General features: G+C 63.8%; 43 protein-coding genes, 2 tRNA genes and 1 pseudogene. 22 read left to right on the top strand and 24 right to left on the bottom strand.

Going from position 1 to position 47,858, the window contains the following annotated elements; translation table 11 throughout:
• Positions 1 to 653, top strand: a 653-nt coding sequence (locus L21_RS06990) for an MFS transporter (RefSeq protein WP_143727231.1), incomplete at its 5' end; no start/stop codon positions are given.
• 66 nt (positions 654 to 719) lie between these two features.
• On the opposite strand, the gene L21_RS06985 is transcribed toward L21_RS06990, so the two are convergent.
• A complete protein-coding gene (locus L21_RS06985) occupies positions 720 to 1,934 on the bottom strand; it encodes an FprA family A-type flavoprotein (RefSeq protein WP_074369772.1) in 1,215 nt (404 codons plus the stop codon).
• An 81-nt stretch (positions 1,935 to 2,015) separates the two neighbouring features.
• On the opposite strand from L21_RS06985, the gene L21_RS06980 reads away from it, so the two are divergent.
• Positions 2,016 to 2,846, top strand: coding sequence for a transcriptional factor MsvR (locus tag L21_RS06980; protein ID WP_074369770.1), 831 nt, complete (start codon positions 2,016 to 2,018; stop codon positions 2,844 to 2,846).
• 22 nt (positions 2,847 to 2,868) lie between these two features.
• Here the strand turns inward: L21_RS06980 and L21_RS06975 are convergent.
• Together L21_RS06975 and L21_RS06970 are read right to left on the bottom strand one after the other, a co-directional pair.
• Positions 2,869 to 2,939: transfer RNA gene (locus L21_RS06975), tRNA-Gly, on the bottom strand.
• Between the two features lie 44 nt (positions 2,940 to 2,983).
• Positions 2,984 to 5,182, bottom strand: coding sequence for a PAS domain S-box protein (locus L21_RS06970; protein ID WP_074369769.1), 2,199 nt, complete (start codon positions 5,180 to 5,182; stop codon positions 2,984 to 2,986).
• Between the two features lie 247 nt (positions 5,183 to 5,429).
• Here L21_RS06970 and L21_RS06965 point away from each other — a divergent pair, with 247 nt between their 5' ends.
• The 11 genes from L21_RS06965 to L21_RS06920 all read left to right on the top strand — a co-directional run bounded on the left by L21_RS06965 (position 5,430) and on the right by L21_RS06920 (position 14,235).
• Positions 5,430 to 5,888, top strand: coding sequence for a 30S ribosomal protein S15 (locus L21_RS06965; protein WP_074369768.1), 459 nt, complete (start codon positions 5,430 to 5,432; stop codon positions 5,886 to 5,888).
• A 6-nt stretch (positions 5,889 to 5,894) separates the two neighbouring features.
• Positions 5,895 to 7,112, top strand: a complete 1,218-nt coding sequence (locus L21_RS06960; protein ID WP_074369767.1) for a DHH family phosphoesterase — start codon at positions 5,895 to 5,897, stop codon at positions 7,110 to 7,112.
• Positions 7,109 to 7,396: a KEOPS complex subunit Pcc1 gene (locus L21_RS06955; protein ID WP_074369766.1), complete on the top strand. Its 288-nt coding sequence runs from the start codon at positions 7,109 to 7,111 to the stop codon at positions 7,394 to 7,396. The genes L21_RS06960 and L21_RS06955 overlap by 4 nt, the downstream gene beginning before the upstream one ends.
• Positions 7,397 to 7,414: 18 nt before the next feature.
• Positions 7,415 to 8,008, top strand: coding sequence for a 30S ribosomal protein S3ae (locus tag L21_RS06950; RefSeq protein WP_074369765.1), 594 nt, complete (start codon positions 7,415 to 7,417; stop codon positions 8,006 to 8,008).
• A gap of 134 nt (positions 8,009 to 8,142) precedes the next feature.
• Positions 8,143 to 8,604, top strand: a complete 462-nt coding sequence (locus L21_RS06945; RefSeq protein WP_256712618.1) for a hypothetical protein — start codon at positions 8,143 to 8,145, stop codon at positions 8,602 to 8,604.
• Between the two features lie 27 nt (positions 8,605 to 8,631).
• A complete protein-coding gene (locus L21_RS06940; RefSeq protein WP_074369763.1) occupies positions 8,632 to 9,867 on the top strand; it encodes a 2,3-bisphosphoglycerate-independent phosphoglycerate mutase in 1,236 nt (411 codons plus the stop codon).
• A 16-nt stretch (positions 9,868 to 9,883) separates the two neighbouring features.
• A complete protein-coding gene (locus tag L21_RS06935) occupies positions 9,884 to 10,738 on the top strand; it encodes a polymer-forming cytoskeletal protein (RefSeq protein ID WP_074369762.1) in 855 nt (284 codons plus the stop codon).
• Positions 10,735 to 11,571, top strand: a complete 837-nt coding sequence (locus tag L21_RS06930) for a class I SAM-dependent methyltransferase (protein ID WP_074369761.1) — start codon at positions 10,735 to 10,737, stop codon at positions 11,569 to 11,571. Before L21_RS06935 ends, L21_RS06930 begins: the two co-directional genes overlap by 4 nt.
• A gap of 117 nt (positions 11,572 to 11,688) precedes the next feature.
• Positions 11,689 to 12,882: an MFS transporter gene (locus tag L21_RS06925; protein ID WP_074369760.1), complete on the top strand. Its 1,194-nt coding sequence runs from the start codon at positions 11,689 to 11,691 to the stop codon at positions 12,880 to 12,882.
• Positions 12,883 to 13,031: 149 nt separating this feature from the next.
• Entirely contained in the window at positions 13,032 to 13,157 is a 126-nt protein-coding gene (locus L21_RS14420; protein WP_256712614.1) for a hypothetical protein, read from the top strand.
• Positions 13,158 to 13,218: 61 nt separating this feature from the next.
• Positions 13,219 to 14,235, top strand: a complete 1,017-nt coding sequence (locus tag L21_RS06920) for a PAS domain S-box protein (RefSeq protein WP_256712612.1) — start codon at positions 13,219 to 13,221, stop codon at positions 14,233 to 14,235.
• Positions 14,236 to 14,702: 467 nt separating this feature from the next.
• Here the strand turns inward: L21_RS06920 and L21_RS06915 are convergent, their stop codons facing one another.
• From L21_RS06915 to L21_RS06905, 3 genes are read right to left on the bottom strand one after another with little or no spacing between them, the layout of a single operon-like run.
• Positions 14,703 to 16,712: a DEAD/DEAH box helicase gene (locus tag L21_RS06915; protein ID WP_074369758.1), complete on the bottom strand. Its 2,010-nt coding sequence runs from the start codon at positions 16,710 to 16,712 to the stop codon at positions 14,703 to 14,705.
• Positions 16,709 to 17,518 carry a DUF7839 domain-containing protein gene (locus L21_RS06910; protein ID WP_074369757.1) on the bottom strand — a complete coding sequence of 270 codons (810 nt, stop codon included), beginning with the start codon at positions 17,516 to 17,518 and terminating at the stop codon, positions 16,709 to 16,711. The genes L21_RS06915 and L21_RS06910 overlap by 4 nt, the downstream gene beginning before the upstream one ends.
• Complete coding sequence (locus tag L21_RS06905; RefSeq protein ID WP_074369756.1) at positions 17,502 to 18,014, bottom strand: ArsR family transcriptional regulator; 513 nt, start codon at positions 18,012 to 18,014, stop codon at positions 17,502 to 17,504. Before L21_RS06905 ends, L21_RS06910 begins: the two co-directional genes overlap by 17 nt.
• 57 nt (positions 18,015 to 18,071) lie before the next feature.
• Here L21_RS06905 and hypF point away from each other — a divergent pair, with 57 nt between their 5' ends.
• Positions 18,072 to 20,282, top strand: a complete 2,211-nt coding sequence (gene hypF, locus L21_RS06900) for a carbamoyltransferase HypF (protein WP_074369755.1) — start codon at positions 18,072 to 18,074, stop codon at positions 20,280 to 20,282.
• A 197-nt stretch (positions 20,283 to 20,479) separates the two neighbouring features.
• On the opposite strand, the gene L21_RS06895 is transcribed toward hypF, so the two are convergent.
• From L21_RS06895 to L21_RS06855, 9 genes are all read right to left on the bottom strand, one after another.
• Positions 20,480 to 20,992, bottom strand: coding sequence for a hypothetical protein (locus L21_RS06895; protein WP_143727230.1), 513 nt, complete (start codon positions 20,990 to 20,992; stop codon positions 20,480 to 20,482).
• Positions 20,993 to 21,148: 156 nt separating this feature from the next.
• On the bottom strand, positions 21,149 to 21,469 hold the full coding sequence (gene rpl12p, locus L21_RS06890) for a 50S ribosomal protein P1 (RefSeq protein WP_074369753.1): 321 nt from the start codon (positions 21,467 to 21,469) through the stop codon (positions 21,149 to 21,151).
• 28 nt (positions 21,470 to 21,497) lie between these two features.
• Positions 21,498 to 22,526, bottom strand: coding sequence for a 50S ribosomal protein L10 (locus L21_RS06885; protein ID WP_074369752.1), 1,029 nt, complete (start codon positions 22,524 to 22,526; stop codon positions 21,498 to 21,500).
• The gene (locus L21_RS06880; RefSeq protein WP_074369751.1) at positions 22,526 to 23,167 is read right to left on the bottom strand and encodes a 50S ribosomal protein L1; all 642 of its coding nucleotides are present in this window, start codon (positions 23,165 to 23,167) and stop codon (positions 22,526 to 22,528) included. The genes L21_RS06885 and L21_RS06880 overlap by 1 nt, the downstream gene beginning before the upstream one ends.
• Positions 23,168 to 23,218: 51 nt before the next feature.
• Positions 23,219 to 23,695: a 50S ribosomal protein L11 gene (locus L21_RS06875; RefSeq protein WP_074369750.1), complete on the bottom strand. Its 477-nt coding sequence runs from the start codon at positions 23,693 to 23,695 to the stop codon at positions 23,219 to 23,221.
• Between the two features lie 182 nt (positions 23,696 to 23,877).
• Positions 23,878 to 24,351 carry a transcription elongation factor Spt5 gene (locus tag L21_RS06870; RefSeq protein WP_074369771.1) on the bottom strand — a complete coding sequence of 158 codons (474 nt, stop codon included), beginning with the start codon at positions 24,349 to 24,351 and terminating at the stop codon, positions 23,878 to 23,880.
• 5 nt (positions 24,352 to 24,356) lie between these two features.
• Positions 24,357 to 24,566, bottom strand: a complete 210-nt coding sequence (locus tag L21_RS06865; protein WP_054848295.1) for a protein translocase SEC61 complex subunit gamma — start codon at positions 24,564 to 24,566, stop codon at positions 24,357 to 24,359.
• A 6-nt stretch (positions 24,567 to 24,572) separates the two neighbouring features.
• Positions 24,573 to 25,670 carry a cell division protein FtsZ gene (gene ftsZ / locus L21_RS06860; RefSeq protein WP_074369749.1) on the bottom strand — a complete coding sequence of 366 codons (1,098 nt, stop codon included), beginning with the start codon at positions 25,668 to 25,670 and terminating at the stop codon, positions 24,573 to 24,575.
• The gene (locus L21_RS06855; RefSeq protein WP_074369748.1) at positions 25,667 to 26,980 is read right to left on the bottom strand and encodes a D-aminoacyl-tRNA deacylase; all 1,314 of its coding nucleotides are present in this window, start codon (positions 26,978 to 26,980) and stop codon (positions 25,667 to 25,669) included. The genes ftsZ and L21_RS06855 overlap by 4 nt, the downstream gene beginning before the upstream one ends.
• Before the next feature lie 94 nt (positions 26,981 to 27,074).
• Here L21_RS06855 and L21_RS06850 point away from each other — a divergent pair, with 94 nt between their 5' ends.
• The 3 genes from L21_RS06850 to L21_RS06840 are packed head-to-tail and all read left to right on the top strand — an operon-like array spanning position 27,075 to position 30,324.
• Positions 27,075 to 27,257, top strand: coding sequence for a hypothetical protein (locus L21_RS06850; RefSeq protein WP_074369747.1), 183 nt, complete (start codon positions 27,075 to 27,077; stop codon positions 27,255 to 27,257).
• Positions 27,254 to 28,456 carry a molybdopterin molybdotransferase MoeA gene (locus L21_RS06845; RefSeq protein ID WP_074369746.1) on the top strand — a complete coding sequence of 401 codons (1,203 nt, stop codon included), beginning with the start codon at positions 27,254 to 27,256 and terminating at the stop codon, positions 28,454 to 28,456. Before L21_RS06850 ends, L21_RS06845 begins: the two co-directional genes overlap by 4 nt.
• Positions 28,450 to 30,324 carry a molybdopterin biosynthesis protein gene (locus tag L21_RS06840; RefSeq protein WP_074369745.1) on the top strand — a complete coding sequence of 625 codons (1,875 nt, stop codon included), beginning with the start codon at positions 28,450 to 28,452 and terminating at the stop codon, positions 30,322 to 30,324. The genes L21_RS06845 and L21_RS06840 overlap by 7 nt, the downstream gene beginning before the upstream one ends.
• Here the strand turns inward: L21_RS06840 and L21_RS06835 are convergent.
• The gene (locus L21_RS06835; protein ID WP_074369744.1) at positions 30,251 to 30,733 is read right to left on the bottom strand and encodes a TIGR00725 family protein; all 483 of its coding nucleotides are present in this window, start codon (positions 30,731 to 30,733) and stop codon (positions 30,251 to 30,253) included. The genes L21_RS06840 and L21_RS06835 overlap by 74 nt on opposite strands.
• Before the next feature lie 574 nt (positions 30,734 to 31,307).
• Here L21_RS06835 and ileS point away from each other — a divergent pair.
• Positions 31,308 to 34,481, top strand: a complete 3,174-nt coding sequence (ileS, locus tag L21_RS06830) for an isoleucine--tRNA ligase (RefSeq protein ID WP_074369743.1) — start codon at positions 31,308 to 31,310, stop codon at positions 34,479 to 34,481.
• Here the strand turns inward: ileS and L21_RS06825 are convergent.
• Both L21_RS06825 and L21_RS06820 read right to left on the bottom strand, forming a co-directional pair.
• Positions 34,464 to 35,198 (bottom strand): tRNA(His) guanylyltransferase Thg1 family protein, encoded by a 735-nt coding sequence (locus L21_RS06825; protein WP_074369742.1) that lies wholly within the window; start codon positions 35,196 to 35,198, stop codon positions 34,464 to 34,466. The two genes, ileS and L21_RS06825, sit on opposite strands and share 18 nt — an antisense overlap.
• 32 nt (positions 35,199 to 35,230) lie before the next feature.
• A complete protein-coding gene (locus L21_RS06820) occupies positions 35,231 to 35,494 on the bottom strand; it encodes a PRC-barrel domain-containing protein (protein ID WP_074369741.1) in 264 nt (87 codons plus the stop codon).
• A 52-nt stretch (positions 35,495 to 35,546) separates the two neighbouring features.
• Here L21_RS06820 and L21_RS06815 point away from each other — a divergent pair, with 52 nt between their 5' ends.
• Complete coding sequence (locus L21_RS06815; RefSeq protein WP_074369740.1) at positions 35,547 to 36,683, top strand: CBS domain-containing protein; 1,137 nt, start codon at positions 35,547 to 35,549, stop codon at positions 36,681 to 36,683.
• 380 nt (positions 36,684 to 37,063) lie between these two features.
• Here the strand turns inward: L21_RS06815 and L21_RS06810 are convergent, their stop codons facing one another.
• From L21_RS06810 to L21_RS06800, 3 genes are all read right to left on the bottom strand, one after another.
• Positions 37,064 to 38,713, bottom strand: a complete 1,650-nt coding sequence (locus L21_RS06810; RefSeq protein WP_074369739.1) for a radical SAM protein — start codon at positions 38,711 to 38,713, stop codon at positions 37,064 to 37,066.
• 136 nt (positions 38,714 to 38,849) lie between these two features.
• Positions 38,850 to 39,473 (bottom strand): 6-hydroxymethylpterin diphosphokinase MptE-like protein, encoded by a 624-nt coding sequence (locus L21_RS06805; RefSeq protein ID WP_074369738.1) that lies wholly within the window; start codon positions 39,471 to 39,473, stop codon positions 38,850 to 38,852.
• Positions 39,470 to 40,930, bottom strand: a complete 1,461-nt coding sequence (locus L21_RS06800; RefSeq protein ID WP_074369737.1) for a DHH family phosphoesterase — start codon at positions 40,928 to 40,930, stop codon at positions 39,470 to 39,472. Before L21_RS06800 ends, L21_RS06805 begins: the two co-directional genes overlap by 4 nt.
• A 113-nt stretch (positions 40,931 to 41,043) precedes the next feature.
• On the opposite strand from L21_RS06800, the gene L21_RS06795 reads away from it, so the two are divergent.
• Positions 41,044 to 41,117, top strand: a tRNA-Lys gene (locus L21_RS06795).
• A 392-nt stretch (positions 41,118 to 41,509) separates the two neighbouring features.
• Here L21_RS06795 and L21_RS06790 read toward each other — a convergent pair.
• Both L21_RS06790 and L21_RS06785 read right to left on the bottom strand, forming a co-directional pair.
• Positions 41,510 to 42,001 carry a chemotaxis protein CheW gene (locus L21_RS06790; protein WP_074369736.1) on the bottom strand — a complete coding sequence of 164 codons (492 nt, stop codon included), beginning with the start codon at positions 41,999 to 42,001 and terminating at the stop codon, positions 41,510 to 41,512.
• Positions 42,002 to 42,010: 9 nt separating this feature from the next.
• Positions 42,011 to 43,864, bottom strand: a complete 1,854-nt coding sequence (locus tag L21_RS06785; protein WP_074369735.1) for a methyl-accepting chemotaxis protein — start codon at positions 43,862 to 43,864, stop codon at positions 42,011 to 42,013.
• Between the two features lie 241 nt (positions 43,865 to 44,105).
• On the opposite strand from L21_RS06785, the gene L21_RS06780 reads away from it, so the two are divergent.
• Positions 44,106 to 45,977, top strand: a complete 1,872-nt coding sequence (locus tag L21_RS06780) for a PAS domain S-box protein (protein ID WP_074369734.1) — start codon at positions 44,106 to 44,108, stop codon at positions 45,975 to 45,977.
• Positions 45,978 to 46,021: 44 nt separating this feature from the next.
• Here the strand turns inward: L21_RS06780 and L21_RS06775 are convergent, their stop codons facing one another.
• The gene (locus L21_RS06775; protein ID WP_074369733.1) at positions 46,022 to 46,909 is read right to left on the bottom strand and encodes an ABC transporter ATP-binding protein; all 888 of its coding nucleotides are present in this window, start codon (positions 46,907 to 46,909) and stop codon (positions 46,022 to 46,024) included.
• Between the two features lie 80 nt (positions 46,910 to 46,989).
• Here L21_RS06775 and L21_RS06770 point away from each other — a divergent pair.
• Positions 46,990 to 47,858, top strand: a pseudogene (locus tag L21_RS06770) (PrsW family intramembrane metalloprotease); the annotation flags it as partial.

The following is a 47,858-nucleotide window of genomic DNA, read 5'->3' as shown; positions in this document are numbered from 1 at the left end:
TCCCGTTCGCGCTGATGATCCTCGCCCTCCTCTTCGCCCGGCGTCGGGCGCCTGAACCGGTTTCGCTTGAGGCTGGCGGCCCAGATTCCCACGGAACCAGCCTCCCGGGGTCCCTGCTCCCCTACGGCGTCTTCACCGCGCTCACCATGGCAGGGTTTGCGGCGTTCCCGATCATCGCCTACCACTTCGCCGTCACCGGCATGGTCTCAGAAGCAGAGATCCCGTTCTTTTACGCCGTCGCCATGGGCGTCGATGCCATCGCAGCCCTCACGATCGGGCGGGCATACGACCGGTTCGGGCTTGTCACCCTCCTCTCCGTGCCGCTCCTTGCCATCGGCATCCCCTTCCTCGCCTTCGGGACGAGTTACGCCCTCGCGCTTGCCGCCGTGGTGCTCTGGGGCGCGGCGATGGGTGCGCAGGAGACGATCCTCAGGGCCGCCGTCGCCGACTACACCCATATCAGCAAGCGCGGGACGGCATACGGGATATTCAACACCGTCTACGGGGCTGCCTGGTTTGCCGGGAGCGCCGTCATCGGGTGGGCCTACACAGTCGCCGTCCCGCTCGTCGTCGGGTTCCTGGTCGTGATGCAGGTCGGGGCGCTCGCAGCATTCGCCTGGATGAGACGCGGGTTTGCCGCACCGGCGGACTGAAAAAAGAGGTGGCGGGACGATCTGTCCGGCATAATATTGCTGGGGGATGGCGCGCGAACCCCGGCACTACCGGGCGCGGATCTCCCGCGCCACCGTCCGGCCGAGTTCATACGCCCGGGCAACCTCGTCGGCGTCCGGCCGGTAGTTCACGTGGAACCCGCCGTCGAACACCTCGATCCCGGCCGCCTTCAGGGCTTCTTCCGCCTGAGCGACCGCGCCGCCCATGCCCCCGTGCGACCCGAACGCGCACCCGATCTTCTTTGCGGTAAGGCGGCCCGGCCGTAACCCGCGGAGGTAACTGAGGAACCCGGCCACCGTGGGGAGGACCTCGTCCTGGAGTGTCGGCGACCCGACGAGAACCGCCTTCGAGTCGAGCACCTCCGTGACGATGTCGCTCCTGTGCGTTCCTTCATAGCGCCCGTCCCGCAGCAGGCAGACCCGGACATCGGCGCCCTCGGCCATGACCCCCTCGGCGATCGCCTTCGCCATCATCGTGGTCGAGCCGTGCATGGTGTCGTAGACGATCGTGACCTTATCCTTTGCAACGCCCCGGCTCCAGTCGACGTAGGCCTTGAGGATATCGCCGGCATGCGAACGCCATATGATGCCGTGGCTCGGGGCGATCATCCTGATATCGATCCCGAGACCTCCGACCTCGTCGAGTTTCTTCAGGACCTTCGGCGCGAGCGGCACGATCAGGTTCGCAAAGAACTTCTGCGCGTGGGCCATCGCCGCGTCGTGCCCGAGTTCGTCGTCGAATCGGGCGGCGCTTGCGACGTGCTGTCCGAACGCGTCGTTCGGGAAGAGGATGGCATCCTCCGCGAGGTAGGTGAACATCGAGTCGGGCCAGTGGAGCATCGGCGCTTCGAGGAAGGTGAGCGTCTTTCCACCGAGGTCGAGGGTATCGCCGCTCTTGACGACCCGGATCTTCCAGCCTGTAGTGTCATAGTGGCGGGCGAGACCGGCCTTCGCCCGCTCCGTGCAGTAGATCGGGGTGTCGGGCAGCCTCTTCACGAGCGCGGGCAGGGTGCCGGAGTGGTCCATCTCAATGTGGTTCACGACGATGTAGTCGATCGTCTCCGGGTCGCAGACGGACCCGATGCGGCCGAGAACCTCCCCCTCGAAACCGTGGTAGGCGCCGTCGATGAGCGCCGTCTTCTCACCCCGGACGAGGTAGGCGTTGTAGGTCGTTCCCGGGAGGGTGTAACCATGGTACTCCCGGAGATTCCAGTCTATTGCCCCGACCCAGTGGACGCCGGGGGCAAGTTCCGTAGCCATCATTGTCATCACACCTTGTTCGTACAAATGCGAACATTCCAATATATCCGAACAATTGATATATCATCCTTTCGATGTGTACCTATGGAACAGAGGGGGGCCGGCAGGGGGAAGGCAGGCAGGCCGAGGCCGGACCACGAGATAGATCTCTACTCGACACCGGGCGGGACGCGGGCGGTCGGGAACCCGGTGCGGCGTACGATCCTCGCAGCACTCAGGGAGCGAGAATATACGTTCGAGGAACTCGTCGCCCTCGCGGGACGGGCGAAATCGACGGTCTCGGTGCACCTCCAGGACCTCGCGGCGGCGGGCGTGATCGGGTCGCGGCCCGACCCGGAGGACTCCCGGAGGAAGATCTTCTTCCTCACCGGCGACCTTGTCGCAAGCGTCTCGGCGGAGGAGCGGGTGGCTGATGACCTTGCCGCCTATGCCGGGATGTACCGGCCCGGGTCGGGCGACCCCAACGTGTTCTACCGGCTCGCGTTCCGGACGATCCGCGTGGCGCTCATGCAGGAGGGAGTCCTCCTCGATCCGCTCCTCACCCGGGCCGGTGAACGGATCGGCGAGGAACTCTATTTGGCGGTTACCGACCCGGATACGGGGGTGTTCTGCACGAATATCACCCGGTTCTGGGAGGAGCACCGTCTGGGAAGGATCGAGGTCGCGGAGACGGAACCACTCGTCCTCCTCGTCTACGACTGCTTCGAATGCGTCGACCTGCCGGTGACGGGGAAGCCTGCGTGCGCGTTCGACTCAGGCATCCTTCGGGCGCTCTTCTCCCGCCACTACGGCCGGCCGGCAGAAGCGGTCGAGACCCGGTGTTACTCGATGGGGTCCGATCACTGCCGGTTCGAGATCGTCGTCGAAGGCAGCGGAGAACAGTATGACAGCAGAGGGATGCTGAAAGGGAAATAGCAAACAACAAGAAAAAACGTCATGCGATAGCCGGGGATCGAACCCGGACTAGAGGCTTGGGAAGCCCCTGTCCTACCATTAGACTACTATCGCACGGTACCAGTACATGTTGACCCGAAACCAGATAAATATTCGGCTCACCCCGTTGCCGGGCGGTAACGGGGCAGGGTAAGCGTGAAAGCCGCCCCCTCCAGGGGATGGCCGGGGATCCGGTCGCCGACGAGGATGCTCCCCCCGTAGCGCTCGATGAGCATCCAGACGATGTAGAGGCCAAGACCCTTCCCGCCCTTCCTCGTCTCTCCGCGCTGGTAGCGCCCAAAGATGCGCGACTTGAGGTCGTCGGGGATCCCGGGACCGGTATCGGCAACCGTCACCAGGACCGCATCACTTTCCTCCCGGACGCTGATGACGATCTCCACGTCCGGCCCCCCGAACTTCACGGCGTTGCCGATAAGGTTCGTGAAGATCTCGCCGATGAGGTCGTCGGCGAGAACCGTTGCGTCCACTCCGTTGCAGGCGATGCGGGCGCTCGTATGGTAACTGCAGATCCCCCGGATCACGGGTCCAAGCGGGACCGGGCCGAGTTCCACGGGACCGGCCTTGAGTCTGCGGAGCGTCGATACGTTCCGGATGATCTCGTTGCTCTGGTGAACGGCCGCAAGCGACTTTTCGACCATCGCCCCGTCCGACCCGGCAGCATACTCGAGGTACATCTGCAGGTAGCCCATCGCCGCCGTATTCGCGTTGTTGATGTCGTGGGTGAGGATATCCACGTAGAGATTGACCTCCGAGAGCGCCGTTTGCAGTTCCTCGTGGAGCATCCCCTTCACGACCACATTGCCGAGTTCCTTCCCGATATCGAGGAGAATGTCGCGCTCGGTCTCCGGGGCGGTCTTGCGTGCCCTGCTTCCGAGCGCGATCCATCCCACCAGCCCGCCGTCGCCGGGAATGGGCACCATGACAAGTGCCCGTATTCCGGAGCCGGGATACCGTTCCTGGAGACCCTCGATGCAGTAGACCTCACCTGCCGGGACAGAAGTCTCGTAGAAGAGATCATCGAGGCGGACCGTCTGCGGCAGAACCGGGTCCGTCCCTTCCCGGGCATGGAGAACCGCCGTATCGCTCCCGGGGCGCACCAGGTAGACCGCCCCCTCGTCGAACTCGAGCAGGTCGACGATCTTCGCGAGCGAATCCCCAAGAAGGCTGTCCAGACGGCGGGGCGCAGTCGCGGCGGTGACCACCTCGTTGACGATCGAGAGGCGACGGTTCTCTTCCCGCATCCTCTTCGCCGCCCGATGCCGTTCGGTAACGTCCCGGATGGAGAGGACCAGCCGCTCCGGAGCGTCGCCGTCCCTCGGGAGGTGAGTGGCCGAGACCTCCCCGGGCCATTCACTGCCGTCAAGCCTGCAGAAGACACACTCAGCCGGCGCAGGCGTCTCCCCGGAGAGGACACGCTCCCGGTAGACCCGGGCAGCATCGCGAGATCCCGCTGCGATCAGGTCTTCGGGGTTCCGCCCGACCAGGTCTTCCGGACCGGCCCCACCGAAGAGCCGGACCGCGGCCGTATTCGTCTCCACGATCCTTCTCCCGGGGTCGGTGAGGAGAACCCCGACATCGGCGGTGTTGAGGATGACCCGGTAGGTCTCCTCCGAACGCCGGAGCCGGTTCTCCGAGCGCTTCTGCTCTGCCGTCCCGGTGACCGCCACGCAGACCAGATCCTGGTCGGGGAGCAGGTTCGCCGAGAGGAGAACCGGGCAGGCTTTCCCGTCCCGTCCGATGAGGGTGCAGTCCAGGTTCACAATCCTGTTCACCCCCGGAGCCCCGGGCCAGACCGCAGCCGCATCCGGGGGCAGGACAGCGTCCCGGGGATACCCGAGCATCTCGGCGCACCCGCAGTTCATCTCCTCGATCTTCCCGGTCGCGGGCGAGAAGAGGAAGAACCCCGCACCGGACGTCTCGAATATCCCCCGGTACCGGCTCTCCCGCGCCTGCAGGCGGGCAGAGAGTTGCGACACGACGGCGGCGACGACAAGGAAGAGCGCGGTTCTGAGCAGGGCATTCACGACCTCGAACCCGCTGCCCGGGGAGAAAATGATGACCTCTGCGAGGTAACCGGCGGCAAGCAGACCGGCGAACGCGATGCCCCGGTCGGGATAGCGATAGGACGCAAGTATGATCGGGACGTAGAAGAGGTGGGAACAGACCACAAATATCCCTGCAGAGAGGCAATATGCGGTAATGGCGAACGCAAGCAGGGTGGAGACGATGATCCCGTAAGTGAACAGATGCTCCTTTGCGGAAGCATTCGCGAGATGGTAGCCCGGATGAACTCCCATTATACATAGAATTCGCTCTAAACCATGATAAAACCCCAGGAATTGCATTTCCTGGGAAACCGGGCGCGCCTCCGATATCCTTAAGGTGTCCTGTAGCGAACGATACTGCAGCACGATAACGTGCTGGCTATGGTAAGTCCGACGTGCTCCCGGAAGCACTGCCCGCAAGGGCTCGGGATTACAGAGATTAGTCAGTAAAAGGACTCTTTTCTGGACTTAACATAGTATATCTATCGGAGGTGCATGAATGGCAAGAATGTACGCTCGGCGTCGCGGAACCAGCAGTTCCGTCCGGCCCTACCGGACAGAGGCACCCGAGTGGTCCAACACGGACAAAGCAGAGATCGAGAAGATCGTCGTCGATCTTCGTAAAGACGGCATGTCGACCAGCCAGATCGGCCTTGTGCTGCGGGATCGGTACGCCGTACCCGACATCAAGCTCGCTACCGGCAAGCGCATAAGCGAGATCCTCCGCGAGAAGGGGCTTGAATCCGAGATCCCCGAGGATCTCCGGAACCTGATGCAGAAAGCGCTCGGGATCAGGAAACACCTGGCGGAGAACAAGAAAGACGTGCACAACGTGCGGCAGCTGCAGATCGCCGAGTCCAAGGTGCGCAGACTGGTCAAGTACTACGTCAAGTCCGGACGGATGCCGGAAGGCTGGACCTACAAACCGGAGACCGCGGAGATCCTGCTCACCCGCTGATGATCCATGTCGCTTGACGCCGCTGCTGCAAGCCTGGCCGACCGCCTGCTCGAGCAGGAGTTCGTGGAGGTGCTGGCGCACCACGATGCCGACGGTATAGCCGCCGCATCCATCCTCTGCCACGCCATGTTCCGCGAGGGCGGACGGTTCCGGTTGAGGATCCGCCCCGGCATCGCCACGGCCGACCTCCCCGGCGACGGCAGCGTGCTGCTCTGCGACTTCGGATCGGCACTCACGGACCTCCCGGGCGACGTCATGGTGGTGGATCACCACCTGCCCCGCTTCGAGGGCGACTATCACGTCAACCCGCACCTTGCCGGAATCGACGGCGACCGGGATCTCTCGGCGGCCGGCGCGGCCTACCTCGTCGCCCAGCGCATGGGAGACAACCGGGATCTCGCGGGGCTCGCGCTTCTCGGGATCATCGGGGACGGCCAACCGCTCGACGGCCCGAACAGGGAGATCGTGAACGAAGGCATCGCAAACGGGTTCATAACGCCCCGCCGCGGCCTCCGCCTCCCGGGACGAGGGCTCGCCGAGCAGCTCTCGCTCGCCGTCGACCCCTATCTCCACGGGTTCTCCGGCGAGCCCGACGCCGCCCGAACGCTGGTTGCAGAGATCACCGACGAGGACGACTTGGACACCGAGTCGCTCCTCACCCGGCTCGTCCTCACCACCGCCCCGAACGCCTCGGTCTCCGCACTCTGCGGGGTCTGGGGCACCACCTACAGCCTCGGCCGGGAAGTAATCGACGAGGCCCTGAATCTCGCCGCCGTCGTCGACGCCTGCGGCAAAGCCGGGAACGGGGACATCGGCGCATCGCTCTGCCTTCGTTCGAGCCACGCGCTCCAGGAAGCCTGGGAGATCACCGCCCGCTACCGGCAGGCGGTCGTCGCCGGCATCCGCGGGGCACGCCGCCTCGACGAGCGCGTCGCCATCTTTGCGGTGGACGACGGAGGAGTTGCAAGCGACGTCGCGGACGCGCTCGCAAACGACTTCGTCCAGACCGGCCCCGTCTTCGTCATCGGCATCAGCGGCGACCACTGCTCCGTCTCGGCACGCTGTCCGCCGGGCATCGACCTCGACCTCGAGGCGCTGATGCGAACGATCGCGGAGGCGTGCGGCGGCCGGGGCGGCGGACACCGCTTGAGAGCCGGAGCCCGGATCGGCGCCGACCAGGCCGACCGGTTCAGGCAGGCACTCCTGGAGGCGGTTCCCGCATGATCCGGATCGAGGGCGCCATCGAGACGCCGCACAGCCTCCCCGGCTGCGTGGCCGCGGCACTCGAACCCGACAACCTCACCCTGATCAGGACAGTCCCGATCGAGGGCGGAGTGCGGGCCGAGATCGACGGAACCAGACTCCGGTCGATCATCGCCTCGGTGGACGACTACCTCATGAACCTGGCGATAGCGGAGGACGTGTGCACCGCCGCCTCAACGCGGCGGCAGAGCGGGTCAGGGAGCTCCGGAGTGGAATCAGGATCAAATGGACTGAAAAATCGATAATAAGAGAGAAGTGATACCATGGCAAAGAAGAAACAGGTTGGAAGAAGGTTGGAAGGCTGGAAGGCCAAGAAGTGGTACCGTGTCTACGTACCCGACGCCTTCGGTAAAGCCGAGATCGGCGACGCCATCTCCGCCGACCCCGAGAACATGGTCGGCCGCATCATGACCGCGACGCTCGGCGAAATAGTCCAGGACTACTCCAAGTCCCACATCAAGATGAGGTTCAAGATCAACAACGTCGCAGGCGACGCCGCGTACACCGAGTTCGTCGGGCACGAAGTGACCCGGGACTACCTCCGGTCGATGGTCAAGCGGCGGGCATCCCGCATCGACACCATCCACCCGGTCGTCAGCAAGGACAAGAAACTCCTGCGGGTGACCGTCGTCTGTCTCACCCTCTCGCGGGCCGAGCAGAGCCAGGTCCACGCCGTGCGGCAGGCAATCTCGCAGGCTCTCGCCGCCAGGGCGGCCGAGAGCGACTTCGAGACCCTGGTCAAGGATATCGTCTCCGGCGACATGGCCCGGGACATCTTCAAGGTCGTCAAGACGATCTACCCGATCCGCCGGGTCGAGATCACCAAGTCCAAACTGGAACAGGTTGCGGCCGTATAAGGCCCTCCCCCTCGTTTTTTTAAGAATTCCCGTGCCTTTCACGCCCCCCTCGCTCACCCGACGGGAACGGCGCGAAGGGTATATGCCCCATGACAGGGTATACCTCCCCCGGAAGACGAGAGGGAGGTGACGGCATGATCGAAGGACGGCATGCGAGGCTCCGGCGGATAAACGGGGTCGCGCTCGAAGATCGGGGCCTCGACGAGCGGCAGACGATGGCACGGGGGATCGTCATGAGGATGATTGTCCGGTTCCACCGGGAGTGGGACGAACTCAGGGAGCGGGAGAGCGGCAGCGCCCGGGTTCTCGCCTCGAACGCGATGCTGGAGCGGTGCTCGCACCAGCTCTACAACACCGCATGCGACATGAGAACGGTCCTCGGCGAAGAACTCGCCGGAGAACTCCGGTGCCTCTCGGCCGACATCATCAAGACGGCCAACATCCTCATCATGCTCGGGTGCGGGGAGGAGTGCCGCGAGGAGAGCGAGACCCTCGCAGAGGAGGCGCTTCTCCGGATCGAGCGGTGCCTGGCACTCGTCCAGAAGGCGAAGGGCTGCCCGGCAGCCCGGATCTCCGCCGCCCACCGGGAAGAGTAATCAGGTTCTGGATCTCACCTGTTCTCGATGATTGCTGAGAAGGTTCTCTTCCTGGTACTGGACGGGATCTCCGACCGCCCCTGCGAAGATCTGGATGGATTGACCCCGCTCGCTGCCGCACGAACCCCGGTTCTCGACCGGATCGCCGCCGAAGGCGTATGCGGGATCATGGACTCCGTCGCGCCCGGGATACGGCCCGGGTCCGACACCTCCCACCTCGCCCTGCTCGGCTACCCGCCGCAGGAGTTCTACACCGGCCGCGGCCCGCTTGAGGCCGAAGGAACCGGCATCCACATGACCGCCGGGATGATCGGGTTTCGGTGCAACTTCGCCACCGTGGACGCGGACGGCCTCGTCACCGACCGCCGGGCCGGCCGGATATCCGGGACGGAACCGCTTGCAGAGGCCATCCGGGACGGCGTCGACCTCTCAGCGCTCGGCATCGAGTTCCGGTTCGAGGCGGGCGCCGGTCACCGGGCGGCCCTCGCCCTCGTCGGGGAAGGGCTCGGCGATAAAGTCTCCTCGAACGACCCGAAGAAAGAGGGAGCACGACCGCTCACGATCCGGCCCTGCACTGACGATCCGGCGGATGCAGAGACCGCCCGCGCCTGCAACGAGTTCATCCGCCAGTCCGGCGAGATCCTTTATGGCCACCCACTGAACGTCCGGCGGATGGAGGAAGGACTGCCGCCCGCAAACCTCCTCCTGATCCGGGGCGCCGGGAAGATGGGCGAGTTGCCGCCGTTCTCCGAGCGCTACGGGCTCTCCGGGAGCGTCATCTCGGCGGCCACTCTCATCTCCGGGATCGGGAAGGTCGTGGGGCTCGAGCACGTCCCGGTGCCGGGGACGACCGGGTCGGTCGACTCCGATCTCGACGCCAAGGTGAGGACGGCGATAGAGGAACTCGGCCGGAAAGACTTCGTGCTGATGAACATCAAGGGTGCGGACGAGGCGGGCCACGACGGCAAAGGGATCCAGAAGCGCGACTTCATCGAGGTGATCGATACGGCGCTCGCGCCGCTGCTCGATCTCAAGGAGACCCTGATCGTCGTCTGCGCCGACCACAGCACGCCCTGCTCGGTCAAAGACCACAGCGCCGACCCGGTCCCCGTCGTCATCAGGGGCCCCGGCGTCCGGGTCGACCGGACGAACCGGTTCGACGAGGTTTCGTGCGCGGAGGGCGGACTTCACCGTATCCGCGGCCGCGATCTCATGCCGATCACCCTGGATCTAATTAATAAGAGTCATAAGTATGGCGCATGAAGATTATACCGGGTAAATGGAACCGACAGGAGACCACGACTGGATCAAGGGCTGCACCCTCCCGGACAATACCGAACTCCAGGAGAGAACGCTCAAGACCGATCAGGACATCGTCATCGGCGAGCGGTGCCGGATCGATTACGGCCTCTTCGGTAACGACGTCGTGGTCTGTGAATTCAGCAAGATTAACGGCAACATCGTTGCGAGCGGCGACGCCAGAATAGACAACTGGTGCGAGATCAACGGGGACGTCGTCGTCGAGGAGGACGCCTACCTCGGCGAAGGGGTAAAGATCCAGGGCAAGCTGGTCGTCAGGGGCGACCTCGACATCGGGGACAACGTCCAGATCGAGCGCGGGTTCGAGGCGAAAGGCTGGATCTCCATCCGAAACCCGATGCCGGTCATCATCTACATCGTGATGTACCTGGTGGCCGTCCTCGGGATCGAGAAAGAGGAAGACCTGAGTTCCGTCCTCGAAAAGATCTTCGGCGACGACGACGAAACCGCCCCCACAGCCACGCCGCTGATGATCCCGGGCGGCGCCGTCCTCAACATGCAGACGTTCTCCGTCCCGGAGAAGATGGCCGTCGGGGCAGGGTGCCGGCTGCACGGGAACATCCGTGCCGGCTCGATCTCCGTCCGGGAGGAGACGACGATCTTCGGGAGCCTTCATGCGCGCGAAGACGCGAGTGTCGCCAGAGGAACAGCCGTTCACGGCGACGTCCAGAGCGACGGCGACGTGACGATCGAGCAGGAGGCGCATATCCTCGGGAACGTCTCCTGCAAGCGTCTCACCCTGCACGAGGACGCGCGCGTGGACGGGGTCATCCGGGCGCCGGGCGGCATGAAGATCGAGAGGCGGACGACATGAAGGTTGCAGAGATCCTTGAGGTCGAGAGGTGCCGGCTGGTCGAACCGTCGTTTTCGGAACTGGCGGTGGATGCATGCACGCTCCTGCTGCTCCAGATTGCGCCTGACGAGGCACGTATCCTGATTGACGAGAAGGAGGAGCCGATCGCGCTCGCCCTCCACGACGGCGAGGAGTGGCACGCCGCCTCGTTCCTCTTCCGGGAGCCGACGCTCGCCGCCATCGAGTGCTTCGAGGCGGTCGGCGGCGACATCTACCAGGAGAGCCGGGAGGCATGGCTCTCGGCGGTCCGCGAGTATTACAGCACGGAACTCTCGAAGACCACCTTCCCCGCCCTCGAAGACCTGCGTCCCGACCGGGAGGGAAAGATCCGCGACCTCCTCGACGAGGTCTGGGGCGACCGTGCGGGAACCCCCTGCCTCGACTGCTGCTGCGGGTCGGGGGTCGGCACCGCGGCTCTCCGGGCGGGAGGGGTGCGGGCGCTCGCCTACGACAACGACCCAGGTCTTCTCGCGCTCGGCCTCTCGAAAGGGCGCCTGGTGCCCTCCGACACCATGTGCATCGACGCGCAGAAGGCGTCCCGGTATATCGACCCGGTGCCCCTCGGCGCGGCCTTCATGGTCGGGGAGATCTACTCCTACAATACGGCCCTCTGGAGATCGATCGTCGCGAACCTCCTCGCCCTCACCGATGAGACGCTGATCACCGTCGGCACAGAGGAGGAGGCGGCAAGGGTGGAGGAGTGGTGCACGCGGGAGGGGAGAACGACCGAGGTCTTCGAGAACCGGCGTGATCCGCTCTACGATCGGTGGTGCTGCGTCGCGCAGCGGACGTGATTGCAGCCTGCGACTTAATATATAATGCGCAGTACCCCAACTCTTTTCCCTGCAACAGGAGAATAACCCACCACGGACCTGATTCACGGGCCGGACCTTTGTTCGAGTGTAACCTGCATGAATACCGCTAAACGCATCTATAACGTCTTATTCATATCCGTCTTTGCCACCATGCTCGGGCTCGGCATCGTCAGCCCGCTGCTGCCCATCTACGCGGAGAACCTGGGCGCGACCGGCATCTGGCTCGGCATCATCTTCTCAGCCTTCGCGCTCTCCCGGTCGGTCTTCATGCCCATCATCGGCAGGATCTCGGATCGCCGGGGGAGGAAATGGATCATCCTCATCGGCATGTTCGCGTACGCGGTCCTGTCGCTTGCGTATATCATCGTCGACAGCGTCTACTCGCTCACGGCAGTCCGCTTCGCCCACGGCCTCGCATCCGCCATGGTCGTCCCGATAGCCATGGCCTATGTCGCCGACCTCTCGGAGAAGGGGAGAGAAGGGAGCCATATGGGGAACTTCTCCATCTCGATGTTCCTCGGCATGGGGATGGGGCCGCTGCTCGGCGGGTTCCTGAACGATGCGTTCGGGATGGACTCGGTCTTCTACGTCATGGCCGCCCTCTCGGCGTTCGCCACGCTCCTCGTCGGCATCTCCCTCCCGGAGGCGAAACGCGGCACGTTCACGGCCCCGGAAGGAAACGCCATCCCGCTCCGGGAGATCTCTCGGCTCCCGGTCATGCGGGGAGTCATGGTCTTCTCCTTCATCAGCGCCCTCGGGCGGGGAGGCATGATGGTCTTCATCCCGATCTTCGGTCCGCTGATCGCGATCACCCCCACCGAGGTGGGGATCGTCCTCTCCGCGAACACCTTCCTGATGGCGCTCCTCCAGGTGCCGGTAGGGAGGATCACCGACACCGGGAACAAAGTCGTCCTGATCGTCGTGGGTTCGGCAATAACAGCGCTGTCGATCGCTGCGATTCCTATCTCGGGGTCGTTCTGGCCCCTGCTCGCGATCACCTCCTTCGTCGGTATCGGGGGGGCCATCCAGCAGCCGGCCATCATGGCCCTGACGGTCGATGCCGGCCGGACCATCGGGATGGGAACCTCGATGGGCGCCTACAACACGGTCTTCGGGATCGGCATGATCATCGCCCCGCTGATGGGGGGCGTCTTCATGGACTACATCGGCATCGACGCCGTCTTCTACGTAGGCGGTGCCATAAGCCTCCTCGGAACCGTGATATTCGCGGTGATGATGCAGAGGAGCGCGCACAGAGCCGATACGAACGATATTCCCGGGTCCGGGTAGGCTTCCTCAGGCCCCCCGATCCCGTCAGCCAAAAGACCGACATACCTCTTCTGGTGTCCTATAACACCCCTCAGACGGGATAAAAAACGGAATTTACACTGTAAACTTCTCCCCTGCATGAGAAACATTTATATAATAAATTCGCCATCATGGGATACGAAGGCGCGCGGACGAAAACGCGCCGGAACCGCCACGGTAACTACCTGCAGGGCCACCGGACGACCGCCCGGCAGGCCCCGGGCAGGAATCTCCCCGGCATATGCGACTCGGTATAACGGTATGATCTCCCGCAACGATCAACCCCTGTTCCCGGCGTATCCTCCTCCAGCCCACCGCATGCCCCGACCCGGCTATCCAATACCCTTCGCGCTTATCTTCCCGTTCGACTCCTCCGGGGATATCCTGACCTCTCCCGGCGTCCTGATCGTCGCCTTTATCTTTGCAGGCATTACCTTCGGGCTGCTCGGTGTCTGGCTCAAGGAGCGGGAGGTGGCCGCCCGCATTGCCGGCATGGGTACAAGCATCGAGGGCATCAGGTCAACGAACAACGGCCCGGCCCGCCTCCCTGCAGTCGGGGGCGACCCGGTCTCGCGGTTTGTCGACGAGGTCAACCTGGTGCTCGGGGAGCTGGAGCGTTCCCGGCGGGATCTCCAGGAGAGCAGGGACCGATACCGCCTCCTCTTCGAGAGCGGGAACGATTTTCTGCTGGTATGCGCCGTCGGGAGGGAAGGGACGCCCTACCGGATACTGGATGCGAACGCGCTCGCCTGCCGGTGTCTCGGGTATACCCGGGACGAACTCTTCGCCCTCACTCCCGGATCGGTCATCCTCATCCGGAGCGACTTCAAGAAGGGCGACCAACGCCTGCACTCCGCCGACCTGATCCCCCGGGAGGGCAACCGGATCCCCGTCGAGGCGAGCATCCACCGCATCACCCTCGGGGGCACCCCGGCCATCCTGATCATCGCCCGGGACGTGACGGAGAGGCGGCGGATCGAGCAGGAACTGATGGAATACCGCTATCACCTTGAGGAACTGGTGACGCAGCGGACCGACGAACTCCGGGCGGCAAACGAGAGCCTCAAGCGCGAGATGAGAGAGCGGGAGAGGATCGAGCGGGAGAGAATCGAGGCATACCGGCAGATCGAGAGGAACATCGAGCAGTTCGCGGTCCTGACCGACCACATCCGAAACCCCCTCCAGGTCGTCCAGGGGATGGCCGACCTCATCGACGATCCGCGGGCGGAGAAGATCCAGGAGCAGGTCAGCCAGATCAAGGCAATCCTCAAGCAGCTCGACGAAGGGTGGGTGGAGTCGGAGAAGGTGCGCGAGTACCTGGAGAGGTATCGGTAGGGAGAGGGGGGGTTGGGTTGCACTAGGCCGGGGTGTGAGGAGCCAGTGAACCTATAGTGATGATTGAGAATACAGCAGTGCTATTTTGACCACCGACTGAACTGTTGAAAACGAGAGAATCCCAATACAGTGGACCGTGGGAGAATCGCCACGTGGGGGTGGCGGCTCGCGGGGAGGGGGGAGCATCCCCCCTCCCCTGTCTCCGACGCCCATCACGGTACTTTGGTATTTCTAATTGAGGAATAGTCCTCTTCGCCCCACCCCGCCCGGCCTCCGGCCTCCTCCCCCGCCCCGAGGGGCGGGGGCAGTGCGTGGCGATAGCCAGTGGAAATCCATGCATGGAGCTTGCAACGTCACGAAACGCGAAACTGTGGGCAGGAGAACTTGCAAAAAACAGATAATCGTGGGCTCTGGGAAGTTCTCACCATCTCCAGGCGAGTTCCCCTGAAAACCCCTGAGAAAAAACCCTACGGCGTCGTCTCCTCGGCGCACTCGAGTTCCGCGACGATCTCGGCGGCATCGTCCATCCGCCGGACGAGATCCTTGATCTCCATCAACCGCTCGGCGCCGATGAAGTGCTCGGCCATCACCCGGGCCATATCAGTGAGTTCGATGCGCCCGCCCCGCCGCCGGACCAGCCCATAGTCGAGGAGAGTGGGGAGGGCGGGCTCCAGCGTCCCGACCATCGCGTGGGTCATCCCGATGACCTGCTGCTCGTCGCCGTTCGAGACCACCGCGTTCGCGACGAACTCCTCCGTACTCTGCTCCATGTCGTACTCGGGCGCGACCTCCTCCATCTCGCCCCGCAGGAGCCCGACGGCGACCTCCTCCTCGGTCTTCCCGGACGTCCGGGAGTATGATCCCCCGGGCTCTGCCATGATGACCACCCGGCCGAGGTCGTGGTAGTCCGGCCGGCCGGCCCGCCCCATCATCTGGTGGAACTCCTGGACGGTGAGCCACTGGATGCCCATCGCAAGGGCGTCGAAGATCACCTGGGATGCCGGGAAGTCGACACCGGCGGCAAGCGCCGCCGTGGTCACGACAGTAGAGATCTCCCCGTTCGCAAACCGCCGCTCGACGTCCCGGCGTTCCTGGGCGGACAGCCCCGCGTGGTAAGGAGCGGCCTTCCTGCCGAGGGCGTCGGCGATGACGTGGCAGCGGGCGCGAGAGTTCGTGAAGACGATCGTCTGGCCGCGGTAGCCCTTCGACGACCGTATCTTGTACTCCTCGGCGGCCATCTGCTTGATGAAGTTGATCTTCTTCGCCCGCTCGACGAAGATGAGGTGGCGCTCGAGCGGGACCGGCCGGTCCGCGTAGCGGACAAGGTTTGTCCGGAGTTTCTCCGCGAGCAGCCCGGGAGCCCCGATCGTGGCCGAGAGGTAGAGGAACTGCGCCTCGGGTGCGATATGTTTGAGCCGGGCGATCAGCCCGTCGAGACGGTGGCCGCGCTCCGGGTCTTCGAGCATCTGCACCTCGTCGATGACGACGGTCCCTATGTCCTTTAAGGATCGCCCCGTCCGAAGAGCGTGGTCGATCCCCTCGTAGGTTCCGACTACCACGGGAGCGTTGACATCCCGATCCCCTGCCGACCGGGTCTCAGGGAGGTTGAGACGGCTCACCCCGGTCTGGAGGGTGACCCGGACCAGGTGGCCGTAACGGTCGCGGAACCGCTGGTACTTCTGGTTCGCGAGCGCGACCAGCGGAACCAGGAAGAGCATCCTTCCTTTGCCTTCGAGGAAGTTCTTCATCCCGGCCATCTCCCCGATGAAGGTCTTGCCGCTCGCGGTGGCCGAAACGACCAGGAGGTGCTGCCCTTCGAGGAGGCCGTTCTGGACGGCGAGTTGCTGGACGGGCATCAGGTACTCGACCCCGGCGGCCTTTGTAAACGCAGGAGGGAGCGGGAGTTCAGTGATATGGGCGGTCTTCTGGACCTCGTGCGCCTCGAGCCGATCAAAGAGCGTCCGCTTCCGGTCGGGGTTCTCGGGCCCCACCGACGCCAGCACCCGGTCGAGATCGCGGACCTGGGTAAGGAGTTTCTCCAGGTGGACGAGCACCGAGCCGCCGAACCGCCCCAGGTAACCGAGCTCCCGGCGCATCTCCCGCTTTGCGCACTCCATGCAGATCCACTCGCCGCCGTACCGGACTCCGGTCGTCTTATCGACCGGCACGAACCGGTCCTCCAGCTGGCAGAACCGGCAGATGTTGATCCTCGAAGAAGAAATCTGGAGATCGGCGAGGAACGACTCGAACTCAGGGCTCTTCGCCGCAAGAAGCACCGAGGAACGGCGCAGCAGGGCGATGAGGTCGCGGGTCGGGGTTGGCTTGAGCTGCTTGCCGCGCCGGCGCATCTTGAAGTTCTTCGGCCGCTGGCCCTTCGGGGTCGCGGCCAGGTCGACGAACCCGGAACCCTCAACGCGGCCGCCTTCGACGAACAACAGTTTATACGTGCCTTTCTGGGGCTGGACGATGACTTTCATGACGGGATCAGGTCGTGGATCGTGTAGGTGAGCCCCACCGTCTCCAGACGCTTGAGGAAATCAGTAAACTCCTCATCGACGATAAAAATTGCGCACTCCCGGCCGTGAAATGCCGCTTCGACGACACCTTCTCTTGAGCCGAAGAACATATCCGGCTCGATGCCCGCCTTCCTGAGGGCAACGTAAGATTCGAGGCCGACGGCGCCCACCATCTCGACATTCTGGATAGCCTCCCGGAGAAGATCGATGCTGACCTGCCTTGAGCCGCCCCGCTCCACCCGCGGCACCTTGCAGACGTGAACGAGCCCCTCTTCGTGCTGGATGATGCCGTTCAGTCGGGCGACGCCGAGGTCTTCTCCCGGTATCGCGTCCATGGTCGCGAGGCCGGTGGCGCTCTGCTCTTCTTTCGTCGCATAGAGCCACCCGTCCTGCATCAAGACACCGACCGTATCCCCCTTCCGGATGTCGTCCCGGGCGATAGCCGTCCAGACCGCCACCTGCTGGATGATATCCCGGTTGACGTGGCGGGCATACGCCTCAAGCGCCTCGGCGTGGCGGAGAACCCACTCGATCCCGCTTTTCGTCACCTCATAGCGGCCCCGGCCGTGAGCAGTGACCAGGCCCTCGTCCGCCAGCTCCCGGATGTACTCGGAGACGGCCTGGGGCGTCACGCCGAGTTTCGCCGCGATCTCCTGCTGGCGGACGGCCGGCTGGTGTTCAGCGATCTCTACGAGGATCTGAAACCGGGTGGCCTCCCGTTTGCTGCGCAGGATGACGTAAAGAGGGTCGTCACTGAAGTCGGTCAAGCAGCACCATTCCCTGTCCTTTCACATCGAGACCGGGGATCCTCTTTGCCAGGCCTTTGATGAAGATAGGGCTGACCCCGTATTTTCGAGAGATGTCTCCGATGGAGGTGGTCCCGGCAACGATCTCCTGTTCCACCGAGTCCACGATCGTGCGGAGACCCTCGTCGTTCGAGACGGCGATGTGCAACAGATCCCCGATATCGCCCATGGAACACTGGAAACTGGCCCGGAACTTGCTGTATGTCGCCCGGTACTCCTTCGTCGGCTTTTCCCCGGGTTTCGGCATCCGCCACTGCTCTTCGATCAGGTTTCCCTTCTTGAGGATAGAGAGGCACTCGGTCACGGTCGAGGGGGCGGCATACGCCACAAGATCTTCTTCGGTCAGCCAGGCCTTGTTTAAGAGTTCGTAGATCTTTTTATAGTCGGCATTATTGAACGTTATGAGAAGAGGAACCAGCTCTACTGGATCGTTAAGAATTTTAATATGTCCCGTCACTGCGATACCCTATTGTTATATGGTGGTATAACTCCATAAATTTTTGCTGAAATCTCAATGCGTACCAGTGGCACAATCATCATCCGGGGCATCGTCCAGGGAGTCGGGTTTCGTCCCTTCGTCTATGCAAAAGCGCAGGAATTCGGGATCACGGGGACGGTCAAAAACCTCGGGAGCGAGGTCGAGATTCACGCGTCCGGCGAGCGCTTCGAGGAATTCCTGGACGCCGTTTCCAGAGGAACGCCACTATCTCAAATAGATTCCGTAGATGTCCAGAATCTGCGCGGGAGGCAGACCGGAGAGTTTACCATCCTCGAGAGCAACTCCGGGAGCCTCTCGGGGTTCATACCGACCGACGTCGCCATCTGCGACGACTGCATCGCCGATATTTTCGAACAGGGCGGCCGATACGAGGGTTACTGGGCAACGTCCTGCGTCAACTGCGGGCCCCGGTACAGCATCATCAATACCATCCCCTACGACCGGGAGCGTACGTCGATGGCGGAGTTCCCGGTCTGCCCCGCCTGCGAGGGGGAGTACACCGACCCGTCGTGCCGCCGCCACCACGCGCAGACGATCGCCTGCACGGCCTGCGGGCCGGGTCTTGCACTCCTCCGGGCCGACGGAACGCCGGTGGCGGGGGACCCCGTCCGGGAAGCGGCGGCCCTCCTCGACGCAGGCTCGAACGTCGCCATCCACGGGATCGGGGGATTTCATATCGCCTGCACCGAAGAGGCGGCGGGGGTTCTGAAACGCCGCCTCGGCCGGACGGAACAGCCGCTCGCGGTGATGGCGACCCCGGAGGAGGTGGAACGGATCGCGATCGTCCGGGGCGAAGAGCGGCGGATCCTCCACTCCCGGGCACGCCCGATCGTGGTGCTCGAAAAGCGCGATCCCGCGTCCCACCCGGGGATATCGAGCCTCCACACCATCGGGTGCATGCTCCCCTACACCGGGCTGCACCACCTCCTCTTCGCGAACCTCGCCCACCCGCTCCTCGTCATGACGAGCGCGAACCTGCCGGGCTACCCGATGATCACCGATCTCGGAGTCGCTCTCGAGCGGCTCCCGGGGCAGGTGGACTACATCCTCACCCACGACCGCCGGATCGTCAACCGGTGCGACGACTCAGTCGTCCGGGACGGCTACATCATCCGGCTCTCCCGCGGCCTCGCCCCGAAGCGGGAGGCGATCGACCTCGGCAAGGGATGCATCCTCGGCGTCGGCCCGGAACTGAACGCGAACATCTCCATCTACAAAGGCGGCTTCTGCATCACCTCGCCGCATGTCGGAAACGTCAGGAACCCCCAGACCCTCGCCTACCTGCAGGAGACGGCAGAACGGCTCGGAGGGCTCACCGGCGCCCGGTACGACCGGATCGTCCACGACCTCCACCCGCAGTTCCTCTCGACCCGCTACGCGAAGGAGGTTGCCGAAGCGACAGGGGCACAACTCCTCGCCGTCCAGCACCACCGGGCGCACATCGCCGCCGCGACCCGGGAGGAGTGCGTCGGGATCGCGATCGACGGGGTGGGCTACGGCGACGACGCCACGATCTGGGGCGGCGAGGTGTTTGCAGGGCGGGTCCCCCACCTCGACCGGGTCGCCCACCTCGAGGTCGTCCCGATGCCGGGCGGCGACCTCGCCACCCGGTTCCCGGAGCGGATGCTCTACGGCATCCTCCCCACCCCCGAAGTCCGGGATCTCCTCGCATCGCGGGGTTGGAGCGATATCGAGCTCGCCGTCCTTGTCAGGCAGGTGGAACGGGGCCTGAACGTCGCCGCGACATCGAGCACCGGCCGGGTGCTGGACGCCGCCGCAGCCCTCCTCGGGATCTGCCGGGAACGGACCTACGACGGGGAGCCGGCGATGAAACTTGAGACGACGGCGCACGCCGGGAAGCCCTCGGCCTGGGATCTCGAATACCAGCGGGGCGACGGCGGCTGCGAGGTTCTCTCGACCCGGTCGCTCCTCGCGGAGGCCTACCGGCGGTCCGCCGCCGGGGAGCGTGCCGAAGACCTCGCCGCATCGATCCAGTACAACCTCGCCCGGGGCGTCGCCGCGATGGCCGTCAGGGCGGCAGAAGAGCGGGGGATCCCCCGGGTGGCGCTCTCGGGCGGGGTGGCATATAATAAGGCGATCCGGGAGACGATCCGGACGGAGATCCGCGCCGCCGGGCTCGAGTTCATCATGAACAAGGACTATCCGCTCGGCGACGGGTGCATCAGCTTCGGGCAGGTCGTGTACGGCGGGAGCACGGAGGAGTGAGGAGGGCGGGTTCGGCTGCCCGGACGATAGGTACCGGTGGAGGAACTCCCTTCGACCATCGGCATCAGGCTCCTCCGCCATCACGGCGTCGGACGGGTGGGGACGGTCCGTCGATTACCAAGCTTATGCTCTCCGCTATGACAAGAGGGGGAAGCAACTGATGGTAGTTTCGTATCCTGCATGGAAAAAGCACAATATCACCTTCTCTTTCTCCGACGGAACTTCAGAAAGATCAATAATGCTCCCAATACTCCGATGATACCTATGCACCCAAGTGCGTTTTCGATCAGATTGCCCAAGACGATGATCAGCAGCGGTAGAGGTGGTCCACTGCGAATGGTCACGTTCAGAGATTTTTCCGCTTGGTTTCCAAGGTTATCGGTCGCTATGACCGTGATTCTGTTCTTCCCCGAAGAAACCGGTACAGGGCATGCGAACTCCGTCCCGTTCCCACACGAAACCTCCCCTATTTCGCTCTGGACGACCACGCTCCGTATACCGGAAGGGGCATCGACCTCGCCATGAACCGTAACGTGAGGCGGAACAACGTCGATCCAGACTTCACCACCCTCTTTCGGGAAGGTGATGATGAGATTTATCGTCTCGCCGTCGGGCACCGGACTTTCAGGTTGAAGATCTGAACATACTGTAGGAAACGCAATGATCACCATTGCGGCAACAATCAAAGCTATGCGCATGACCGACCCCATCCAAATTAAGCATCCGTACGGGGACGTCAACGTTTCGATGGTTATAGTTTATGGCCACCGTGGCGACGTATCAGTCAGCTACCTTTAAAAGCGGGGCGAGCCGTCCCAGCGATGTGCGCAATCGTACTGTAAATACCCACGAAAGAAAAGAAAAATTTAGCCGAAGAGGGCGCCGAGACCGGCCATGCCGCTCTCTTCTTCCTCTTCCTTCTTGGCCTCTTCCTCGGCCTCTTCCTCGGCTGCGGGCGCGGCGGCGGCTGCAGGGGCAGCGGCTGCGGCGGGTGCAGCGGCGACGGGCGCGACGGCGGCCTTGCTGATGGCCTCCTCGATGTTCACGTCCTCGAGTGCGGCGACGAGCGCCTTCACGCGGGCGTCCTGGACCTCGACACCGGCCGCGTTCAGGACAGCAGTCACATTCTCTTCAGATACATCCTTGCCTGCGTTGTGCAGGAGCAGTGCAGCGTAGATATACTCCATAGTTCATTCACCTCTTTTTGAAATGATATTAGCCGAAGAGGGCACCGAGACCGGCCATGCCGCTCTCCTCCTCCTCTTCCTTCTTCTCCTCTTCAGACTCTTCTTCCTCGGGCTTCTCCTCGGCTGCCGCCGGGGCTGCTGCCGCGGGTGCCGCAACGGTCGCAGCCGATGCGGCTTTCAGGGTCGCCTCATCGAGCTCGAACCCACGGCCCTGCGCCGCGAGCGCGACGGCCAGCATCTCGCGCTGGGCCCGCCCGATGATCAGGTCGACGATATCCTTCTCGTAGATGCTCGCCTCGACGCCCACGCTCCGGGCCTCGCTCACCGCCTTGCCGATGATGGCCGCGACGGTAAGTCTGGTCGGAATGACGGCGTTGACCGAGAGGTTGAACGCCTGCTGGGCCGCGAGCACGATGTTGTTCGCGTAGGCTTCCTCATCGATAGCAAGCAGGTCCGGCGTGAAGATGGTATCCCGGTAGTATGCGGCCTGCAGGATGAGACCGACATCCATCGGCTTGACACCGAGTTTCACGAGAGCGTCGGCTACCTTCTTGTTGATGACCTCGCCCTTCTTCACGACCGTCTTCGTCTCGCGGATCTTGACCTTTCCGCCCTCAATGGCTGCGGGAATGCCTACCTGCTGGAGCTCGCCCACAATCGGGCCGGGCTTGAAGCTGGTCGGACCCTTCGGGATGACGATATCCTCGGGAGCTGTCTCGCCGGGCTTCGCCGCCATCTTTGTCTTGGTCTTCTCGAGCAGCTTGAAGAGCTTGAAAGGGTTCTCGTTCGTGAAGATCAGGGCGCTCTGGCCTTCGGCGTGGTCGTTTAAGGACGCAACGCTGCCGCCGAGCTCGTTTAAGGCGTGCTCGATCAGCGTGTTGCGGGCCATCTTCACCCTCGCCGTGCCGCGGAGGTTCCGCCGGATCTGCTGGACCTGCGAGGCGGGAATGCCGTACATGTCCACGACGCCGACGAGCGAGTGCTCCTCGATACCGCGCCTGATCTCCTCTACTTCATCCTTCTTCCACCGGGGCAGGTGCTGCGTATAGAGCGCCATCAGATCACCCTCACTGCCGGCCCCATGGTCGTCTTCACGTAGACCGAGTGGATGTTCATCGCCCCGCTCTCAAGGACAGACTCGACCCGCCGCAGAACCGTATCGATGTTCTCGGCGATCTGCTCGGAGTCCATCCCGGAGGTTCCGACCTTCGCGTGGAAGACCTTCTTGTCCTTCGTCCGGACCTTCACGGAGCTCCGAAGACGCTGAACGATGGGCCGGATATCCATTCCCTGCGGAACCGGCATCGGCATCCGTCCGCGCGGACCGAGCCTGACACCGAGATATCGACCGACGAGCGGCATCATTGCCGTCTCGGCAAGGAAGAACCGGTACTCATCCGCCACCTTGCGCGCTTCGCGGGGCTCTCCCCCGAGCCGCTCGATCTCCTCAGGTCCGATGATGAGGTCCACGTTCACCTCTTTTGCCTGTGTGGTGATATCGCCCTTCCCGAGAACTGCGATCTTGACGTTGTCAAAACCGTGCGGGAGGTGAATCGTCTCATCAATACGATTCTTGGGCTGGGACATGTCGATATTCCTGAGGTTGACGGTGATATCCACGCTCTCCTTGAACTTCCGTTCCGGAGCCTTCTCCAGTGCCGTTACAACGGCTGCCTGTATACTGGTTTTATCAACCATCCTTTGCCTCCATAGTACACGACCTCACGATCTTCTATGGTTGTCTGACATCTATGCGACGAGTACGCCGTCGTACTCCCCGTCATTGATGGCCCGGATCATCTCGCGGGGTTTTCTCCCCTCGATGGTGACACCAACACTGACGCACGTTCCAACGACCTCTTTGACCGCGGACTTCAGATCGTACGAGAGCATGCCATCAAGCTTCATACGGGCAATACGGACGGCGGCCTCCAGCGGCAGATTGCCTGCCACCTGAGTACCCGGTTCTGCCGAACCTTTCGCGATACCGGCCTCTTTCATGACGAGCGCCGTCGTGGGCGGGATGCCCACCTCAATCGTGAAGTTCTTCTTATCGTCGACCGTAACCGTCACCGGCACCTGCATGCCGTTGAATTCAGCTGTTTTCTTGTTGATCTCGTCGACGACAGCCTTCACGTTGATACCGAGAGGTCCGAGCGCGGGCCCCAGAGGCGGGCCTGCTGTTGCCTTGCCGCCGGGTACCAATACCTCGACCGTTTCTGCCATACAAGTTCACCAGCTACTATTCCTCAGGGGAATAGTTGCCTGGGTTACCTAAGGTCTACGTGAGAGGATTTAAAGTACAGTACCCGGGCAGCGCACGCATGCGTACCGTCCGACCGCACGGGATGCAGCACCCCCGGTATAGCGAGACGCGACGGGAAAAAAGATGATGAGCGTTGTATTCTTCAGAAAGCGTCTTCCGATCGCTCCACGACGCGAACGGAGTCGCCGCGGACCGTAATCGGGATCGGAACCATACTCTCGTAGAGTTCGACCGTAATCTCTTCTTTTCCGGTATCGATACGCTTGACGACCGCCTTCTCGCCCTTGAACGGGCCGGCGATGACCTCGACGATGGTGCCCTCGGTGATGCCGCTGACCACCGGTTTCGGCACCAGAAAATGCTCCACCTCGGAGAGAGCCGTCGAACCCTGTACTACCGCGCGCGCATGGGGGATCAACTCCACCAGTTGCTCTATCCGGGCGATCGAGTCCGGGCTCTCCACAAGGACGTAGCCTTTCAGTTCCTCGGGAACCATGACGGCCACCACATGGATGTCTCTCTGCTCGCGGGTCACCTTCTCGATGTTGTCGGCGACCGTCCGCTCCTGCTTTGCGGTCGTCTTTATCGCGTATATCCTGTTTGCGCTCTCAACCATATCCATCATTTGGGCAGTACCAGCATGATCTCGTATATGATAAAGCCGACAAGGCCGATGAGCATGATCCCGGCCGCCGCCACAATGGCGATCTTGGAGAACTCGTCGCGGGTCGGCGTCCGTGCCAGTTTCAGCACCCGCCAGTACTTCTTGAAGAGCTCCTCCTCGATCTTGAACGACTTTACTTCCTTCAACGTCTCTTTATAATCCATCATCTTGGCTCACTTCAGGAAGTCGATCTCAAACTGTTTCATCATGCGTGGCATACTCTTTTCGTTTCTCCCATATATTTGTGGTGACCGGACGCCGGTGACCACAAGCAGCGTCCGCATCTTGCCCTGCATGTCGGGGTCGACCTGGGCACCCCAGATGATGCGGGCGTCGGGATCGATGCGGTCGTAGACTTCCTGGATGACGCCTTCCGCCTCGGACATGGTCATATCGGGGCCGCCGACCACGTTGACGAGGGCTGCGGTCGCCCCGGAGATGTCGACATCGAGTAGCGGGGAGCGCAGCGCCTTCTTGACCGAGTCGGCGGCTTTGTCCTCGCTGTCGCTCTCGCCCATCCCGATCATCGCGACGCCTCCGCGCTCCATGACCGTCCGGACATCGGCGAAGTCGAGGTTCACGAGACCAGGCATCGTGATGAGCTCGGTGATGCCCTTGACCGCCCGCATCAGCACCTCGTCCGAGACCTTGAACGCGGCGTGGAGCGGAAGCCGGGGCACGACCTCGAGCAGCCGGTCGTTCGGGACGACGATGACGGTATCCGCAACCTCACGGAGCCGCTCGAGACCGGCCTCAGCGTTCTGGCTCCGGATAGCGCCTTCCACCGTGAACGGCAGGGTGACCACCGCAATGGTCAGTGCGCCCTCCTCCCGGGCAGCCTTCGCGACCACGGGTGCGGAGCCGGTGCCGGTACCGCCCCCAAGCCCGGTGGTGATGAATACCATGTCGCACCCCTCGACGGCCCGCTTGATCTCGTCCTCGGTCTCGATGGCCGCCTCTTCGCCGACCTGGGGGATCGAGCCGGCGCCGAGACCGCGGGTCCTCTGTCTCCCGATGAGGATCCGGGTATCCGCCCGTGTTCTGACCAGGTGCTGCGCGTCGGTGTTGAGAGCGATCAGCCGCGCCCCGTTGATCCCCTCCTCAGTCATCCGGGTCACCGTGTTCGAACCGCCGCCCCCGCACCCGACGACTGCAATCTCAGTCCGGAGTTCCATGAGGAGGTCTTCAAGCTCTTTGTCGACCTCCGTGGGCTCAGCAAAGCGCTGGTCCTCTCGCGCCCGTGAAAGTGCCTCTTCTACGATAGATTTCATATGTATCTCTCCAATCCCGGGATATGTATCCGCTTCACGCTGGTTGTCTGCACTGCATCGGGTGTGATCCTTCGGCCCTCGAACTCGACCGCCTTTCCGCCGGCAAGCATAGCGAAGAGCGGCCCTTTCGGCACCCCGTGTCTGCGCGCTTTCTCGGGGTCGAACCGCACCTTCCGGAGGACGAGGTGATCACCGTCGATAACAGCATTTTCACAGATAAGTAAGAGTTTTACGCACAGGGTAGTTATATCTCTTGCGAGTCGGGACGATGCGCTTTCAAAGCCGATAAACGTCGATAATACCCCTGCAGACCCGGAGGAGAGATGGGCTACGGGCAACCGGTCGAGACCGTTGAGAAAACCCGGTCTGTCGGATTTGATCGTTTCTTCAATCAGATCGGGGACAATCCTGACCGCAGCGGGATTCCCCTCTCCTTTGAGATCATGGATGCGAACGCGTGACCCGGGAGCAATCTCTTCGGCGAGAGACCTGACCCGGAGGTAGGTGGTCCACGCAAGACCGGACGCCTCCCGGATCTCCGACTCGGAGAGGAGGAGGAGCCCGGCATCGTCGAGCATCCGCTCGACCCGCCCGGCTTCGTCCTTCGAGAGCGATTTCCTGTCGATGTAGGCCGCCACGGCGCCGCTCGCCTCCTGCATCGCCCGGAGGAGATCGGGATCGATAGCGCCGATCTGCCGCGTCGGGACGATGTGTCCGAAGGCTCCCCGGGAGGAGAGGGCGATCCCGGTCTGCCGCACGGCGTAGTGGGTGCCGCCGAAACCGAGGAGGTTGATCGTCTCCTGCGGCTCCGCGGCGAGGATGCTCTCCGCAACCGCTCGCCCGGCGGCCGGATCGGCCCATTCGATCGCGCTCGACCCGATCTCGACGAAGAGCGAGGGCGTCGAGAGTTCCGTCGGGCCGTGGTGCGTCACCTCGTAGGAGACACGGTAGCCCTCCGGGGCGCGGGCAGCGAGGTTGCCGAGGATTGCGTGCATCCACGCGGGAGCTGCCGGAGCGAGTCTCCCCGGCTCCCCGCCGAGGTCGGCGGTCTCGTAGTTGCCGGTGACGTGCACCGTCAGGGCGGGCGTCGGGTGCACGCTCGCGTGCCGGGATATGAAGAGAATGAGATCGGCATCGACCTCCTCGTCGATCCGGTCCTGGTGGATCAGCCTTCCTGCGACCTCGCAGAATGCCAGTTCGTGCCGTTCGGCAAGCGGCCACCGCCCGCCCGCCGCGAGCAGGGTCTCGAGGTGGTGTCTGATGGTTACCCCTGCAGTGTCCTGTTTTGAATTGATCAGCGCGATCCGCATCGGGTACCATGTGGACCGCGAGGCTGCTAAATGGTAGTGCTTGACCGGTGCGATAGTAAATCCTATCTTCCTTCAGGCATACCATGTTGGTACTATGGACGATGACAAGATACGGAAGGCCTTTGAGGCATACGGAATAGAAGACGAGATAACCTGCCCGCAGGCCTTCGAGATATCGGAGAAGTACAGCATCCCGAAGATGGATATCGCCCGGTACTGCAACCAGCGCGAACCGAGAATAAAGATCCGCAACTGTCAGCTGGGCTGCTTCAGATGAGCCTTTTTCTCGAGGTCGTATCCGTCGCCGAGGCCGTGGAGGCGGTGCGGAGGATCGCGCCGCCGCTTGGATACGAGGACGTCCCGCTCGAAGACGCCCTACACCGGGTCCTCGCGAAGGATGTCCATGCCGATATCGACATCCCGGGGTTCGACCGCTCGACGGTCGACGGTTACGCGGTCGCCGCGACCGAGACCACCGGGGCGTCCGAGGCCATCCCGGCGATGCTCCAGTGCCGGGGCCGGGTCGGGATGGGAAGCGCGGATGCCGGGAGCATCTCCCCCGGATCGTGCCGCTACGTCCCCACCGGCGGCGCTCTTCCCGCAGGCGCGGACGCGGTGGTGATGATCGAGCACGCCGAGCAGATCGGGGACGATATCCTGGTCCACCGCCCGGTGGCGCCCGGGGAGAACGTGGTCTTCTGCGGCGAAGACTTCAGGGCGGGGAAGGCGGCTCTGGAACGGGGGCGCGTGCTGACCCCCCGCGAGATCGGCGTTGCCGCGGCGATCGGCGCCGACCGGGTCAGCGTGGTGCAGGTGCCGAAGATCGGGATCATCTCAACGGGGAACGAACTCGTCCCCGTCGTCGAGACCCCCGGGCCGGGCGAGGTGCGGGACGCGAACTCCTACCTCGCCGGCGCCTTCGTGACCGAACGGGGCTGCCATCCGGTCTACTTCGGGATCGTCAGGGACGAGCGGGCGGTGCTGAAACGGGCGGTCTCTTCTGCGCTTGAGCGGTGCGACGCGGTTCTGGTCTCGGGAGGCTCGTCGAAGGACGAGCGGGACAACACCGCCGCGGTCGTCGCGGAACTCGGCGAGGTGCTGGTGCACGGGATCGCGCTTGCACCCGGAAAACCCACCATCATCGGGACGGCACGGGGCAAACCGGTCATCGGGCTCCCGGGGCACCCGGCCTCGACCTTCGTCGTGCTCGTCGCCGTCGTCGACCATCTCCTCGCGGCGATGCGGCAGACCGCCGTCTCCCGGCGAACCGTCCGCGCACGGCTGACCCAGAACATCCCCTCCACCCGCGGGCGGGAGGACTACGTCCGGGTCAGCCTCAGCAACGGGGAGGCGACACCGGTCTTCGGGAAGTCGGGACTCCTCAACACCCTGGTGCAGAGCGAGGGGCTGGTGCGGATCCCGGCATCGAGCGAGGGGTTCGAGGTCGACGAAGAGGTCGAGGTGATCCTGTGGTGAAACGTTACCTCTCGGTGATATCGCTCGCGGAGGCGCGGGCGCTTGTAGAATCCTCTTTTTCGGCGGTTCCGGGGATCGCCCGCATCCCGGTGACGATCGATGCGGTGGGGAGGATCACCGCGGAGCCGATATTCGCCCGGTTCTCGGTTCCCGCCATCCATCTCTCGGCGATGGACGGGATTGCGGTGAGAAGCGCCGACACCGTCGGCGCGAGCGAGCAAAACCCGGTGACCCTCCCGGACGCGGCGCGGGTCAACACGGGGAACATCGTCCCGCCCGGCTACGACGCGGTGATCATGATCGAGGACGTCTGGGTCGGGTCGAAGCCTGACGGCGAGACCTACACCGTCCGAAAGCCGGTCAGCCCCTGGCAGCACATCCGACCGGTCGGCGAGGACATCGGCGAGTCGGAGATGATCCTCCCGAGGGGGCACCGGATACGGCCCCACGACCTCGGGGCGCTCGCAAACTACGGCGTCACGGAGGTTGCGGTCATAAATCTCCGGGCGGGCCTGATCCCCACCGGGAGCGAACTCGTGCCGGCGGGCGAGATGCCTCCGCCCGGGAAGGTGGTGGAGAGCAACACCCTGATGGCCGCGTCCGTCCTCGCGGAGGCGGGCGTGGAGGCGCACCGCTACGGAATCGTCCCGGACGACTACGAGATGATCCGGGAGGCGGTCCGGCGCGGCGTCGCGGAGAACGAGATCCTGTTCGTCTCGGCGGGGTCTTCCGCCGGGACGCGGGACTACACCGCCGACATCATCCGCGACCTCGGCGAGGTGCTGGCGCACGGGGTCGCCATTAAACCCGGAAAGCCGGTGATCATCGGCAGAATCGAGGGAAAGCCGGTGATCGGGCTCCCGGGCTATCCTCTTGCGGCGGCGACGGTGCTCCGCGAGATCGTGATGCCGCTCGTCGCCCGCTACGGCCTCTTCGTCCGCGAGCCCGAGCGTGTCGCCGCCCGGCTGACCACAAGCCTCCACTCCGATATCGGGACCGACGAGTTCGTCCTCCTCTCGGCAGGAAGGATCGGCGACCGGTGGGTGGCGGTGCCCCAGTCGCGGGGCGCGGGCGTCCAGATGAGCGCGGTGCGGGCGAACGGCTACATGCAGATCCCGTCGCAGAAGGAGGGGGCCGAGGCGGGGGAGAGCGTGGACGTCTGCCTCACCGTCCCCCGCGCGGAGGCGGAGGAGGCGGTGCTCGTCACCGGCAGCCACGACCCCGCCCTCGACCACCTGGCCGACCTGGTGCGGCCGCGCGGCGTCGACGTTCACTCCACCCATGTGGGGAGCATGGGCGGGGTGATTGCACTGAAGAAGCAGGAGTGCCACGCGGCCCCGATGCACCTCCTCGCCCCCGACGGCACCTACAACACCCATTACCTGGAGCGCTACCTGCCGGGCGCCGACCTCGTCCTCCTCTGCGTCGCGGAGCGCCAGCAGGGCGTCATCTCCCGCGACGGCATCGGGTTTGAGGACCTGCCCGGCCGGACGTTCGTCAACCGGCAGAGGGGGTCGGGGACAAGGATACTGCTCGACCACCACCTGGCGGAGCGCGGCATCGACCCAGGCCTCATCCCCGGCTACGAACGCGAGGTGACGACACACCTTGCGGTGGCGCTTGCCGTCCGGACCGGCGAGGTCGACGCGGGAACGGGGGTCTACAGCGCCGCAAAAGCCCTCGATCTCGCGTTCGTCCCGGTGGCGACGGAGCGCTACGAGCTCGCTATGCACCGCGAGATGCTCGACGACCCGCGGATCGCGGCCCTCATCGAGACCGTCTCCTCGGATGCGTTCAAGAAAGTTCTCCGGGACCTCGGGGGCTACGAGACGGCCGGGACAGGCGTGCTGCGCGAACTGCGAGGATGACCGCCTCCTCGGGCGTGGCGCAGACAAACACCCCCTCTATCTTCCAGGTCAGAAGGCCGAAGACGGGTTTCTCCGTCTTGAGCGCGACGGCAATCTCCGAGAGCGTGCCGTAGCCTCCCCCGACGGCGATCACCGCGTCGGCCGAGTTGACCAGGACGACGTTCCTGGCGTGGCTCATCCCGGTGCGGATGACGATATCGAGATACGGGTTCCCCTCCCCGGTGTCCGGGAGGATGCCCACGGTCGTCCCGCCGGCCTCTTTTGCACCCCTGCAGGCGGCCTCCATCACCCCGCCGAGGCCGCCGCAGCAGACGGTCTCGCGGTTCCCGGCGATGAGGTAGCCGATGGTCTCCGCCGCTTCGTACTCCTCAACGGAACAGTCTCCCCTCCCGACGACTGCGATCTGCATGGGGGAGAGGTCGGGGGCAGGGGATAAAAGGGGTGGGGTGAAGGAGGGGGGGAGGGCCTGCTCCCGGTCTTTGCCGTTTAGAAGGAACACCCGTACCCCCACTCTACCCGGCCTTCGGCCTCCTCCCCCGCACCAGGGGGGGCGGGGGCAGCGAATGGCGATAGCCGGTGGAAAGTCGTATCCGAGAAAGCAAGTCAGGAAACCGCCTTCTCCCGGCATCCCCCCATGCAGTGGACCGTGGTGGATATCGCCATGGGGGGTGGGGCCGACGGGGAGGGGGAGCATCCCCCTCCCCTGTCTCAACCAATCCCGGCATCTGCAGCCCCCAACCAGGGGGCGGGGCCCGGGCGTTGCCGGTGGGAAGCCGGGTCCGGGGAGCGGGGCAGCACTTGGCGGTATACCGGCCCGTTCGTCGCGGTTTCAGCAGGCTCCCCACTTTCTCGATGCCGCAGGCGGTCTGCAGGTCGCACCCGACGGTGCTCCCGCCCCTGCTGTTCCAACGGTCACGCGCGCAAAACACTTTGTCTCCCAACAACAAACGGTACACCACAGTGCTGAATATGAGGGATACGAGGTGAAAGAAGTCACCGGCAGTTATAACCCGCGCGAACTTGAGGCGGGAGTCCAGGACTACTGGAAACGGGATAATACCTATGCACGCGTCCAGGAGGTGCGGAAGGATGGGAAAGCGTTCTTTTTTGTCGACGGGCCGCCGTACACCACCGGCCACATCCATCTCGGCACCGCCTGGAACAAGATCATAAAAGACGCCATCCTCCGCTACCACCGGATGCGGGGGAGAAACGTCATCGAGCGGGCCGGCTACGACATGCACGGCCTCCCTATCGAGGTGAAGGTCGAGCACCAGCTCGGGTTCACCTCCAAGAAGGATATCGAGGATTACGGGATAGCCGCGTTCATCGAGCAGTGCCGGACGTTCGCCGTGACGCACATGGAGATCATGAGCGACCAGTTCCGGCAGCTCGGCATCTGGCTCGACTTCGACAACCCCTACCAGACGATCAAGGCGGAGTACATCGAGTCCGCGTGGTGGGCGGTCAAGCGGGCGAATGAACGCGGTCTCCTCGAACGCGGCCACCGGGTCGTGAACTGGTGCCCCCGGTGCGAGACGGCGATCGCCGACTCGGAGGTGGAGTACTGGGACGAGACCGACCCTTCCATCTTCGTCAAGTTCCCCATCACCGGGCGCGAGAACGAATTCCTGGTGATCTGGACGACCACGCCGTGGACGCTCCCTGCAAACGTCGCGGTGGCGGTCAACCCCGCGTTCACCTATGCGCGGGTGGCGGCGAAGAAGGACGGCCGCGAGGAGACCCTCTGGATCGCCGACGAACTCGTCGAGTCCGTCCTGAAGATGGGCCGCTACCAGGACTACACCGTCCTTGAGAAGGTCAGCGGTAGCGACCTCGTCGGGACGGAGTACACGTCGCCGCTCGCCGGCCAGGTGCCGCACCAGGCTGAGATCCGGCACCGGGTCGTCGCGGCCGACTACGTCGAACTCGAGAACACCGGTCTCGTCCACATCGCTCCCGGGCACGGGTGGGACGACTACCTGATCGGCATCCAGGAAGGGCTCGAGGTCTTCTGCCCGGTCGACACCGGGGGGTGTTTCACCCGGGACGCGGGGGCGTTCGTGGACATGTACGTCCGGGACGCAAACGATCTCGTCATCGACGCGCTCAACGACTACCTCCTCGCCCGGCGGACGATCACCCACCGCTACGGCCACTGCTGGCGGTGCAAGACCCCCATCATCTACCGCGCAACCGCACAGTGGTTCCTGAAAGCCACCGAGATCCGCGAACCGATGCTTGAGGAGATCGCGAAGGTGAAGTGGTACCCCGATTGGGCGGGAAGCGCCCGGTTCCACGACTTCGTCAGGGACTCCCGCGACTGGTGCATCTCCCGGCAGCGCTACTGGGGCATCCCCATCCCCATCTGGCAGTGCGAGCAGTGCGGCGAGAGGGTCGTCATCGGCACCATCGCCGAACTCGAGGAGCGGTCGGGCGCAAAGGTCCCCGATCCGCACCGCCCCTACGTGGACGAGGTCGTCATCCCGTGCTCCTGCGGCGGGGAGATGCGCCGGGTCGCCGATATCTTCGACGTCTGGTTCGACTCGGCGGTCGCGTCGTGGGCGACCCTCGGATTCCCCGGGAAGCGCGAGGCCTTCGACCGCCTCTGGCCGGCGGACTTCATCACCGAAGGGCAGGACCAGACCCGGGGCTGGTTCTACTCCCAGCTCGGGGCGAGCACCGTGGCGTTCGGCCGCGCCCCCTACAAGAGCGTCCTGATGCACGGGTTCGCTCTCGACGCCGACGGGCGCAAGATGAGCAAGAGTTTCGGCAACGTGGTGACGCCCGAAGAGGTGATGAACCAGTTCGGCGTCGACGTTCTGCGGTTCTACGTCCTCTGGGCGAACGCTCCCTGGGACGACCTGAAGTTCAACTGGGACAGCGTCAAGACCATCCACCGGACGCTCAACATCCTCTGGAACGTCTACCGGTTCCCGCTCCCGTATATGGTTCTCGACTCGTTCGAGCCGGCATCCGCCGGAGGTCGCTGGGACGACTCGTTCGTCCGGACGCACATCAAGGATATGCCCGAAGAGGATCGCTGGATAATCTCCCGGGTGAACTCACTCGCCCGGACTACGGCCGGGGACCTGCAGGAGTACCACCTTCATAAGGTGACGCGGGCGCTCGCCGCCTTCATCCTCGAGGATCTCTCCCGCTGGTACGTCCAGCTCGTCCGGCCGAGGATGTGGCTCGAGGAGGATTCGCCGGAGAAGCGGTACGCCTACGAGACCGTATATTACGTCATGCGCCGCCTGATCGCGCTCCTTGCACCGTTCACCCCCCACATTGCCGAGGAGATCTACCGGAACCTGCGTCTTACGGGCGACCCGGAGAGCGTCCATATGCTCGACTGGCCGGAGGCGGACGACCTCCTTATCGCGCCCGACCTCGAGAGCGCCATGGAGGTCATCCGGTCGTTCGACGACGCGGTTGCCACCGCCCGGCAGAACGGGAGACGGAAACTCCGCTGGCCGGTCTCCGAGACCGTTGTGGTCACCGGGAGCGACGAGGTGAAGACGGCCCTCGAAGGCTTGAACGACCTCGCCCTGAACCGGGCGAACACCCGGACGGTCAGGGTCGTCACGGGCGCGTGGAACCGGATTCTCTGGCAGGCCGAACCGGTGATGCGGGCGATCGGCCCTGAGTTCGGCAAAGAGGGGCCGAAGGTCAAAGCGCTGATAGAGAGCGCAGACGGCACCGCCCTGAAGGCCGCGATCGAGCGGGACGGAAAGGCCCAAATCGACGACTACGAGATCACGGCGCGCCACGTCACCTTCGCGGAAGCCCTCCCCGAGGGTGTCTTTGCCGCGCCCATGAAGGACGCGACGGTCTACGTCGACGTCACCCTCACGCCGGCGCTGGAGGCCGAGGGGTACGCCCGCGAGGTGATCCGGCGGATCCAGGAGATGCGCCGCCAGCTCGACCTGAACGTCGACGACTTCATCGTCGCGGCCGTGGACGTCGCCGACGAGCGGGTGGCCTCGCTCATCGCAGAAGAGGAGTGGCAGAAGGAGATCGCCGGGGAGGTGCGGGCAGCAGCCCTCACCGTCCGCCGCAACGGGGAGAAGCCGGCGGAGCCCTTTGCGCTCGAGAAGGACTGGGACGTGGAAGGCGTGCAGATGCGGATCGGCATCTCACGCGCCGGCGAGTGACCGGAGCAGCGCCGCGCCCTCCTCTGTCGAGAAGAGAGGCGTCTCCTCCGGTTCCCGGATGCAGGTCCGTGCGGCCTCGACGGTCTCCCCCGTCAGGGGGTTATACCCCTCTTTTATGCACTCTTCCCGATAGAGGAGCGTCCCCCGCCGCTGCCAGGCCGGCGTCTCCGCCAGGTTGACACCCCGCTCGAACATCATCTCGTGCATCGCCGCGGACTGCATCCCACGGAGGGCGGCGGCGGCCTGACGGGAGGTCATTCCCTCCTCGACGAGCGCGTTCTGGCAGTAGGCATTGATGTGATTGCGCCATGCCTCGTTCTGGCGCGAGACCAGGTACTCGACCGCAAACCCTCCCGCCGCGGGGATCGTCCGGGCATCGAACGCAAGGGGCTCCGTGCACCCGAGTTCGATCGTGAGTTTGCTCGCCGCAACCGCAGCGGTCACGGAGTCGAGTTTCTCCACCCGCCCCGAGAACGGCAGCGTCGGGAAGTAGAGGCTGATCTCGTCGGAGAAGGTGTAGGCGAACGCGGGGGATAGGCCGCTCCCGGTGAGAAGGTAGCGGCAGACCGCCCGCATGCTCTCGTTGAAGGCGGGATCGAACGGTTTTTTGAGATGGAGCGCACGTGTCAGACGGTGAAAGGCGCGGCCGTCGAGTCGGACAAAAACGGGGGGGAAGATGGTGAGGTTCGAGAAGATCTCACGATCTCCGGTATCCATATTGTATCGGAAGGGAGCCCCGGACATCGCGGTCAGTCTTCTTTTGCCGGGGATTTGAAGAGCCCGGGGATGTGCCGGACGATGATGATATCTCCGACACTCTTTACGATGCGGAAGGGGATCTGCAGCCCGGTATAGCCTTTTACCTCCCCGATCTCGGGGTTGAGCTCGCCGACCGCAAGGGCGTCGATCTTCTTCTGGTCCACATCAAGCACGACATCGTCAACATTCCCGATAAAGACAGCTCTGTCGGTATAGACGCGTAATCCGAACATCTCTGTGATCTGGGTTCTCATCGGTATCCTCTGAAGGTATATTACTATAAATGATAAAAAGATACTCCTTTTCATGGAAGCGTCGCTACAGATCGGGAACCTGGCCGGGATTCCGGTCAAACTGCACTGGAGTTTCCTCCTGGTGATCCCCCTCTTCGCCTGGATCATCGGGAGCCAGATCGAGCTCACGACCGAGTTGATCCAGGCTCTCTTCGGTGTCCCTATCGACATGACGCTGATTACGGCGGGATTCAACCCCTACATCCTCGGAACCGTCGTGGCGCTCGGTCTCTTCTTCGGCGTCTTCATCCACGAGATGGCCCACTCGCTCATCGCAAAAGCAAAGGGGATTGAGATCCACAGCATCACGCTCCTCATTCTCGGGGGAGTCTCCCAGATGGAGGAGACGATGCCGGACCCGAAGATCGAACTCCCCATGGCGCTCGCGGGCCCGCTGACGAGCCTTGCGGTCGGCGTGATCTCCAGCGCCCTCGTCTACGTCGTTGCGGCGATCGACCTGGATCCAGGAGTCGCCGGCGTTCTGGTCTTCACCTTCGGCTACCTCGGGCTCCTGAACGTCCTGCTCTTCGGGTTCAACCTCCTCCCGGCGTTCCCCATGGACGGCGGGCGCGTGCTGCGGGCATGGCTCGCCCGCCGGATGCCGCTCTCCCGGGCGACCCGGATCGCCGCCGACGTCGGGAAAGGGTTCGCCGTCCTCTTCGGGATCGTCGGGCTCCTGCTCTTAAACCCCATCCTGATCCTCATCGCCTTCTTCATCTACATCGGGGCGAACCAGGAGGCCACGTTCCTCCGCTACAACATCCTGCTGCAGGACGTCACGGTGGCGGATGCGATGAGCAGACCCGTCGTCACGGTGGAACCGACGATGCCGCTCTCGCAGGTGGTGGACATGATGTACGAGACGAAGCACCTCGGCTTTCCAGTGGTGGACCGGGGATCGCTCGTGGGGATCATCGCCCTCGCCGACGTCCACAAGATCTCGCCGATCGACCGGGAGGCGATGCAGGTGCGCGACGTCATGACCCGGAACCCGACCGCCCTCCCACCGTCGGCACCGCTCATCGACGCGCTCCGGATCATAACCGGCCAGGACATCGGGAGGATTCCCGTCGTCGAGGACGATACCCTGGTCGGGATCGTGACCCGGACGGACGTTCTGCGGGTGATGGAACTGCGGGAGGAGGAGTAGGAGGAGGCGTTCGGCAGGACAGCCGCTTTCTGTCGGAACATCGCATAGCCCCATGCACGGATTCCGAGGGAATATCGCCACGAGGGGTGGGGCTGACGGGGAGGGGGGTACGCCCCCCTCCCCTGTCTCTACCTTATATCCGGACACCTGCAACCCCCACCCCCCCGGCCTCCGGCCTCCTCCCCCGCCCCTCAGGGGCGGGGGCAGTGCGTGGCGATATTCAGTGGAAAGCCGTGTACGGATATACAACGCTCGGAAGGACAGGGTTCACGCACCAAGAGGGCAATATATCAAAAAACGACAAGCAGGAGACTTAGCGGTTGAACTCCAAACAGGTGTGAGTGCCAGTGTGACGGAAAGTGTTCCCCGCCATCCCCGCCCTAAAACCTCATCACGTCCTCGATCCCCGTCTCCCCGGCGACCTCCCGGAACTCATCAAGACCACTAAAAGGCCGGCGGGCGGCGATAGTCACCGCTCTCTTCTTGCCCACCCCCGGGATCCACCGGAGCGCCGCTACCGGCAGGGTGTTGACCTCGACCGGAGAGGGGAGTGCCGTCACCGACCGCATCCCCCAGTCGACTACGACGGTGTCGAGCACCGCCCGTGCCGGGAGTTCGATGGGGATCCCGACGAGGATGGGATACGAGCCCATCTGCCGCCCGAACGACGGTTTTCCGGGAACTTCGACGACGACCTCCGGGAGAACAGTGCCGACCGGAAAGACCCGGCGGAGCATCGGTTCGTCGAACTCTTTCCGTGCCCACTCCTTGAAGGAGCGGAACCGGGCGTCGTGCTTCCCGAGGGTGTTCTCGTTGTAGGCCTTTGTTCCCTCAAACGGCATCACCTGCCGGATATTCACCCGCCGTACCAGGAGCCCGGCATCAAGCACCCGCTTGAGGAACGCCTCGTTTGCGTCGAACGTCGCCGGCGTCTCCCCTGCAAGTCCGGCGATGAAGTTCAGGCCCGGAAGGAGCTCGGGGACGCCCCCCGTCCGTTTCCCCCCGACTTCGTTCACGACCTCGATCGCGCGGAAGACGTCGTCCGGCATGGCCTTGAGGTTGTTCGCCGCGACAACCGCCGGATCGGCGGTCTCCATCCCGAAGGCCGCGGTGTCTCCCGGGGTGTGGCCGGCGACGATCGCCTCGAGCGCCGCCCGCGCCGCGTCCTCGTGCCGGGCGATGGTGCCGGGGTTGATGTTGTCGATGTGCAGAGTTCTGAGGGCGGGGGCGTTCTCCCGGACGGCCGAGAAGAGATCTTCGAGTGCTTCGGGGCGCGGAACCGGGAACTCCCCGCCGCTGCTTTTGTAGGCGAGGAGATCCGGCTGCCGGCCGAGCCTGAAGTGGCGCACACCCGCCGCATGGAGCGCCGCCACCTCCTCCGCGATCCCCTCGATGCTCCGGTAGCGCGGAAGCCCGTAGAACGGTTCGGTGCAGAACGAGCATCCCCCGACCGTCGCCCGCGAACACCCGGTCGCGGTCTCGAGTTCGCAGATCACGTACGGGAATGCCGGGTGCTGCGCCACGATCCCGGCGCCTGCCGCGGCCCAGGGGTCGGTCAGGGAGTAATCGCCCGCGCCGGCAGGCTCCCCGCCCGAGAGCCAGGAATCCAGCGCGACCGCGGGCGATCCGGAGAGCGTGACGTCGAACCCGGCGATCGCCTGCCGGATCGCCTTCTTCCCACCCCCGGGAGCGTAGCCGAAGGCGATCGGCCCGCCGATCGCGGTGGTCGGCTGCCGGAGCAGGATCCCGAGCTGCTGGATCTCCGTCAGGGTCGCGGGTTTCCCCCCGATGTATGCTCCCGGCACCGTCAGGCCGGCGATCATCACCACGAGATCGCCGCGCTCGTAGCGGGCGACGATCGAGGGATCGGCCCGGACCTGGTCGATGGTGACGTAGCGGGGTGCGTAGCCGTGTCCGGCGAGGACCCCGGCGACCTCCCGGATGTATGGGGAGACGTAGGGCGAAACGCCGAGGCACGCGGGTTCGTCGACGTAGCCGTCGATGATGAGGGCGTTAGTTGACTCCGGCATGTGCTAACTCAATCCTCCCGGTAGACTCGCGCGAAGCCGCGAAGAGCGCGAAGTCCAATGTCGGGGGACTGGAAACTCCCTTCGCGGCTTCGCGATCTTCGCGTGAGGCAACATCACAAATGTTAGATACAATGGTTTACTGGAGGTCATACCCAAGCAGGCGCAGGAGTTCCCCCGCCCAGTAGAGTTTCCCCCGCTTGAGGGGGTCGACGTTTTTGTCGGCAAGATCGAACCCGACAATCCGGACGCTCGCCGCCCCGAGTTCGTCGGCGGCAAAGACCGCCCGGTCGCCGTCGGTGAACCCGCCGAAGTTGTGAACGTGAGGGAGCGGTGCCGCCTGCGTGGTGGCGACGAGCGGCCCCGTTATACGCGGAACCCAGTGGCGGAGGAGCGGAAGATTGTCGCCGTGGGCGTGCACGACCATCACCGTCCCCTGTTCCGAGAGATCGATGAAGACGTCCGTCGCCCCGTCGAGGTCGGTGAAGACCGCGTCCGGCCGGATACCGTGATCCGCGAGCACCTCCGCCGCCGCATCGGCGGCAAGCACCGTCCCCTCGATCCGGTCGAGCTCCCCGGGAAGGCAGGGGGCGTTCCCGCAGACCGTCACCGCCCTCCCCCGGATGAGCGTTTCAAGCAGCCCGACGTCGTCGCGACCGGCAAGATCCGCGAGCACCCGGGCGGCCGCCTCGTCCGCATCGCGGTCGAACCCGAAATAATCCAGAATTGCAGTGTAATGAGGCTCCCAGTCCGAGAACTTCATTGTCCGTCCTCGTCGTCCAGCCCGACGATTTCGGAGAACCTCTTCAGGATCGGATCGATGATGATCTCGAGCAGATCTTCCTTCTCCTTCGCCATGGAGAAGTAGCTGAGCGGTATCAGGGCCGCCGCCATCGTGGCGTGCCCGCCGGCCTCACCGATAGTCCCGAACGCCTCGGCCATCACGTTGCCGAGATGGAGCCTGATGTCCTTGTTCCGCGCCGAGATGATGATGTTCTGGTCGCTGATGCCGTAGACCAGCGCCGTGTTCACGCCCTCGAGATGGATCAGCATATCGGCCGCCTGCGGGAGAGCGTCGCGGTTCCTGATGTAGCCGACACCGGAGAAGAGGTAGCCGCTCTTGAGCCGGCGGTTTCGGATGGCGTTCCCGATGATCTCCAGCGTCTCAAGCGACATCGAGGGGGAGGTGATCTTCTCGAGGAGATCCGAGTCGGTCAGGGGAAGGAGGAACGCCGCGTAGTTGAGATCCTGGGGGGTGACGTTCCGCTTGAAGTCGCGGGTGTCGGCCCGGATGCCGTACAGGAGCGCGGTGGCCACCGACTTGTTCACCGGGATATCGAGCTCCATCAGGTACTGGGTCATGATGCTCGCCGTGGCGCCGACACCCGGCCTGATGTCGATGAAGTCCGCGACCGTCGACGGGTGCTCGCCGTTCTTGTGGTGGTCGATGATGATGTTGACCCGGGTCGATCTGGGGAGCTCGTTGTTCACGCCGGGCCCGGACGAGTCGACCAGAGCGATGTAATTGCACTCCTCGAGGATCTGGGGGGTGAGCCGCTCCAGCTTGATGTCGAGGAGGTTGATGAACGCCCGGTTCTCCTGGTGCCCGATATCCCCCTCGTAGACGATGCGGCAGTTGAGCTTGTTGCGGCTCGCGTGCCGCGCAATCATCGAGAGCGCCATGGCGCTCGAGATCGAGTCGGGGTCGGGGTTTAAGTGGGTGACGATGCAGAGCGTCCCCTCCCAGGAGGCGAGCATGTCGTAGAGCCGCAGGGCGAGCCTTGAAGAGTGCAGTTTCCGGATGTGGTGGATGGCGGTTCTCGCAACCACCTCCTGCGGGTAGAGAACGATATCGGCGCCTTCCTGCTGGAGGAGGTCGACGCTGACCGGGTCGGTGGCGCGTGCGATGACGTAGGTCGCCGGGTACCGGTTCTTGACGGTCTGGAGCGCCGTCAGGTTGGCCTCCCGGTCGTTCGCGAGGATGAACGCGACCTCCGGCACGGGCAGCCCATCCATGAAGTTCGGGTCCCGGAGGTCGCGAACGATCGCTTCGTACTTCTGATCGCGAAGATCTTCCACCCGCTTCTCGTCCTTATCGACGATGATGAGATCTTCGTTCTCCTGCTCGAGCTCCTCGGCGACATTATAGCCGGTGCTCCCGCAGCCAAGAATGATGTATTTGATACGTTCCTTCGAAACGTTCTGGACCGCCTCAGGCATGCGTACAATGGTGTAACTTCTCATGGTATTAAGGGATTCCATTTCGGCGATTTTCAGGGAGGTTCCATAAAGTTTATACTGTATCCCATGCAACACTGTTAGGTCAGACGCATGGGCCTGTAGCTTAGTTCGGCAGAGCGACGGACTCTTAATCCGTAGGCCAAGGGTTCAAATCCCTTCAGGCCCGTCGAACACCCGATTCTTTTCATCCTTTGCACCCTGGATCGATTCTTTGATATTTCAGGCTGCGAACGTTCGGTTCGCGCGACCTTGTTCCGCAGAGTGGGTTCTCCATTGCGGTAGGGGCGCACGGCCGCCCGGTCAACCCCCGTCGGTCTTCGCCCCCACCGGGGCTCCTTGCGGGAGGCCGCTTGTTGCGACGGAAACGGGATTGCGAAGGCACATATATGCCGCTGCTATATAAATCCTGCCCCGGCCAAAAACCCGCAAGAACGCTGCACGGGGAGGAGTAAACAGGAGACTTCCCTTTCCCTCACCCTCTCACGCAGGTACGGCGGCAGGGTAAAAAAAAGAGGTTTGCGGATACGCCACGTTTTGCAGGTGCAATCGACCGGGCGACTATACCTGAACCTTCTGGACGAGGTCGTCGAGGATCTTCTTGATGTCGATCCAGAGGATGAGCCCGGATCCACGCTGCGACCTGGCATCGCCCGGTTTCCGGTCATCCTCATCCTTCGTGAGTTTGATGATCCCCTTGACGAAGGCGTGGACCCCGGAAGAGATCCCCTCGTCCATCAACTCGATATCCTCCTCGGCCACCTGGATGACGCTGTGCACGTCGTCCACGATTATGCCGAGGTTCGACCCCCCGGCCGCCTCGGCGACCAGGACGATGATCTTCTGGCTGCTCCCCGGTTCTCCCGGGATCCGGATCAATCGTTTCAGGTCGACGACAGTGGTGATCTCGCCCCGGAGATTCATGATCCCGGCGATGTAGTCCTGCGCCCGGGGGATGTGGGTGATGGGCATCATCTCCACAATCTCCCGGGCGAGCTGGATATCCATCGCGTACAGTTCCCGCCCCAGCCCGAACTCGACGACGTCGATCATGCTCCGGCCTCACTGGAACCTGAACACTGCGACCCGCTCGCGGAGCTGATGGGCCATCCGCTGGATCTCGTTCGCGGCGCTGGCGACCTCCTCGGTCGAGGCGGACGATTCCTCGGCGAGCGCGGCGAGGCTCTCCGTCCCCCTCTCTGTCTCCTGGATCAGGGAGAAGACCTCCTCGATGCTCGTTGTAACCGCGTTTGCCGCATCGGCCTGGTTCTCGGTCGCCCGGGAGATGTCGGCGATGCCGCCGACGGAGGTGTTGACGTCGGCGACCATCTTGTTGAGGGCCGCGATGGTCTTGTTCACGCTCTCGATCCCGCTGAGGATCTCGGTGTGGGCCCCCCGCATCGCCTCGGCGGTCTTCCCGCTGCTTGCGGTCACCCCCCCGATGACCTCCTCGATCTGCCGGGTCGCGCTCTTCGACTCCCCGGCAAGGTTCCTGACCTCGCCCGCGACGACCGCAAACCCGCGACCGTGCTCCCCGGCCCGGGCGGCCTCGATGGCGGCGTTGAGCGCGAGAAGGTTCGTCTGGTTCGCGATATCGGTGATCAACTTCACGATATGGCCGATATCCTGCATCTTTGCGTTCAGGTTCGTGATCTCCGTGACGGCCTGTTCGGAGATCCGCTGCACCGCCTGCATCTTCACCCCGGCCTCGTTCCCGAGCCCGACAGCCGATTCCCCGGCCTTCGCGACGTTCATGGAGAGATCCCTGACTTCCTGGGCGGTGCTTGCAATCTCTTCCACCGCCGCGGAGAGGTCCCCGATCTCCTTGGTTACCCGGTCAAGCTGCCGGATCTGCTCTTTTGCGCCGTCAGATGTCTTCTGAGCGGTGTTCGCCACCTGCTGGGATGCCTGGGCGATCTCATCGGCACCTTTCCCGGCATCGGTGACGACGTGTTCGAGAGCATCTGCCTGTTCGAGAGTCTGCCGGAAGAACTCTCCCTGGGACTTTATCGCCGCATTCAGGTCTTTTTTGATCTCTTCCAGCGGGTCGTCCAGATAGGTGGGCGCCGGCCGCGTCATGTCGCCGCCGGCAATCGCGGTGAGGGTCTCCGCGACCTCTCCGATGCTCTTCTGGAGCTTCAGTTCAAGGGTCCGCCCTTCCGTGATGTCGTTGTAGACCGTGAGCACGTTCGCAATATTACCCCTTTCATCGATGAGCGGGATATTGTAGCGCTCGAGGATCCGGACGCCTGCCGGGAACTCGACGGTGACCTCGCCCTTGCTCGGCTTCCCGCTCTTCAGGGTATCGGCGGCACCTTCTCCCGACTGGCTGATGTACTTGAAGTCCCGTCCGGTGAGGCGTGCGGACTGCTCCCTCGTGTAGCCGGTCACCCGGTGGAACGCCTTGTTGAGTGTTTTTATGGTCATGTCGGCGCCCCAGAGGATGATGGGCATCGGGTTCTCCTGGACGATAGCATCGGCCTGCTGCCGGAGCGCCTCCATCCGCTCAATCTGCCGTTTCTGGTCGGTGATGTCCTTGTAGACGCTCATCACGCTCTCGACGTTGCCGGCCCCGTCAGGGAGCGGGACGTTGTAGCGGACAAACGAGAAGGTACCGGTCGGGAGTGTGACATTTATCTCGCCGGATACCGTCTGATTCGTCCTGAAGACCTCCATAAGTTCCTGGCCCGACCTGTCACCGTCGAGCTCGAAGTCCTTGATGGTCATGGACTCGGCTTTCTTTCGGTCGTAGCCGGTCATCTGCAGGAACGCCTTGTTCACCGTCGTTACGCGCAGGTTCCCGTCCCAGATGATGGTAGGCATCGGGTTCTCCTGCAGGATGGTCTCCGCCTGCCGCCGGCTCTCCTCCGCCGCGGTGGAGACGGGGCTGCCTGATTCCAGTTCACCGTTAATCATAGGTTTACCTCCTGTGCGACATCATACTCTCTGCAGACTCCGCCGGGCCGGCGAGGGACACCTGGGGTGTCGTGCCGGCCCCCCACTATGCAGCGGAGCAGATCCCCCAATTTTCGTCGCTAATGCAAGGTTATCCCCTCTTTACCCCTTAAAATGACTCTTATGCCATGCACACCTGCTATGCATTTACGCAACGCTTATATATTACTTATTGTATGACCATACATCATGGTCACCTCCCATGGTCGACAGACAGACAGAGAATAACCTTGCAGGGATACTCGGGATTTTACAGGAGCACCCGGGCGGGCTGAGCATCAGCGATATCGCAACCCTCCTCACGATGAACCGGAACTCCGTCTCGAAATACCTCGCGATCCTGCAGCGGCAGGGATCGGTCGACATGCGGCTGGTCGGCGCGGCAAAGGTTTACTGCCCGAGCCGTCGCCTGCCGGTCACGGCCGTCCACCGGTTCTGCTCCCCAAACCTCATCGTCGTCGATCACAACCTGGAGGTCCTGGAGGTATCCGGCACGCTCGCGGGCATCCTCGGGGCTACGCCCAAGGCTCTCATCGGCCATCCGGTCCTGCCGCTGTTTCCAGGCATCTCCTCTTCCGATGATGTAACTTCCCTGCTCAGGAGGGCGCTCTGGGGAGAAGAGGGGACCTTCCGGTGGAGCCCCGGCTCTCGCAGGGGTGCCGCCTCCTACCGGGTCTCCCTGATACCCACCGTACTCGAGACCGGCCGGCCCGCGGTCTCGCTCGTCCTGGAGAAGGTCCTGGAGGATGGCGATCCCGGAGAAGAGCGCCTGCTTGAGGCGTCGCGGCAGGAGGCGCTCCAGGAAGACCGGGCCGAAGGGATCGTCCGTGTCTCGCCGGACGGGCGTGCCGGCTGGGCCGATGAGGTCTACTGCCGGATGACCGGGACGAGACGGGACGACCTCATCGGGCGGCAGTTCCGCCCGCCGCTTGTCGAGGAGGAGAAAACAGCGTGGAAGAACTTTGTCCGGGGCCTCACGCCCGATAACCCGTCGGCGACGATCGACTGCAGGATGGTCATGCCGGACGGGAGCACCCATTACTACCGCTGGAGAGGCCGGGCACTCTGCAGTCCCGATGGGACAATACTCGAGTACCAGTACCTCTGTTCCGATAGCCACGGGTTCAGGGTGATCGAGGAGACCCTGCGCCGGCAACTACAGGCCCTTGAGCAGGAGACACACGACCGAGAGGGCGCGCTCAGGGAGAGTGAAGAACGGTTCAGGAGAATATTCGAGGATTCCCCCATCGGGATCGCGGTCTGCGATAGCGCCGGGGCACTGCTCCATGCCAACCGTGCCTGCCTCGAACTCTTCGGGATCGCCCGTCTCGACGATGTACGGGGGATCAACCTCCTGCAGGTCTGCAGGGCGCTCGATGCCTGCGAGATGCAGGCACCAGGAGATGCGGTGACCCCGCTGGATTGCCGGTTCGACTTTGACAGGGTTCGCAGCCGGGATCTCCTCCCGACGACACGAACCGGGATCATCCACGTCGGGGGCGTCGTCAGCCCGCTCAGGTCGCCGGACGACGGGGGCCCGGATGGCTGCCTCATCCAGGTACACGATGTCACCGGCCGCGTTCTCGCGGAGGGAGCGCTCCGGGAGTCCCATGACCGGCTGGCCGGCATCGTACGACACCTGCCCGACGCCATGTTTGCAATCGACCGCGGGGGAGTCGTCACTGCCTGGAACCTGGCAATGGAGGAGTTGACCGGGATCACCGCAGAGGAGATCCTTGGCAAGGGAAACCATGATTATGCCCTCCCGTTTTACGGGAAGAGGACAGCCATGCTCGTGGATAAGGTCCTGAACCCTGATGTAGCGCTCCGAAACCGGTACCGCTTCATCACCTACGCCGAGGGGGGCGAGATCATCGCAGAGTCCGTCATCCCGCCGCCGGGCGGCGGTTTTCCATGGATCTGGTGGGTGAAGGCCGGCCCCCTCTACGACAACCGGGGGGAGATTGTCGGCGCCATCGAGTCGATCCGGGACATCACCGGAGAGCGGCGGGCGGAGAGATTCCAGAAATGGGAGAGGATATTTATGGATGAGACCGGCGAAACCCCCCGATGAGGCGCTTCCGGGCGCACTACGGCCGGAGGGGGCCGACCCCGCACTTACCGCCCGATCTTCAGGAGCATCTCTTCGAGCGTCGGGTAATGCGACTCGATCCGCTCGATCGTCGCGCCGTCGGCCGCAAGCGCCGCGGTCGTCCGGTTCAGTTCCTCGACGGAACGCGCCTCGGCAAGGTACCGGCCGTCGGAGGCCGAGTAATCGACCGATGTCGCAAACGCCGCCGGGTCGGGCACCCGGAAGAAGACCTGGTAGGTGAGCGAACCGAAGGTCTCCCGGAGTTCGGGCATGGTGCCTTTCGCCACCACCTTCCCCCGGCGCAGGATCAGGACGAGGTCGCAGGCCTCCTCCACCTGGAAGAGGTTGTGGGCGGAGAAGATCACCGTCTTGCCCCGTTCGCGCAGAGCCTTGACGTAGTCGAGCACCGACCGTGAGGTCATGGGGTCGAGGCCGGAGGTGGGCTCGTCGTAGATGAGCAGCCCGGGGTCGTGCATCAGCGACCGCGCAATCGCGACCTTCCGCTTCATCCCCTTCGAGAGTTCCCCGATCTTCTTTTTGTCCGCCTCGAGCGCGAGCGAATCGAGGAGTTCGTCGCGCCGCTCCCGGATGGCCGGTTTTGAGAGACCGTAGATCTCCCCGAAGAACGCGAGATACGCATCCGTGGTCATCGTCTCGTAGAGCCGCGACTCTTCGGGAAGATACCCCAGGTTCTGTTTCAGGTCGAGCGGCCTTCTCACAACGTCGATCCCGTCGACGACGAGGCAACCCGACGTCGGCGAGATAAGGCCGGCCATGATCTTCAAGAGCGTCGTCTTCCCGGCGCCGTTATGCCCGATAACCCCGAGTATCCGTGCATCGTCGAGATCAAAGGTAACGCCGTCGAGCGCCGGGAAGTCGCCGTAATGCTTGACGAGGGAGCGGGCCGTGATCATCCGGTACCCCTTATGTCGCCGATGCCTACTAATAGGTTGCTGCACAGAGATATGGTTCTCTAGCGCCGCCAGGGATTACCATGAGCCTTGCCTCCTCCATCCGGACGATTGCCGTCTGGGAGATGAATCGATCGATGACCACGATGGGGAGAAGCGTCCTCCCGCTTGCGGCGGGGCTTCTCGTCCTCCTGGTGCTGGTAACGGCATTTGCCTCACAGAGCGGCGTCCATATGCAGGACGGCATGTACCGCATCGGCATCGACGACCCCGAGATCGCCCGGATCGTCGCTCCCGACAGCCGTTTTACCCCCTACCTCGATACCGGGGCGGCGCTCTGGGAGAACCGGTTCGCGTACGACATCGTCATCCTGCAGGGCGAGGTCTACGCCGCCGATACAGACAAAGGGCGGGCAGCCTTAAAGACCCTCGAACGCGACTACGAGGGCTACGTCTCCTGCGTGGCCGCCGGAGAACCCGACCTCTTCGCCGCCTACCCGCTCTGGATCGATCTCGAGTACGTCAAGAGCGAGATCGACTTCCTGGCGACCCAGAGCGGGCAGCAGGTCGGCGCTCCGGCGGATGCCGGAAGACCGCCCGTCCCCTCGGGGCCGGTCGAAGCGGTGACGCCGCCGGCGTCGGCAATGCCCGTCTCCGAGGAGACCCTCCGGGAACATCTCGCGGATACGGGGAGCAGTCATGCCCTCGAACGCTACACCGGCGTCATCTCGGGCGGCTCCACCATGGAGCAGTTCCGGACGCCTTCGGAACTCTCGGCGCCGCTTCCGTTCGATGCAATCATCCTGGTCTTCGTCTTCATCTTCCCCCTCTACTTCACCTCGCAGTTCTTCATGATGAGCGTGATGAACGAGCGGGTGGGACGGGCCGGGGAAGCCCTCCTCTCCACCCCCGTGAGGCCGACCGCGATCGTCGTCGGCAAAGCGCTCCCCTA

The organism is Methanoculleus chikugoensis (genome assembly GCF_900095385.1).
GTDB lineage: Archaea > Halobacteriota > Methanomicrobia > Methanomicrobiales > Methanoculleaceae > Methanoculleus > Methanoculleus chikugoensis_A.
This window is presented reverse-complemented; position numbering and strand designations above follow the sequence as displayed.

Excerpts from the sequence above, each read along its gene's own strand:
- L21_RS06985 (WP_074369772.1), bottom strand. The coding sequence starts at position 1,934 with ATGATGGCTACGGAACTTGCCCCCGGCGTCCACTGGGTCGGGGCAATA.
- L21_RS06980 (WP_074369770.1), top strand. The coding sequence starts at position 2,016 with ATGGAACAGAGGGGGGCCGGCAGGGGGAAGGCAGGCAGGCCGAGGCCG.
- L21_RS06970 (WP_074369769.1), bottom strand. The coding sequence starts at position 5,182 with ATGGGAGTTCATCCGGGCTACCATCTCGCGAATGCTTCCGCAAAGGAG.
- L21_RS06965 (WP_074369768.1), top strand. The coding sequence starts at position 5,430 with ATGGCAAGAATGTACGCTCGGCGTCGCGGAACCAGCAGTTCCGTCCGG.
- L21_RS06960 (WP_074369767.1), top strand. The coding sequence starts at position 5,895 with ATGTCGCTTGACGCCGCTGCTGCAAGCCTGGCCGACCGCCTGCTCGAG.
- L21_RS06955 (WP_074369766.1), top strand. The coding sequence starts at position 7,109 with ATGATCCGGATCGAGGGCGCCATCGAGACGCCGCACAGCCTCCCCGGC.
- L21_RS06950 (WP_074369765.1), top strand. The coding sequence starts at position 7,415 with ATGGCAAAGAAGAAACAGGTTGGAAGAAGGTTGGAAGGCTGGAAGGCC.
- L21_RS06945 (WP_256712618.1), top strand. The coding sequence starts at position 8,143 with ATGATCGAAGGACGGCATGCGAGGCTCCGGCGGATAAACGGGGTCGCG.
- L21_RS06940 (WP_074369763.1), top strand. The coding sequence starts at position 8,632 with ATGATTGCTGAGAAGGTTCTCTTCCTGGTACTGGACGGGATCTCCGAC.
- L21_RS06935 (WP_074369762.1), top strand. The coding sequence starts at position 9,884 with ATGGAACCGACAGGAGACCACGACTGGATCAAGGGCTGCACCCTCCCG.
- L21_RS06930 (WP_074369761.1), top strand. The coding sequence starts at position 10,735 with ATGAAGGTTGCAGAGATCCTTGAGGTCGAGAGGTGCCGGCTGGTCGAA.
- L21_RS06925 (WP_074369760.1), top strand. The coding sequence starts at position 11,689 with ATGAATACCGCTAAACGCATCTATAACGTCTTATTCATATCCGTCTTT.
- L21_RS14420 (WP_256712614.1), top strand. The coding sequence starts at position 13,032 with ATGGGATACGAAGGCGCGCGGACGAAAACGCGCCGGAACCGCCACGGT.
- L21_RS06920 (WP_256712612.1), top strand. The coding sequence starts at position 13,219 with ATGCCCCGACCCGGCTATCCAATACCCTTCGCGCTTATCTTCCCGTTC.
- L21_RS06915 (WP_074369758.1), bottom strand. The coding sequence starts at position 16,712 with ATGAAAGTCATCGTCCAGCCCCAGAAAGGCACGTATAAACTGTTGTTC.
- hypF (WP_074369755.1), top strand. The coding sequence starts at position 18,072 with ATGCGTACCAGTGGCACAATCATCATCCGGGGCATCGTCCAGGGAGTC.
- L21_RS06895 (WP_143727230.1), bottom strand. The coding sequence starts at position 20,992 with ATGGGGTCGGTCATGCGCATAGCTTTGATTGTTGCCGCAATGGTGATC.
- rpl12p (WP_074369753.1), bottom strand. The coding sequence starts at position 21,469 with ATGGAGTATATCTACGCTGCACTGCTCCTGCACAACGCAGGCAAGGAT.
- L21_RS06885 (WP_074369752.1), bottom strand. The coding sequence starts at position 22,526 with ATGGCGCTCTATACGCAGCACCTGCCCCGGTGGAAGAAGGATGAAGTA.
- L21_RS06880 (WP_074369751.1), bottom strand. The coding sequence starts at position 23,167 with ATGGTTGATAAAACCAGTATACAGGCAGCCGTTGTAACGGCACTGGAG.
- L21_RS06875 (WP_074369750.1), bottom strand. The coding sequence starts at position 23,695 with ATGGCAGAAACGGTCGAGGTATTGGTACCCGGCGGCAAGGCAACAGCA.
- L21_RS06870 (WP_074369771.1), bottom strand. The coding sequence starts at position 24,351 with ATGGTTGAGAGCGCAAACAGGATATACGCGATAAAGACGACCGCAAAG.
- L21_RS06865 (WP_054848295.1), bottom strand. The coding sequence starts at position 24,566 with ATGATGGATTATAAAGAGACGTTGAAGGAAGTAAAGTCGTTCAAGATC.
- ftsZ (WP_074369749.1), bottom strand. The coding sequence starts at position 25,670 with ATGAAATCTATCGTAGAAGAGGCACTTTCACGGGCGCGAGAGGACCAG.
- L21_RS06855 (WP_074369748.1), bottom strand. The coding sequence starts at position 26,980 with ATGCGGATCGCGCTGATCAATTCAAAACAGGACACTGCAGGGGTAACC.
- L21_RS06850 (WP_074369747.1), top strand. The coding sequence starts at position 27,075 with ATGGACGATGACAAGATACGGAAGGCCTTTGAGGCATACGGAATAGAA.
- L21_RS06845 (WP_074369746.1), top strand. The coding sequence starts at position 27,254 with ATGAGCCTTTTTCTCGAGGTCGTATCCGTCGCCGAGGCCGTGGAGGCG.
- L21_RS06835 (WP_074369744.1), bottom strand. The coding sequence starts at position 30,733 with ATGCAGATCGCAGTCGTCGGGAGGGGAGACTGTTCCGTTGAGGAGTAC.
- L21_RS06825 (WP_074369742.1), bottom strand. The coding sequence starts at position 35,198 with ATGGATACCGGAGATCGTGAGATCTTCTCGAACCTCACCATCTTCCCC.
- L21_RS06820 (WP_074369741.1), bottom strand. The coding sequence starts at position 35,494 with ATGAGAACCCAGATCACAGAGATGTTCGGATTACGCGTCTATACCGAC.
- L21_RS06815 (WP_074369740.1), top strand. The coding sequence starts at position 35,547 with ATGGAAGCGTCGCTACAGATCGGGAACCTGGCCGGGATTCCGGTCAAA.
- L21_RS06810 (WP_074369739.1), bottom strand. The coding sequence starts at position 38,713 with ATGCCGGAGTCAACTAACGCCCTCATCATCGACGGCTACGTCGACGAA.
- L21_RS06805 (WP_074369738.1), bottom strand. The coding sequence starts at position 39,473 with ATGAAGTTCTCGGACTGGGAGCCTCATTACACTGCAATTCTGGATTAT.
- L21_RS06800 (WP_074369737.1), bottom strand. The coding sequence starts at position 40,930 with ATGCCTGAGGCGGTCCAGAACGTTTCGAAGGAACGTATCAAATACATC.
- L21_RS06790 (WP_074369736.1), bottom strand. The coding sequence starts at position 42,001 with ATGATCGACGTCGTCGAGTTCGGGCTGGGGCGGGAACTGTACGCGATG.
- L21_RS06785 (WP_074369735.1), bottom strand. The coding sequence starts at position 43,864 with ATGATTAACGGTGAACTGGAATCAGGCAGCCCCGTCTCCACCGCGGCG.
- L21_RS06780 (WP_074369734.1), top strand. The coding sequence starts at position 44,106 with ATGGTCGACAGACAGACAGAGAATAACCTTGCAGGGATACTCGGGATT.
- L21_RS06775 (WP_074369733.1), bottom strand. The coding sequence starts at position 46,909 with ATGATCACGGCCCGCTCCCTCGTCAAGCATTACGGCGACTTCCCGGCG.